At 30.8% G+C, this 47,732-nt stretch carries 50 protein-coding genes; 12 read left to right on the forward strand and 38 right to left on the reverse strand.

Annotation, left to right across the window (positions count from 1 at the left end; translation table 11 throughout):
- Positions 1-64: 64 nt before the first annotated feature.
- The 11 genes from ACIQZ1_RS04200 to ACIQZ1_RS04250 form a co-directional block, all read right to left on the reverse strand.
- Entirely contained in the window at positions 65-643 is a 579-nt protein-coding gene (locus ACIQZ1_RS04200) for a hypothetical protein (RefSeq protein ID WP_396159368.1), read from the reverse strand.
- 2 nt (positions 644-645) lie between these two features.
- Positions 646-1,821, reverse strand: coding sequence for a class I SAM-dependent methyltransferase (locus ACIQZ1_RS04205; RefSeq protein WP_396159370.1), 1,176 nt, complete (start codon positions 1,819-1,821; stop codon positions 646-648).
- The gene (locus ACIQZ1_RS04210; protein WP_396159371.1) at positions 1,821-2,909 is read right to left on the reverse strand and encodes an AI-2E family transporter; all 1,089 of its coding nucleotides are present in this window, start codon (positions 2,907-2,909) and stop codon (positions 1,821-1,823) included. Before ACIQZ1_RS04210 ends, ACIQZ1_RS04205 begins: the two co-directional genes overlap by 1 nt.
- Positions 2,910-2,921: 12 nt before the next feature.
- A complete protein-coding gene (locus ACIQZ1_RS04215) occupies positions 2,922-4,118 on the reverse strand; it encodes an alanine dehydrogenase (RefSeq protein WP_396159373.1) in 1,197 nt (398 codons plus the stop codon).
- A gap of 244 nt (positions 4,119-4,362) precedes the next feature.
- Entirely contained in the window at positions 4,363-4,884 is a 522-nt protein-coding gene (locus ACIQZ1_RS04220) for a hypothetical protein (protein WP_396159375.1), read from the reverse strand.
- A gap of 98 nt (positions 4,885-4,982) precedes the next feature.
- Positions 4,983-5,261 (reverse strand): hypothetical protein, encoded by a 279-nt coding sequence (locus ACIQZ1_RS04225; RefSeq protein WP_396159377.1) that lies wholly within the window; start codon positions 5,259-5,261, stop codon positions 4,983-4,985.
- An 84-nt stretch (positions 5,262-5,345) separates the two neighbouring features.
- Positions 5,346-5,900, reverse strand: coding sequence for a hypothetical protein (locus tag ACIQZ1_RS04230; protein ID WP_396159379.1), 555 nt, complete (start codon positions 5,898-5,900; stop codon positions 5,346-5,348).
- 132 nt (positions 5,901-6,032) lie between these two features.
- Positions 6,033-6,617 carry a hypothetical protein gene (locus tag ACIQZ1_RS04235; protein ID WP_396159382.1) on the reverse strand — a complete coding sequence of 195 codons (585 nt, stop codon included), beginning with the start codon at positions 6,615-6,617 and terminating at the stop codon, positions 6,033-6,035.
- 160 nt (positions 6,618-6,777) lie between these two features.
- Positions 6,778-7,194 (reverse strand): tRNA (adenosine(37)-N6)-threonylcarbamoyltransferase complex ATPase subunit type 1 TsaE, encoded by a 417-nt coding sequence (gene tsaE / locus ACIQZ1_RS04240; RefSeq protein WP_396159384.1) that lies wholly within the window; start codon positions 7,192-7,194, stop codon positions 6,778-6,780.
- A 139-nt stretch (positions 7,195-7,333) separates the two neighbouring features.
- On the reverse strand, positions 7,334-8,887 hold the full coding sequence (locus ACIQZ1_RS04245; RefSeq protein WP_396159386.1) for a response regulator: 1,554 nt from the start codon (positions 8,885-8,887) through the stop codon (positions 7,334-7,336).
- A gap of 137 nt (positions 8,888-9,024) precedes the next feature.
- Positions 9,025-9,408, reverse strand: a complete 384-nt coding sequence (locus ACIQZ1_RS04250; protein ID WP_396159388.1) for an HU family DNA-binding protein — start codon at positions 9,406-9,408, stop codon at positions 9,025-9,027.
- A 545-nt stretch (positions 9,409-9,953) separates the two neighbouring features.
- On the opposite strand from ACIQZ1_RS04250, the gene ACIQZ1_RS04255 reads away from it, so the two are divergent.
- The 8 genes from ACIQZ1_RS04255 to ACIQZ1_RS04290 all read left to right on the forward strand — a co-directional run bounded on the left by ACIQZ1_RS04255 (position 9,954) and on the right by ACIQZ1_RS04290 (position 17,732).
- On the forward strand, positions 9,954-11,183 hold the full coding sequence (locus ACIQZ1_RS04255; RefSeq protein WP_396159390.1) for an HD domain-containing protein: 1,230 nt from the start codon (positions 9,954-9,956) through the stop codon (positions 11,181-11,183).
- Positions 11,184-11,299: 116 nt separating this feature from the next.
- Positions 11,300-12,319 carry a UDP-3-O-(3-hydroxymyristoyl)glucosamine N-acyltransferase gene (lpxD, locus tag ACIQZ1_RS04260; RefSeq protein ID WP_396159392.1) on the forward strand — a complete coding sequence of 340 codons (1,020 nt, stop codon included), beginning with the start codon at positions 11,300-11,302 and terminating at the stop codon, positions 12,317-12,319.
- Positions 12,320-12,323: 4 nt separating this feature from the next.
- Entirely contained in the window at positions 12,324-13,718 is a 1,395-nt protein-coding gene (locus tag ACIQZ1_RS04265; protein WP_396159394.1) for a bifunctional UDP-3-O-[3-hydroxymyristoyl] N-acetylglucosamine deacetylase/3-hydroxyacyl-ACP dehydratase, read from the forward strand.
- Positions 13,719-13,784: 66 nt separating this feature from the next.
- Complete coding sequence (gene lpxA / locus ACIQZ1_RS04270; RefSeq protein ID WP_396159396.1) at positions 13,785-14,570, forward strand: acyl-ACP--UDP-N-acetylglucosamine O-acyltransferase; 786 nt, start codon at positions 13,785-13,787, stop codon at positions 14,568-14,570.
- A 37-nt stretch (positions 14,571-14,607) separates the two neighbouring features.
- Entirely contained in the window at positions 14,608-15,168 is a 561-nt protein-coding gene (gene efp, locus ACIQZ1_RS04275; RefSeq protein WP_353076493.1) for an elongation factor P, read from the forward strand.
- A gap of 70 nt (positions 15,169-15,238) precedes the next feature.
- A complete protein-coding gene (locus ACIQZ1_RS04280; protein ID WP_396159398.1) occupies positions 15,239-16,180 on the forward strand; it encodes a UDP-3-O-(3-hydroxymyristoyl)glucosamine N-acyltransferase in 942 nt (313 codons plus the stop codon).
- Positions 16,181-16,321: 141 nt separating this feature from the next.
- On the forward strand, positions 16,322-17,194 hold the full coding sequence (gene sucD, locus ACIQZ1_RS04285) for a succinate--CoA ligase subunit alpha (RefSeq protein ID WP_291242445.1): 873 nt from the start codon (positions 16,322-16,324) through the stop codon (positions 17,192-17,194).
- A gap of 109 nt (positions 17,195-17,303) precedes the next feature.
- Positions 17,304-17,732, forward strand: coding sequence for a hypothetical protein (locus tag ACIQZ1_RS04290; protein WP_396159400.1), 429 nt, complete (start codon positions 17,304-17,306; stop codon positions 17,730-17,732).
- A 55-nt stretch (positions 17,733-17,787) separates the two neighbouring features.
- Here ACIQZ1_RS04290 and ACIQZ1_RS04295 read toward each other — a convergent pair whose 3' ends face one another.
- Complete coding sequence (locus ACIQZ1_RS04295) at positions 17,788-18,978, reverse strand: cytochrome-c peroxidase (RefSeq protein ID WP_396159402.1); 1,191 nt, start codon at positions 18,976-18,978, stop codon at positions 17,788-17,790.
- Between the two features lie 134 nt (positions 18,979-19,112).
- Here ACIQZ1_RS04295 and fabG point away from each other — a divergent pair, with 134 nt between their 5' ends.
- The 3 genes from fabG to ACIQZ1_RS04310 all read left to right on the forward strand — a co-directional run bounded on the left by fabG (position 19,113) and on the right by ACIQZ1_RS04310 (position 23,079).
- Positions 19,113-19,859 (forward strand): 3-oxoacyl-[acyl-carrier-protein] reductase, encoded by a 747-nt coding sequence (gene fabG / locus ACIQZ1_RS04300; RefSeq protein WP_353147880.1) that lies wholly within the window; start codon positions 19,113-19,115, stop codon positions 19,857-19,859.
- Positions 19,860-19,936: 77 nt separating this feature from the next.
- On the forward strand, positions 19,937-21,964 hold the full coding sequence (locus ACIQZ1_RS04305) for a hypothetical protein (RefSeq protein WP_396159405.1): 2,028 nt from the start codon (positions 19,937-19,939) through the stop codon (positions 21,962-21,964).
- A 14-nt stretch (positions 21,965-21,978) separates the two neighbouring features.
- The gene (locus tag ACIQZ1_RS04310) at positions 21,979-23,079 is read left to right on the forward strand and encodes a VIT1/CCC1 transporter family protein (protein WP_396159407.1); all 1,101 of its coding nucleotides are present in this window, start codon (positions 21,979-21,981) and stop codon (positions 23,077-23,079) included.
- Between the two features lie 2 nt (positions 23,080-23,081).
- On the opposite strand, the gene ACIQZ1_RS04315 is transcribed toward ACIQZ1_RS04310, so the two are convergent.
- The gene (locus ACIQZ1_RS04315; RefSeq protein ID WP_396159409.1) at positions 23,082-25,172 is read right to left on the reverse strand and encodes an LTA synthase family protein; all 2,091 of its coding nucleotides are present in this window, start codon (positions 25,170-25,172) and stop codon (positions 23,082-23,084) included.
- 78 nt (positions 25,173-25,250) lie between these two features.
- Between ACIQZ1_RS04315 and ACIQZ1_RS04320 the strand changes: the two genes are divergently transcribed.
- Positions 25,251-25,745: a hypothetical protein gene (locus ACIQZ1_RS04320; protein WP_396159411.1), complete on the forward strand. Its 495-nt coding sequence runs from the start codon at positions 25,251-25,253 to the stop codon at positions 25,743-25,745.
- Between the two features lie 246 nt (positions 25,746-25,991).
- On the opposite strand, the gene ACIQZ1_RS04325 is transcribed toward ACIQZ1_RS04320, so the two are convergent.
- From ACIQZ1_RS04325 to ACIQZ1_RS04445, 25 genes are all read right to left on the reverse strand, one after another.
- The gene (locus tag ACIQZ1_RS04325) at positions 25,992-28,250 is read right to left on the reverse strand and encodes a multicopper oxidase domain-containing protein (protein ID WP_353076502.1); all 2,259 of its coding nucleotides are present in this window, start codon (positions 28,248-28,250) and stop codon (positions 25,992-25,994) included.
- 16 nt (positions 28,251-28,266) lie between these two features.
- The gene (locus ACIQZ1_RS04330; RefSeq protein WP_353076503.1) at positions 28,267-28,980 is read right to left on the reverse strand and encodes a MauE/DoxX family redox-associated membrane protein; all 714 of its coding nucleotides are present in this window, start codon (positions 28,978-28,980) and stop codon (positions 28,267-28,269) included.
- A 93-nt stretch (positions 28,981-29,073) separates the two neighbouring features.
- Entirely contained in the window at positions 29,074-29,634 is a 561-nt protein-coding gene (locus ACIQZ1_RS04335; RefSeq protein WP_353076504.1) for an AraC family transcriptional regulator, read from the reverse strand.
- Positions 29,635-29,637: 3 nt separating this feature from the next.
- Complete coding sequence (locus tag ACIQZ1_RS04340; RefSeq protein ID WP_353076505.1) at positions 29,638-30,366, reverse strand: DUF3347 domain-containing protein; 729 nt, start codon at positions 30,364-30,366, stop codon at positions 29,638-29,640.
- Between the two features lie 15 nt (positions 30,367-30,381).
- Positions 30,382-31,197, reverse strand: coding sequence for a hypothetical protein (locus ACIQZ1_RS04345; RefSeq protein WP_353076506.1), 816 nt, complete (start codon positions 31,195-31,197; stop codon positions 30,382-30,384).
- Entirely contained in the window at positions 31,197-31,694 is a 498-nt protein-coding gene (locus tag ACIQZ1_RS04350) for a heavy metal-associated domain-containing protein (protein ID WP_353076507.1), read from the reverse strand. The genes ACIQZ1_RS04345 and ACIQZ1_RS04350 overlap by 1 nt, the downstream gene beginning before the upstream one ends.
- Position 31,695: 1 nt before the next feature.
- On the reverse strand, positions 31,696-32,160 hold the full coding sequence (locus ACIQZ1_RS04355; RefSeq protein ID WP_353076508.1) for a TlpA disulfide reductase family protein: 465 nt from the start codon (positions 32,158-32,160) through the stop codon (positions 31,696-31,698).
- A 6-nt stretch (positions 32,161-32,166) separates the two neighbouring features.
- A complete protein-coding gene (locus tag ACIQZ1_RS04360; RefSeq protein ID WP_353076509.1) occupies positions 32,167-33,039 on the reverse strand; it encodes a DUF3347 domain-containing protein in 873 nt (290 codons plus the stop codon).
- A 192-nt stretch (positions 33,040-33,231) separates the two neighbouring features.
- Positions 33,232-33,561: a hypothetical protein gene (locus tag ACIQZ1_RS04365; RefSeq protein ID WP_396159415.1), complete on the reverse strand. Its 330-nt coding sequence runs from the start codon at positions 33,559-33,561 to the stop codon at positions 33,232-33,234.
- Positions 33,562-33,668: 107 nt separating this feature from the next.
- On the reverse strand, positions 33,669-35,660 hold the full coding sequence (locus tag ACIQZ1_RS04370) for a heavy metal translocating P-type ATPase (RefSeq protein WP_353076511.1): 1,992 nt from the start codon (positions 35,658-35,660) through the stop codon (positions 33,669-33,671).
- A 10-nt stretch (positions 35,661-35,670) separates the two neighbouring features.
- Complete coding sequence (locus ACIQZ1_RS04375) at positions 35,671-36,036, reverse strand: DUF3703 domain-containing protein (RefSeq protein ID WP_353076512.1); 366 nt, start codon at positions 36,034-36,036, stop codon at positions 35,671-35,673.
- 2 nt (positions 36,037-36,038) lie between these two features.
- Positions 36,039-36,395, reverse strand: coding sequence for a cation transporter (locus ACIQZ1_RS04380; RefSeq protein ID WP_353076513.1), 357 nt, complete (start codon positions 36,393-36,395; stop codon positions 36,039-36,041).
- 15 nt (positions 36,396-36,410) lie between these two features.
- Positions 36,411-36,728 carry a heavy metal-binding domain-containing protein gene (locus ACIQZ1_RS04385; protein WP_353076514.1) on the reverse strand — a complete coding sequence of 106 codons (318 nt, stop codon included), beginning with the start codon at positions 36,726-36,728 and terminating at the stop codon, positions 36,411-36,413.
- Positions 36,729-36,754: 26 nt separating this feature from the next.
- Positions 36,755-38,044: an efflux RND transporter periplasmic adaptor subunit gene (locus ACIQZ1_RS04390; RefSeq protein WP_353076515.1), complete on the reverse strand. Its 1,290-nt coding sequence runs from the start codon at positions 38,042-38,044 to the stop codon at positions 36,755-36,757.
- An 11-nt stretch (positions 38,045-38,055) separates the two neighbouring features.
- Positions 38,056-42,405, reverse strand: coding sequence for a CusA/CzcA family heavy metal efflux RND transporter (locus tag ACIQZ1_RS04395; protein ID WP_353076516.1), 4,350 nt, complete (start codon positions 42,403-42,405; stop codon positions 38,056-38,058).
- Between the two features lie 95 nt (positions 42,406-42,500).
- Positions 42,501-42,827: a DUF6660 family protein gene (locus ACIQZ1_RS04400; RefSeq protein ID WP_353076517.1), complete on the reverse strand. Its 327-nt coding sequence runs from the start codon at positions 42,825-42,827 to the stop codon at positions 42,501-42,503.
- A gap of 94 nt (positions 42,828-42,921) precedes the next feature.
- Positions 42,922-43,167, reverse strand: coding sequence for a hypothetical protein (locus tag ACIQZ1_RS04405; protein WP_353076518.1), 246 nt, complete (start codon positions 43,165-43,167; stop codon positions 42,922-42,924).
- A 286-nt stretch (positions 43,168-43,453) separates the two neighbouring features.
- On the reverse strand, positions 43,454-43,657 hold the full coding sequence (locus ACIQZ1_RS04410; protein ID WP_353076519.1) for a recombinase family protein: 204 nt from the start codon (positions 43,655-43,657) through the stop codon (positions 43,454-43,456).
- A gap of 171 nt (positions 43,658-43,828) precedes the next feature.
- The gene (locus ACIQZ1_RS04415; RefSeq protein WP_353076520.1) at positions 43,829-44,017 is read right to left on the reverse strand and encodes a hypothetical protein; all 189 of its coding nucleotides are present in this window, start codon (positions 44,015-44,017) and stop codon (positions 43,829-43,831) included.
- Entirely contained in the window at positions 44,004-44,198 is a 195-nt protein-coding gene (locus tag ACIQZ1_RS04420) for a hypothetical protein (RefSeq protein WP_353076521.1), read from the reverse strand. The genes ACIQZ1_RS04415 and ACIQZ1_RS04420 overlap by 14 nt, the downstream gene beginning before the upstream one ends.
- A complete protein-coding gene (locus ACIQZ1_RS04425; RefSeq protein ID WP_353076522.1) occupies positions 44,195-44,542 on the reverse strand; it encodes a hypothetical protein in 348 nt (115 codons plus the stop codon). The genes ACIQZ1_RS04420 and ACIQZ1_RS04425 overlap by 4 nt, the downstream gene beginning before the upstream one ends.
- A gap of 165 nt (positions 44,543-44,707) precedes the next feature.
- Positions 44,708-45,574 (reverse strand): DUF6371 domain-containing protein, encoded by an 867-nt coding sequence (locus ACIQZ1_RS04430; protein WP_353076523.1) that lies wholly within the window; start codon positions 45,572-45,574, stop codon positions 44,708-44,710.
- Between the two features lie 116 nt (positions 45,575-45,690).
- Positions 45,691-46,878, reverse strand: coding sequence for a hypothetical protein (locus tag ACIQZ1_RS04435; protein ID WP_353076524.1), 1,188 nt, complete (start codon positions 46,876-46,878; stop codon positions 45,691-45,693).
- Positions 46,878-47,234, reverse strand: a complete 357-nt coding sequence (locus ACIQZ1_RS04440) for a helix-turn-helix domain-containing protein (protein WP_353076525.1) — start codon at positions 47,232-47,234, stop codon at positions 46,878-46,880. Before ACIQZ1_RS04440 ends, ACIQZ1_RS04435 begins: the two co-directional genes overlap by 1 nt.
- 123 nt (positions 47,235-47,357) lie before the next feature.
- On the reverse strand, positions 47,358-47,732 hold a 375-nt coding region (locus tag ACIQZ1_RS04445; protein ID WP_396159421.1), incomplete at its 5' end, for a hypothetical protein.

The following is a 47,732-nucleotide window of genomic DNA, read 5'->3' on the forward strand; positions in this document are numbered from 1 at the left end:
AGGAGTAATTGGGTTTTTATTTTTAAAATTTACATTAAAACAAAAAACAAAAGTTTAATTTTAATTAGATACCCAAACACTTTAAGTTATTTATAAAATAAGAATCAGGATTCGATTTTTCTTTATAAATTTCAGAATTCAACTCGGGTTTAATTACAAAATTCACATCACCAGTTGTTGCAGCAATTTTAATTAAATACACTTTCGATGTTTTTAAATCTTCAAAATTTTCTGGAGTAAAATAAAAGAAACCAGACAAAATTCGCAGGTTATTTTTTTCTACAGCGTCGTATTGCAATTCGTTACACGTTTCAGTATCTGAAGAATTTATAAGTTTAACTTGTTTGCCATTCGCCATTTCTAAATATATTTTCGTGCTTTTGTCTATGCATATTGGAGATAAAAAATCTTTACTTTTTTGTAAGTATTGAAAGTTTAACCCAATGAAACCATCTACATTAAAAAGCTTAAAAGTTAAAAAAGAAGTAGTGTTTCCAAAAACACTTTCATCTACAATTTTATCTTTCAATACACGTGTGTTACTGGTGTCTGTAGCAACATCAATTTCATATTCGCATGGTTTGTCTTGTGAAAACATAAATTGAGTTAAAAAAAGTAAAACAGTTATTTTTAAGGTTTTCATATCTAAATTTTTGTGCAAATTAATACAATTTTTTCGTTATTTATATTGGTGGTAAAAAAAGCATAAACAGTGCCACCGTCTGCAATTTTATATTTTTTTCTAATTTCTTCAACGGTTAAAGGAAAATTACGGGTTGTAATATTCATCTTCTTACCTTCAAAGTGCTTTTTAAGATTTTCTTTTTTAAACGGAATGACGTCATTAATGATAAATCGTCTTCCTGGAAAATCAATTAATTCAATATGGGTAAATAAATGCGAATGCGGATGTAATTTAGAAATATGCAGCGCATCGCACAAATAATCTACACCACCAGATTTAAGTAAAGGCGCATTCGGTTCATATAAAAATTCTTGTGGCAAACTAAAGCGAGCGGGTGTATGGTTACCTAAAATAAAAGTAGTACAATCTGTTTTTTCCTTTTGAATGTTTACGGCAAATAATTCTATTTCATCGTTATATCCTTTTTCTAAAAGCCATAGAATTTCTTTTACTTCGTTTTCAATGGCTACGATATGTATGGATTTTATGTTTTCTAATTCCATACAACCCGCCGTAATATCTAATATTGGCGCAGTTTTTATTAAAATGGAATTACTTTTAGAAAAATATAATTTTAAATTTTCAGAAACATTTGGCAAACAATCTTTAAGTAAAAACACTTTTCCTTTTACATCACTTCGTCTGCTTGGATCAATATAAATCCAATCAAAAGTACGGTCCGATTGCATTAAAACATCGGTGCTATTTTGTGCCAAACAAGTAATGTTAGTTACGTTCAACACACCATAATTATGTTGCACCATTTCTGATAGTGACGCGTTTCTTTCACAATGAATGACACGCTCAAATTTTTTCGAGAAATAATAATCATCCACGCCAAAACCACCGGTTAAGTCTATTAATGAGGTGCCAGAAATTAATTCAGATTTGTATTTGGCAGTAATCTCAGAAGAGGTTTGCTCTATGGAAAGACTTGGCGGATAGTAAATGTTATCCGTGTTAAACCAAGTTGGAAGTTTATGTTGCGATTTGTTTTTAGATACAATTTGATTGATAATTTCTTTCCAATCTACTTCAGGAAAAGGGTTTTTGGATAACGCTAATTTTGAAATATTGACTTGTAAAGAATTGTGAATATATTCTTGAATTTCGGCGGAAAGAAGAGATAGCTGCATTACAAACCTTTGGTTACTATTTGAATAAAAGTACTTTTAGGGTAAAACTCTTTCAGTACTACTCTTAAAGCCGTATAAACTGGAATGGCAATAATCATTCCCAATATTCCTAATAGCGTACCAGAAATTAGTGTTACCAAAAATATTTCTAAAGGATGCGAATTCGTGCTTTTAGAAAAAATAATGGGTTGGCTTACATTATTATCAATAAGTTGCACAATAAAATAACCAATGATAACATATAATGTGGTGGGCATAACTACCAATTGAAAATCTTCGTGAATGTGTCCTAATATCGTTAAAAACGCCGTCATTATTAAAGCAATTATAGGTCCGACATAAGGTATAATGTTTAAAATAGCACCTAAAAACGCAATAATAAACGCATTTTCTACACCAAAAATTAATAATACAATTAAGTACATTACAAATACCAATAATAGCTGTGTTAATAAGCCAATGGTGTATTTAGATAGCATATTTTTTATACGCAAAAGCGAAGCTAAAATGCGCCATCTGTGGTTCGCAGGTAAAACAGCTCGTAAATTTGTTGTAATTAGTTTTTGATCTTTCAATAAGAAGAAGCAAATAAAAAATATCGAGAAAATAGCCATTCCAAAATTTCCTATAGAACCAATTATCGAATTTAATATATCAGTAATAAAATTAAAATTAAACGATTGTGTAATCTTCTGAATGTCTATTAATTTTTTATACTGAATGTCATAGGTTTGCAACCAAACATCTACCTGATTGATAAATAACACAGAATTTTTTTCTAACGCCACCATATCAAGTAACGCTAAATTTTTACTCTGACTGACTATTAAAGGCACAAATAATAACAAGATGCCAAACGCTAAAACAATAAACAGCGTTAAAGACACGATAATAGCTAAAATAGGAGGAAAGCGTAATTTTTTTTGTAAAAAATCAGAAATGGGTTGTGCCACAAAACTTAATAAAATCGCTACAATAACATAAAGTAGTACCGACGAAATTACTCCAATAATATAGCCCAAAAACACTATGCCTGCAAGAATAAACAGCGTGCGAAGTAAAGCATTAGAAATGTTTTTAGATGTCATTTTGTAATTGAATTAAAAAACAATTAAATTTATGTCTCTATGCTCCAATTGAAACCAATCGGCGATGGATTTATTGGTTAAAATTCCGTGGTAAAAATAAATACCATTTTTCAATCCTTTATTGCAACGAATTGCTGTTTCAATACCACCATCTTCAGCAATATTTATTAACGTTGGTGTGATAATATTACTAATTGATATACTTGCTGTTTTAGAATAGCGTGAAGGAATATTCGGCACACAATAATGAATGACATTGTTTTTTATAAAGGTTGGGTGTTCGTGCGTGGTAATTTCTGAAGTTTCAAAACAACCACCGGTATCTATACTTACATCTACAATTACGGCTCCTTTTTTCATATATTCTACCATTGTTTCTGTAACTACAATGGGTGTTCTGTTTTCCCCTTTTAAGGCGCCAATAGCCACATCACATCTACGTAGAGCTTTTAAAAGGGCTTTATCGTGAATGGTAGAGGTAAATATTCTTTGATTTAATGTATTTTGTAATCGTCGTAATTTCGTAATAGAATTGTCAAATACTTTTACGTTAGCCCCTAAGCTTAATGCCGTTCTCACTGCATATTCGGCAACCGTTCCTGCGCCTAAAATAACAACTTCAGTAGGAGGAACGCCCGTTATGTTTCCAAAAAGCAATCCTTTTCCATCATTATTATTAATCATTAATTCGGCTGCAATTAAAACCGAAGCCGTTCCTGCAATTTCACTTAACGATTTTACTGCTGGATACGAACCGTCGCTATCTTTAATAAACTCGAATGCTAATGAGGTGATTTTCTTTTTAGTAAGCGCTTCAAAATATTCTTTTTTCTGTGTTTTTAATTGGATGGCTGAAATAAGAATGGCTTCTAAATTCATCATTTCTATTTCTTCTAAAGTAGGCGGTTCTACTTTTAAAAGTATTGGACAAGAAAATACTTTTTTGGTATCTTGAGTTACTTCTGCGCCCGCATCTGCATATTCTTTATCAGAAAAACTGGCATTTTTACCCGCATCACTTTCAATCATCACACGGTGTCCGTGACTTACCAATGAACTCACCGCATCGGGCGTTAAACAAATACGACGCTCTTGGTAAGAAGTTTCTTTAGGAATCCCAATAAATAAGTCACTTTTGTGTTTGCCAATTTCCAATTTTTCTTCTTGCGGAAGCAATTGTTTGGCTGAAAATGGAGTATAGATTGACATACGTGTTTTGATTTTGTAGCCAAATTAAGTAATTTTCTATTAAGTTACAAGTGAGTAGCTAAATAATATAGAAAACCAATGGTTTGAGATGCTGAAACAAGTTCAGTATGAGAGGTTTTGTGGCTTGTTATTGTTGCGAACTACGGAACTGATTGTTTTCTATCAAAGATAAAATTTCTTGCGAAATGTAAAAGTGTATTTACTACAAAATTCGCAATCTTGCCAAATGCCTGTTAGCAGCAGGTTATTCTGTTTTTTCGTAATAGTGATTTAAATCCTCACAAAGTATTATTTTAGGGTTTCCAAAAAACATTATTCGATTTATATAGGTTGAAAATCCTGCTTTATTTGAGACTTTTATATGTTCACCATTAATAATTGTCGATGAATAACCTTCTCCATATGATAAGTCAATTTCCGTTCCCCCGAGTGAATGAATTATTTTGTATTTGCCTTTACCATAAAACCGACTTTCAAAAGCGTTATTTTTTTTCAATATCAAAGTGTCAGCTTTATGTGGGATTTCAGCAATAAAATCATCACTAAAGTTCGTATTTGCATATTTTCCAATCAACATTTCTTCACTAAAAAAATTATTGACTATATAAACAATCATCAATAAAAATATTCCTAAAATTACTTTATTTCTCATAATATGTTCTCTGTAGTTAATTGGTGTTGAATCGGCGGTTAACTTGCTGCCAACGTGCCAACGTTCCGGCGCTTGGCGAGGTTGCGAGCTTCGGAACCGATTATTTTCTATCAAAGATAAAATTTCTTGCGAGAAATAAACGTGAATTTACTACAAAATTCATAGTTGTGAGAAATCGCTGTTAGTGATAGTTTAATTTTCAAACTTGGTTTCTAATTCTTGTTTACATAAATTCCTTCTTCGCCAGTTTCAATATCTTTTATAACGAGTCTGAAACCGAAGCAAAAAACAACTTTTGCTTTTCCGCTACTACCATAAACTATACCGTCTTCCACTTTCAGATTACCTTCATCAAACCAATCTCCAATATGAGTTCCGTCACTATATTTCCATTTTTGATTTTCAATATAATAAGATGAATTTAAGTAAAGAATGGAAGTAATTATAATTACAATAAGTGCTAAATTTATTTTAAAGATTCGTTTTTTCATTTCCATTTTTTTTTGCGAACTCCGGAACCGATTATTTTCTATCAAATATAAAATTTATTACCAAACGCTTGTTGTGTGCTGTTTTTATTTTGAAATTGAATTTGATTTAAATGAATTAATAACCGATTCCATTCTTCCAATAAGTTTATTTTTGTAATTAAGATTTGTCCAAGCCATTATCTGATATAGATGTTTATCATCTTCAAGTATTGCATATCTGTAAAAGACATTTTTTCCATCTTCTAAATCCTTACCGCTCATTGAGAAAATAATAGCATTACAAGAATTAATTTTGGTAACACCATAATCTGAGGTTTTGAAATTTTCCGTAATTTCATCGAAATGATTAGTAATCACTTTGTAATACCCAAACAAGCTTGGAGAAACTTTATGAACGCCCATTTTTATTCCATTTTGAAAACCTTCTTTTGTTTCTTCTAGCACGATAAAATGCAAATCTTCTTTGGGTTTTCGAAACTGAACTTTTGCTAATTGATTCATTTCATTAGTTCTTTCAAAATCTGAAGGCGCTTCTATTGAGTAATTTTCTGTAAAAATTCTTTCACTTTTATTTTCGTTTTTATTGCACGAGAAAACAGAAATTAGAAATGTTAAAAGGATAATTTTTTTTAAGTACATTTAGTTTATATTTTATATTTTGTTTTTGGTCACGAGCTAGAAGCTCGCGCTAGCTGGGGAATTTCATTTTCTAAAGTAATTTTTTGTAAAGTCTTAATATTTATGTAAACTGCAATTATCTGTAGTTGTTTATTATTTATTATTTTGCCATTCAAAATCTATCTCATTGCTTGATAACTTACTTCTTTCCGATTTATAATCTTTTATTTTCCAATTTGTAGTATAAGTTCCAGCGCCATCTGAGAAGTACGCATAAAGTATATAAAACTCTTTATGTTTTTCAAGTTTAAACTGATCCTCAATTAATTCGCCAGTATGATTTGGATTATAGATTTGTGAAACATCAAGTTTAATTGATTTATTATTGATATAAATTGATAACTTTTCAAGTTCGTTTTTTGGAAAATCCATTCTAAAATCAGAACCATAATAATCTTTGTCGTCTATTTTACAGATATACCTAGCGTCAATACTTTCGCAAAATTCAATTTTGTGTTCTTTTTCAATAAAACTTTTTATGAACCAGGTTAGATGTATGTTGTCCGTTAAGTCAATTTTACCTTTAGTCGCTTTTTTTTGTTGATTTATTTTTTCAACTCTAGAAAGCTCTTGTTTTTCTATTACTTCTCCGAAATTGTGTGCTTCTTTTTTTAAAAGAAAAAAAAGAAAAAAAATTAATGCAAAAATTATAATTGCAAACGTTATTTTATTTTTCATTTTTTATGTAATGTTAGTTTACAATTAAAGATGACTCATTTATATGCATTATAGTTTCGTATATTCACCTATATTTGTATGTAATGTGAAGTTTTGTTTCACCTTTTCTATCCAAATATAAAGAATTATTTTGAAATTTTTTTATAAGAATACCCCAATTTTAATCATTTTTTAAAATCAATTCTCTTTTTCCGTTGGGTAACTGTCTAATTACAATTGAGGCGTGGTCTAAAGGTAATAAATGAGGTATTTTTTCTGGCCATTCAATAAAGCACCAATTACCTGAATAAAAATACTCGTCAATTCCCATATCATACGCTTCTAATTCGTCATTAATGCGGTACAAATCGAAATGATATAAAGCTTCACCCGTTTCCGATTCGTATTCATTAACTAACGAAAAAGTAGGACTACTTGAATTTCCTGTAACGCCTAATTCTTTCACCAGTTCCTTAATTAATGTGGTTTTACCCACACCCATAGTCGCGTGAAACGTAATTACTTTTTTTAAACTCGGTGTAGCAAGAATTTCTTTAGCTACTTTATTTATGTCTTCTAATGTGAATGTTGCAGTCATTTTTTTGGGTTTAGGGTTAAAGGTTTAAGGTTAAAGGTTTAGGTTTCAGGGTTTATGGCTTAAGGTTCAGGGTTTTACCTTATACCTTTTACCTCATACCTTTTGCCTTTCACCTCACACCCAAAACCTTTTACCTATTTTACTTTGGATTCAAAACTATACACGGAATAATCATTTCTTCTAATGAAATACCCCCGTGCTGATACGTATTTCTGTAATAACTTACATAATGATTAAAGTTGTTTACATAGGCTAAAAAGAAATCGCTTTTGGCAAATATATACGAACTGGTCATGTTTATCGTGGGCAAACCTATTTTTTTAGGATCTTTTACAGCGTACACATCTTTGTCTTCGTACGTTAAACTTCTACCTGTTTTGTATCGTAAATTTAAACTGGTGTTTTTATCGCCAATAACTTTCGATGGATTTTTGCAGTTAATGGTACCGTGGTCAGTAGTAATAATAAGTTTAAAACCCATTTGTTGTGCTTGCTGAATCATTTCTAACAAAGGCGAATTTTTAAACCAACTTAAGGTTAAAGAGCGGTACGCTTTGTCATTAGACGCTAATTCTTTTACCACATCCATTTCGGTTTTTGCGTGCGATAACATATCTACAAAATTGTACACAATAGTAGTTAAATCGTTGTTTTTGCACGATTTAAAATTATCTACTAATTTCTTACCATCACGTAAATTGGTGATTTTATAGTATTCGCTTTTAATGTTTAAACCCAAACGTTTTAGTTGTTCGTTTAAAAAATCGGCTTCGTGCATGTTCTTTCCACCTTCATCAGTATCGTTTTTCCAATATTGTGGATATTTCTTTTCCATTTCTAACGGCAACAATCCTGCGAAAATAGCATTTCGGGCATATTGTGTAGCGGTTGGTAAAATAGAGTAGTAGTTCACTTCCTTTTCAGGCTTGTAATGATTGAATACAATGCTTTCGAAAATTTTCCATTGATCCAAACGCAAGTTGTCGATAACTACAAATAGAATTGGTTTGTCTTTCTTACGAATTTCGGGCGCTACTAATTCACCAAATAATTTATGTGATAAAATCGGCTTGTCTGCTTTTTCGTTGAACCAATCTTCGTAATTGCGTTCAATAAATTTTCCAAATTGCAAATTGGCTTCTGCTTTTTGGCTTTCTAATATTTGAATTAAGTTTTGGTCTTCAATGGTTTCCAATTCGATTTCCCAATACACTAATTTTCTGTAAAATTCAGCCCATTCATCAAACGAATTTACCATCGACATTTCCATAGCAATTTTTCTAAATTCTTTCTGATAATCTAACGTGGTTTTTTCAGAAATTAAACGCGAATGGTCTAAGTTTTTCTTTAAACTCAATAAAATCTGATTCGGATTTACGGGTTTTATTAAGTAATCGGCAATTTTACTACCAATAGCTTCTTCCATAATATACTCTTCCTCACTTTTTGTAATCATAATTACAGGTGTAGATGATTTAAATTCTTTCATTTCAGAAAGGGTTTCTAAACCCGAAAGTCCTGGCATATTTTCATCTAAAAAAACCACATCAAAGGCAGTTTCTTTGTATAAGTCAATCGCGTCTTGTCCGTTGTTACAGGTAGTCACGGTATAGTTTTTCTTTTCTAAAAATAAGATATGTGGCTTCAATAAGTCAATTTCGTCGTCTACCCAAAGTATTTTTATATTGTTCATCGTATGTCTGATTTAAAAGTGCAAGTTACTATATGTTAAACGTAAATTTTCTTAAAAATTGTGTAAAATTTTAAGAAATTAGAAAATAATTCAGTGTAGGAAAACATCAAATTGTGATTGAGTAAGAATACATTGAATTAACGCATACGTTTATAAGTAATTTTTTTCATTCTGGTTTTTAAATCTTTTGATGGTTTGTAATTAATTTTTGCTGCTTTAATATTCGATTTTCCTAAAGCCGCTTCGGTATCCGCAGGTGTGCCAGTTAAATTTAATTGAAAGGTACCTAAATTATCAATTCTAACGATATTCCCATTTGCTAATGATTCGCCAATAACATCGCTTAAAGCCATAATTACGCCAAAGCAATCTGGTCGACTCATAGTGGTTCTGCTCGCCACGATTCGGGCTAAATCATCTAAATTTACTTCTCCTTTGCTAACGGCACAAGGGTAGTATTTTGTTTCTGGAGGCGATACCAAACTGTTTTTCTTAGGTATCATTTTAAATTGTACGGACATATAAATAAGTTAGTAACGATAAAAAAAGTAATTTAACCTTACAAATATACTAAAAGATGTACATCTTTTTACATAAAGTTATACATCTTTTAAGTAAAAGATGTACATCTTTTGAGTAAAAGTCGTACATCTTTTTAAATTATTAAAAGGTGCAGTTGATTTTTACTACTGGTTAAAAAGAAATAAAAGTACTGTTGCTTTTGTTTTGTAGGAATCATTCTACAAGGTTGCTGACGCTTTTTTTATTAAATTTGAAATTAACCAAGTACCGTGTTTTGTTGAAGATAAAAAAACAATAAGTAATAATTGTCATTTCGACCTAAGGAGAAATCACATAAAGTTAAAAAGTATGATTTCTCTTTGTACGGTAATAACAACGTGTTTGGTTTAAAATTATTTACAAAGATTATGAGTTTTCTCCATCCGTCGAAATGACAAAGTTTGTGGGTAAGATGACAAAGTTTGTTTGTAAAATGACAAAGTCCTAAAAAAGTAAGAATTATTTTTTAAGTTTTTCTTACATTTGTTACACAAAAACATATTCTGTGAGCCAAATCAATAAATTAAAAATACTCAACGATCCTATTTATGGTTTTATTACCATTCCCAATACATTAATTTACGATTTAATTCAGCATCCGTATTTTCAGCGTTTGCGACGTATTTCTCAAATGGGCTTGTCTTATTTGGTTTATCCAGGGGCACATCATACCCGTTTTCATCACGCTTTAGGATGTATGCATATTATGCAAAAAGCGGTTCAGACACTGAAATTTAAAGGTGTAGCCATTTCCGATGAAGAAGAAAATGCATTATACGTAGCGATTTTATTACACGATATAGGACACGGACCTTTTAGTCACGCCTTAGAGAATAGCGTATTGGAAGAAGTACATCACGAAGAGTTGTCGTTGTTATTTATGGAGCAACTTAATACTGAATTTGATGGTAAATTAGCGTTAGCTATTCAGGTTTTTAAAGGCGAATACCATAGAAAATTTATGTTGCAATTGATTTCTAGTCAGTTAGATATGGATCGTATGGATTACCTTAAACGCGATAGTTTTTATACAGGTGTGAATGAAGGAAACGTAAATAGCGAACGATTAATTCAAATGCTAAACGTACAAGACGACGTGTTGGTAATGGAAGAAAAAGGAATTTATTCTATAGAAAAATTTCTAATGGCGCGTCGATTAATGTATTGGCAAGCGTACTTGCATAAAACCAGTGTAGTAGCAGAATTAACGTTAACTAAGATATTAAAACGTGCAAAAGAGCTTTCATCAAAAGGTGAGGTGTTATTTGGAAGTCCGTTTTTATTGTTCTTTTTAAATCATAAAATTGAATTACAACAGATAGATAAAACCATCTTAGATACGTTTTCTAATTTAGATGATTACGATGTGTTAGGTGCGATTAAACAATGGCAATTTCACGACGATTTTGTGCTGAGTTCTTTAAGTAAAATGGTGATAAATAGAAATCTATTAAAGATTGAATTAACAGAAGATAAAGTAAACAAAATCAAATTATTAGAGTTAAAAGAAAAGTATATAAAACTATATAATCTTTCCGATAAAGATGTGGACTATTTTGTGTTCAAAGGGAAAATAAAAAATGAAGCCTATAGCAAATCTTCGGAGCCAATTAGGATATTAAAAAAGGATAAAACAATTGAAAATGTGGTAGAGGCTTCAGATCAAATGCATTTAAAAGCATTGTCTAAAACCATCGTCAAATATTTTATTTGTTATCCGAAAGCGGGAGATTAAGGTTAATTTTTATATTTTTGCACAGACGAAATGAGTAAAATTAATTTTACACAAAGTAATCACATAAATAATGACGTGTTTGTCTTAAATTATAGATAGGCACTAAAGCATACAAAATGAAATTTACAGCAGGACAAATAGCAGGCATATTGGATGGAGTCGTTTTTGGAAATCCAGATGCTGAAGTATATAAATTAGCTAAAATAGAGGAAGGAACAGAAGGTTCACTAACTTTTTTAGCTAATACGAAGTATTCCAATTATTTATACACTACAAACGCCACTATAGTTATTGTAAATAAATCGTATGAACTTGAAAATGAAGTAAAAGCCACATTAATTAAAGTTGATGATGCGTACAGCTCTTTTTCAAAATTATTAGAATATTACAATCAAATTAAACTAATGAAATCGGGTATCGAGCAACCTTCTGTTATTTCAGAAGGCGTAACCTATGGTGACGAATTATATTTAGGTAGTTTTTGTTACATTGGTAAAAACGTACGAATTGGAAATAATGTAAAAATATATCCAAATAGTTTTATTGGCGATAACGTAACTATTGGCGATAATTGTGTGTTTTTTGCAGGAGTGAGGGTATATTCTGAAACCGAAATAGGCAATCACGTAACCATTCATTCCGGATCCATTATCGGTTCTGATGGTTTTGGTTTTGCTCCACAAGAAGACGGTTCGTATTCTAAAATTCCACAAATTGGAAATGTTGTTATCGAAGACCACGTAGAAATTGGGTCGTGTTCTACAGTAGATAGAGCAACACTTGGAACTACATATATTCGAAAAGGTGCGAAGTTAGACAACCAAATACAAGTGGCACATAATGTAGAAATTGGTGAAAATACCGTAATTGCAGCTCAAACTGGCATTGCAGGTTCTACAAAAATTGGTAAGAACTGTATGATTGGCGGACAAGTAGGAATTGCAGGACATATTACAATAGGCGATAGGGTAAAAATTCAAGCCCAATCAGGTATCGGAAAAAGTTTAAAAGACGGAGAAGTTGTGCAAGGTAGCCCAGCATTTAATTATGGCGATTTTGCGAAGTCATTCGTACACTTTAGAAATTTACCAAAAATCGTTAATGAAATAGAAGAATTAAAAAAGAATAATATATAAAATCATGTTAAAACAAACAACTCTAAAAAGCGAAATTTCTTTAAAAGGTGTCGGACTTCATACTGGTCAGGAAGTGACGATTACTTTCAAACCTGCACCAATTAATAATGGTTTTACATTTGTACGTGTCGATTTAGAAGGAAGCCCAATAATTGAAGCAGATGCCAATTATGTGGTAAACACACAACGTGGTACTAATTTAGAGAAATTAGGAGTCATGATTCAAACTCCTGAGCATGTTTTGGCAGCTTTAGTAGGTTGTGATTTAGATAATGTGATAATTGAATTAAATTCTTCTGAATTGCCTATTATGGATGGTTCTTCAAAATATTTTGTAGAAGCATTAGAAAAAGTAGGTAGTGTTGAGCAAGAAGCCGAAAGAAAAGTATATGTTGTAAAAGATGTAATTTCATATTTAGATGAAGCTACAGGCAGCGAAATTACTATAATTCCAAGCGATAGTTATTGTGTAACAGCAATGGTTGATTTTGGTACAAAAGTATTAGGAACACAAAATGCAAACATGAAAAACATTTCCGATTTTAAATCGGAAATAGCAGAATGTAGAACATTTAGCTTCTTACATGAATTAGAAGCCTTATTAAATAACGGATTAATTAAAGGTGGCGATTTAAATAATGCTATAGTTTACGTAGATAAAGAAATTTCTGACGAAACTATGGGTAATTTAAAGAAGGCTTTCAATAAAGATCATATTTCTGTAAAAGAAAACGGAATTTTAGATAATTTAACGTTGCATCATCCAAACGAAGCAGCACGTCATAAATTATTAGATATAGTGGGTGACTTGTCATTAATTGGAAGAAGAATTCAAGGAAAAGTAATTGCTAATAAACCAGGGCATTTTGTAAACACTCAATTTGCTAAAAAAGTTTCAAAAATTATTAAATTGGAAGAGAAAAACCAAATTCCAGTTTACGATTTACATAAGGATCCGGTATTAGATATCCATGGAATTATGGATTTACTACCTCACAGACCTCCGTTCTTATTAGTAGATAAAATTTTAGAATTATCTGAAACGCATGTAGTGGGCTTGAAAAACGTCACGATGAATGAACCTTTCTTTATTGGACATTTTCCAGGCGCGCCAGTGATGCCGGGTGTATTGCAAGTAGAAGCTATGGCACAAACGGGCGGTATTTTAATTTTAAGTACGGTGCCAGATCCAGAAAATTATCTTACCTTCTTTATGAAAATAGATAATGTAAAATTCAAACAAAAAGTGTTACCAGGTGATACTATTGTTTTTAAATGCGAATTAATTACACCAATTAGAAGAGGAATTTGCCACATGCAAGCGTATGCGTATGCCAACGGTAAATTGGTTTCGGAAGCCGAATTAATGGCACAAATAGTAAAAGTAAAAAACGATTAAATAAAGAATTCTTTGTTTAGTTGTATTGCAAATACTTTTAAACAATAGGATATTAAATAAAAATATATGAATCAACCTTTAGCATACGTTCATCCAGGAGCAAAAATTGCAAGAAATGTAGTTATCGATCCGTTTACTACCATTCATAATAATGTAGAAATAGGTGAAGGAACTTGGATAGGCTCTAACGTAACCATTATGGAAGGCGCAAGAATTGGTAAAAATTGTAATATTTTTCCAGGATCGGTTATTTCTGCCGTACCACAAGATTTAAAGTTTGGTGGAGAAGATTCTTTAGCAATAATAGGTGATAACACTACAATTAGAGAATGTGTAACCATTAACAGAGGTACCGTTGCAGCCGGAAAAACAGTAATTGGTAATAATTGTTTAATTATGGCAACGGCTCACATTGCGCACGATTGTATGATAGGTGATAACGCTATTATTGTTAACGGTGTGGCATTAGCTGGGCATGTTACAGTTGGTAAATATGCTGTAATTGGTGGTTTAGCTGCAGTACATCAATTTATCTCAATAGGAGATCACGCGATGGTTTCTGGTGGAAGTTTGGTAAGAAAAGATGTGCCACCTTTTTCAAAAGCAGCAAAAGAACCTTTATCATATGTAGGAATTAATTCTGTAGGATTAAGAAGAAGAGGTTTTACCACAGAAAAAATTAGAGAAATTCAAGATATATACCGAATTTTATATCAGAAAAATTACAATACGTCTCAAGCAATGAGTATTATTGAAGCCGAAATGGAAGCGACTCCTGAAAGAGATGAAATTTTAGATTTCATTAGAAATTCATCTCGTGGTATCATGAAAGGCTATACAGGTAGCGTTTAAATAGATAAAATAAAAACATAATATAAAAATAAACAAAATGGCAAGTACATCAGATATTAGAAATGGTTTATGTATTAAATTTAACCATGATATTTATAAAATCATCGAATTCTTACACGTAAAACCAGGTAAAGGTCCTGCTTTTGTGAGAACAAAATTAAAATCGTTAACTAACGGAAAAGTTTTAGACAATACGTTTTCTGCAGGTCATAAAATAGATGTAGTGCGTGTAGAAACACAAACGTATCAGTTTTTGTATCCAGAAGGAAATGACTTTCACTTTATGAATATCGAATCTTTTGAACAAATTACTTTAAATAGAAATATTTTAGATGCACCAGATTTATTAAAAGAAGGTGAAAATGTAATGATTCAAATCAATACAGAAACTGATTTGCCTCTTTCTGTAGATATGGCAGCTTCTGTAATTTTAGAAGTAACTTATACTGAACCAGGTTTAAAAGGAAATACAGCTACAAATGCAACCAAACCAGCAACAGTAGAAACGGGTGCTAGCATTAATGTCCCTTTATTTATTAATGAGGGTGATAAAATTAAAATTGATACCGCATCTGGTAAATACATGGAAAGAGTTTAACATAGTAATATGTGAAAAGTGTGAAGTATAAACTTTTCACTTTTTTTATTGACTATTTTTATTTTATAAAATGAAATTCAACAAAACCTATACATTAAAACAAATTGCTGAAATCATCAAGTCTAATTATGTTGGATCTGATGATTTTCCAGTTTATGGTATGAATGAAATTCATGTGGTAACACCTGGAGATATTGTTTTTGTAGACCATCCAAAATATTACGACAAAGCGTTGCAGTCAGCGGCTACAATTGTACTAATTAACAAAGAAGTACCATGTCCAGAAGGTAAAGCATTGTTAATTTCGGATGATCCGTTCAGAGATTTTAATATATTAACCAACTATTTTCGACCTTTTCAGTTTTCAAACGTTTCAATTTCAGAAACAGCTACGATTGGAGAAGGCACGATAATACAACCCAATTGTTTTATAGGACATCACGTACAAATTGGTAAAAATTGTTTGATTCATTCCAATGTTTCCATTTACGATAATACTGTAATTGGTGATAACGTAATTATTCATGCAGGTACTATTTTAGGGGCGGATGCTTTTTATTATAAAAAACGTACTGAAGGTTTTGATCAATTGCTTTCTGGTGGACGAGTTGTTATAGAAAATAATGTAGGAATTGGTGCACTTTGTACCATTGATAAAGGCGTTACAGGCGACACTACTATTGGAGAAGGTACAAAAATTGACAATCAGGTTCATGTAGGACATGACACCGTTATTGGAAAAAAATGTTTAATTGCTTCCCAAACCGGAATTGCAGGTTGTGTGATTATTGAAGATGAGGTGACGCTTTGGGGTCAAGTAGGTACCACCAGTGGTATAACTATTGGTGCGAAAGCTGTAATTATGGGACAAACCGGAGTTACAAAGTCTGTTGAAGGTGGAAAATCGTATTTTGGAACACCAATTGAGGAATCTCGCGAAAAATTAAAACAATTGGCTAATATTAAACGTATCCCTGAGATTCTAGAAACAATGAAAAATTCTTCTAAATAAATATAGTGCTTTCTATCTCATTGTTTAAAAAACCAAATGGATACCAAATTAGCAAAATAGTAGAAAAAAAAGTATAAAAAAATTAATTTATTACTGGCAAAAAACTTATTTTTGCTCAACTTTTAAAAAACAAATAACCTCATGAGTGTTTTAGTAAATAAAAATTCAAAAATTATAGTTCAAGGATTTACAGGAAGCGAAGGAACGTTTCACGCTTCTCAAATGATTGAATATGGTACAAATGTAGTAGGTGGTGTAACGCCAGGTAAAGGTGGTACGTTACATTTAGATAGACCTGTTTTTAATACGGTTAAAGACGCTGTTAAAACAGCTGGAGCAGATACTTCAATCATTTTTGTACCGCCTGCTTTTGCTGCAGATGCGATTATGGAAGCTGCTGATGCAGGAATTAAAGTAATTATTTGTATCACGGAAGGAATTCCAGTTGCAGATATGATTAAAGCATATGATTTTATACAAGGTAAAGACTGTCGTTTAGTAGGTCCTAACTGTCCAGGTGTAATTACTCCAGGTGAAGCTAAAGTTGGTATTATGCCAGGTTTCGTATTCAAAAAAGGAACAGTGGGTATTGTTTCTAAATCAGGAACATTAACTTACGAAGCAGCTGACCAAGTTGTAAAACAAGGTTTAGGAATAACAACTGCAATTGGTATTGGTGGAGATCCAATTATTGGAACTACAACAAAACAAGCTGTTGAATTATTAATGAACGACCCTGAAACGGAATGTATCATTATGATTGGTGAAATCGGTGGTCAATTAGAAGCTGATGCTGCTAAATGGGTAAAAGCGGATGGTAATCGTAAACCAGTTGTAGGTTTTATCGCTGGTGAAACCGCACCAAAAGGAAGAACAATGGGTCACGCAGGTGCAATTGTAGGTGGAGCAGATGATACGGCAGAAGCTAAAAAACGCATTATGAGAGAATGTGGTATCCACGTAGTAGATTCTCCAGCAGAAATTGGAAAAAAAGTAAAAGAAATTATGGGATAATTTCCTGTATATAAAATACATAATAATAAAAGCTCCTTTTATGGAGCTTTTATTACTTATACTAATCAAGTTCACTTAGTAATTCGACTGAGTGGCAAATAAAATTAAAATGGAAAAAGAATTAAAAAAATACAAATCAACAAATAGTTTTTTATTTACAACCGATGTAAACTTAGAAGAGGTTTGTAACGCTCCAGATGGCGCAAGTGGTGTTTTCTTGGTATTTGATGCCAGTAACGAAGAAAAACAATTAATTATGGTAGGTTCAACAGGTACCGTTCAGAATGATGGTACGTTAAAAGTAAAAAGTGGCGGTTTGTATGATAAAATTGTAAATGGACATCAATTTGCTAAAACGGGTAGAAAATATTCTTGGCCAGCACAAATGAAAAAAGAAGAAATTACAGCTTTAGAAGTAGTTTGGTATGAAACTTTTACAGGAAAAACAAAAAGCATTCCAACATTTGTTGAAGCTACTGTTTTGCAAAGTTTTCTAAAAGACAACGGTACACTTCCTAAATGGAATGTAGCATTCTAAAAAAAAAATGATAAAAAAAATCCCGCTCTGAATATTTTAGAGCGGGATTTTTGTTTTAATTAAATGGGTTAGACCATTTGGTATTGGTATACACATCTGTACCAGACAAGGTTCTTAAAAAAGCAACAACCGCATTAACTTCAGTGTTAGTTAAATTTAATTGTTGTCCAAAACCATTAGGTCTTAATCTTGGATCTAAATTAGTATTTCCTGGCGCAATATTTATCGTACCATAATGACCAATGGCTTGTTGAAGTGAAGTGATTACTCCAGTATGCATCATTTGTCCGTTTGTAGTGCCATCTACTTTTACTAAATCTCTTAAAGAAGGCGCTCTAGTATTGGTAATATCAATTCCGGTGTTATTAATACTTCCAATTATTCCATTGTTTCTTGTGTTAGGATCAATGTCAAATTCTGGCGCAGCATGGCAACCTGCACATCCTAAACCGCCAGCAGTTCTGACACCTGAAGCATTAAATGTTGGAGGTGTTAAAAATAAGTTTTTACCTTGATTTTCTTGTGCGGTAAAGTTTGCAAAAGGTGCTCCGTCATTTGGTGCGCCTGCACGTCCAACATCGTATTTTGAATCGAATGATTGAATACTTCTAATAAATTGTGCTAAAGCAAATTGAATTTTAGTTTCTGTAATTTCTTCAGTGCCATATACAAATTTAAATAACTCTTTATAATAATTAATGGCACTTAATTTTGTAATTAATGCATTAAAATTCGCATCGCCATTAGTGCCACTGTAACCCATTTCTCCATGGTCTTTAATCGGCATTGTAGTTTGAACTTCTAAAGATGCGGCACGTTCGTCCCAAAAGAATTTAGATTCTACAGAAAAACGAGTATTGATTAATCGCATGGAATGGCGTCCAGTAGTTCCGTTCACTCCGGTACTTGCTACGTTATCATCTCCAAAAGCTAGTGCTTGTTTGTGGCAACTTGAACAAGAAACAGTATTGTTTGACGACATTTTTTTATCGTAAAACAAAACTCTTCCTAAAGTTGCACCTTTGTTCGAGATAGGGTTTAATGCGCTATTGTCTTTAGTAATGTATGCAGGAACGGTTTGATTTGCATAATTGGCTAAATTGTTTAAATCTACTGAACTACCAAATTCTGCTAAAACAGCAGGATAGGTTTCAGTAATAGCAGTGTAATTGTCTTCGTTATTGTCATTACAAGACATAACTGAAAAAGCAATTGCTAAAAATGGTAAGATTTTGATGGGCTTCATAGGCTTTTTGTTTTGGTTAATAGGTATTAGACCAAATTTAAACAAAAAGGTTTAATGTAAAAGATGTTTTTATTACTTTAAATTATTATTATATTTGACTTTTATAAGAAAGTATATCATTTAAATAGAATTGTATGAAATTATTAGAAGGAAAAGTAGCTATTATTACAGGTGCTAGTAGAGGAATTGGAAGTGGTATTGCAAAGGTGTTTGCTCAAAACGGAGCAAATGTTGCCTTTACATATAGTTCATCTGCAGAATCTGCCTTAGCGTTAGAAAACGAATTAAATGCTTTAGGAATAAAATCTAAAGGATATAAATCAAATGCTGCAGATTTTAACGAAGCACAAAAATTAGTAGATGATGTAATGGCTGATTTTGGAAACATAGATATATTAATTAATAATGCAGGTATTACAAAGGATAATTTATTAATGCGTATGTCTGAAGAAGATTTTGATGCGGTAATGAATATCAATTTAAAATCGGTATTTAATATGACTAAAGCGGTACAAAAAGTAATGCTTAAAAATCGTGCAGGATCTATCGTAAACATGAGTTCTGTTGTTGGAGTGAAAGGAAATGCAGGACAAGCAAATTACGCTGCATCTAAAGCAGGTATGATTGGTTTTACAAAATCTATCGCATTGGAATTGGGATCAAGAAATATTAGATGTAATGCTATTGCTCCAGGTTTTATTGAGACAGAAATGACAGCTAAACTTAATGAAGATGTAGTAAAAGGTTGGAGAGAATCTATTCCATTAAAACGTGGTGGAACACCAGAAGACGTTGCAAATGTATGCGTGTTCTTAAGTTCAGATATGAGCGCCTATGTAACAGGACAAGTTATTAATGTAGACGGGGGAATGTTAACATAAAATCAGTTTATTGTTTATTGTTTGTAGTTAAATTTGCTGAACAATGAACAACAAACTAATACCAATAAACACAAAAAATGACAACTAGCACCATTCTTTTAATACTACTTTCGGTTATTATTTCTGGAGTTGTTGCGTTTTATCAGTATTTATTTAAAGTCGATAACCAAAATAAGACAAATTGGTTATTGGCTTTTTTGCGTTTTATTTCGATTTTTTCATTGCTTTTATTAATAATTAATCCTGTAATTTCAAGAAAAATAGTAGAAACCAATAAAATTCCGCTTGCAATTGTTGCCGATAATTCACGTTCTATAACAGAATTAAAAGCTACGACTGATGCGTTAAAATTAGTTGAAACCCTAAATTCAAATTCGGCATTAAAAGAAAAATTTGAAATTCAAAACTATACTTTTGATGAAACATTTATCGCTGGAAAGCCTCTAGACTTTAAGGGAAATCAATCAAACATTCACGAGGTAGCAGTAAATTTAAAGCAATTAAATAAAAATGCATTTTACCCAGTGGTATTAATAACAGATGGAAATCAGACAATTGGAAATGATTATGTGTATGGTTTTCATGAATCTACAACCCTTTTCCCAGTTGTTTTAGGTGATACTACAACGACTTTTGATTTAAAAATTAATCAGCTTAACGCGAATAAATATTCGTTTTTAAAGAATAAATTTCCAGTAGAAGTATTCTTGCAATACAATGGTAATAAGTCGGTTTCCGCTGCCTTTTCAATTGAAAAAAACGGTAAGAAAATTACCAGTCAAACTGTAAATTTCGATGCTAAAAATAAAGTACAATCGGTGCAAATTTTATTAGAAGCTGATAGGGTAGGACTACAAAAATACAAAGCGGTACTTTCTTCATCTGTAAAAGAAAAAAATAGTTATAACAATACTAAAAACTTTGCCGTTGAAGTGCTGGATCAGAAAAAAGAAATTGCAATAATTTCAGATGTTTCTCATCCAGATTTAGGTGCTATAAAACGCGCCATTGAATCTAACGCACAACGTAAGGTAACGATTGTTAAGCCGAATTCAATTAGTGATTTAAAAAAATTCAATGTCTTAATTTTGTATCAACCAAATGCGTCATTTAGAAAAGTATTTGAAGCAAATAAAAATTTAAAAATAAACACGTTTATTGTAACCGGAATGGCCACTGATTATACTTTATTAAATCAAATGCAATCCGATTTAGTGTTTAAATTAACTAATAAAAAAGAAGATTTTACAGCTTCATTTGTGTATGATTTTAATCTTTTTGCACAAACTGATATTCAGTTTTCGCAATTTCCACCATTAGAAAATCCTTTTGGAAAGATTAGTGAAAAAGGAAGTGTAAACACCTTATTGAAAGCAAAAGTAAATGGTATTGAAGTTGGAAATCCTATATTAACTTTTTCTGAAAAAGGAACTAGTAGAAATGCTTATTTATTAGGTGAAAATTCTTGGAAGTGGCGTATGGAGAGTTTTGTTTTAAATCAATCTTACGAAAAATACGACCTATTTATTGATAAGATAATTCAGTATTTATCTACTAATTCTGCTAAGAAATCACTATTAGTGGAACACGAAAGTTTTTATAATTCTGGTGAAACCATTGAAATTTTTGCTCAATATTTTAATAAAAGTTATGAATTAGAAGAAAACGCCAATCTTTCTATCACTTTAACGAATAAGAATACTAAGTCAACAAAAAACTACAATTTCTCAAAAGCAAACAATGGTTATCAAGCTATTTTTGATGGTTTAACTCCAGGAAATTATGCGTTTCAAGTAAAGGAGACAACTAGTAATGCCAGTTATAACGGAACTTTTGAAGTTTTAGATTTTGATGTGGAAAAACAATTTGTCAATCCTGATGTGTCAAAATTACAACAATTAGCCAATCAGAATAATGGTGAAATTATATATCCTAACCAAATAGATAAGTTAGTTCAGAAATTACTTCAAAAAGACACCTATTTGCCTGTAGAAAAAACTATAATTAAAAATTCTCCTTTAATAGATTCCTTGTGGTTGTTAGTTATTATTGTTGTATCTTTAGCTATCGAATGGTTTACCAGAAAGTATAACGGATTAGTATAATTAAAACTTCCAATATGATTAGTTTAAAAAGCATTCAAACAGAAATTGATGCCAGTTATTTGTATAAAATACTTGCAGAGAACGAAGAAGATGAAGCAGTTGCTGAAGTTTTTAAACAAATGAGTGAAATTGAGCACAGTCACGCTGTAGCTTTTATTCAGAAAAACAATTTAACGGAAACCGATTTGCCTTTGCCTTCATTTAGAGCCAAAACATTACATAAAATAGGAAAAGTTTTTGGTTACGATTATGTTTTAGGCGTTTTATTGGATACTGAAAAAAGCATATCTAATTCCGTTATTGGTGCTAGAAAAAAATACAGTTCGGCGCAATCCATTTCTGATACAGCTCACGTTACGATATTAAAAAATATTTTAAATACAACTACAAATGTGTCTGGTTCCAATCTAGCACGTTTTGAAAAAAGACATCGCTCTGTGGGAGGAAATGCTTTAAGAGCTGCTGTTTTAGGCGGAAATGACGGTTTGGTTTCTAATTTTAGTTTGGTAATGGGTATTGCTGGTGCTACTAGCGGACAAAGTGAAGTATTACTTGCAGGAATGGCTGGATTGTTAGCAGGCGCATTATCAATGGCTTTAGGCGAATGGATTTCGGTTAAAAGTTCTCAAGAATTGTATGAAAACCAAATGCAATTAGAAATGGACGAATTAGAAGCAAACCCTGAAGGCGAACGAAAAGAAATAGCTTTAATTTATATGTCTAAAGGCATTCCACAAGATCAAGCCAATCAAATGGCAGCTGATATAATTTCAAATAAAGAGTTGGCACATCAATTTTTAATTAAAGAAGAATTAGGCATAAATGCAGAAGATTTAAAAGGTTCTGCCATGGAAGCGGCAATAACTTCTTTTGTTCTTTTTGGTATTGGTGCGATTATTCCCGTTATTCCATTTTTCTTTTACGGAGGAATGAAAGCGGTAGTTATTAGTACTGCTTTAAGTGCTGTTGGCTTATTTTTAATAGGTGCTATTATTACCTTGTTTACAGGCAAAAGCGTTTGGTATTCGGGATTTAGACAAGTATTATTTGGTTTGTTAGCTGCAGCAATCACTTTCGGTATAGGAAAACTAATTGGTGTGTCGGTTATTGGGTAATTCTATTTCTGATATTTTTTATTTTTTAAAATAAAGGAGGCGGTTTGATAGACTGCGATTGTTTCTTTTTTTAATTTCACAGCTATTTTTGTTTTCGGTTTTTCTTCGTAAAAAATGCTGTATGCAGTACCTAATGTTTCATTTTTTTGTTGAGATAAATCAAATTGTTTTACTTTCTTTTGAGGTGAAATTATCGTTAAAACATCATCTTTTATATATCCTAAATCTTGATAAGTTGCAATAAATGCTCTTGGTTTATAATTTTTTTGTAACACATTTTGTCCAAAAAATTTAGAAGTGTAGTTGAAATTTAAAATACCTAAAACGGTTGGCATTACATCAATTTGCGACACTAACTTATCCACTTTTTGCGGTTGAATAAATCCAGGGGCATAAATAAAGGCAGGAATTCTATATTTATCCATTGGCAATTCCGTTTTTCCAGAACTTGAGGCACAATGATCGGCTACTATAACAAAAACTGTGTTTTTAAACCAAGTTTGTTTTTTTGCCATTTCAAAAAATTGTTTCAAAGCATAATCGGTATACATTACACCGCCTTCTCTTGATTTTGCAGTACCTGAAATGCTAATTTTTCCTTCTGGATAAGTAAAAGGTCGGTGATTACTAACTGTCATCCAATGATTAAAGAAGGGTTTATCTGTTTTAGCTTCATTATTCATAACTTGAATGGCTTTCTTGGCCATATCTTCATCACAAACGCCCCAAATATTTGAAAACGAAATTTCGTTTGGTTTTAAGCTGGATTTGTCTACGATATCATATCCGTTTCCTCCAAAAAAGTCTTGCATATTATCAAAAAAAGCATCGCCGCCATATAAAAATTTTGAAGTATACCCTTTAGAATTAAAAATGCTTGCTGTTGTAAATTTGTTTTTATTATCTATTCGCTTTACAACACTTTCACCTGGTGTTGGAGGCAAACATAGTGTAACTGCTTCTAAACCTCTTACTGTCCTGTTTCCAGTGGCGTACAAATTCGTAAAAAACAAACTTTCCTCAGCTAATTGATCTAAGAAAGGCGTAATTGTATTAGTATTGCCGTAATGTTTCATAAAATCAGCACTCAAACTTTCAACAGTAATTAAAACAACATTTTTCTTTATTTCCTTTCCTTCAGAAGTAATGTTATTCGTATTATTTTTATAATTCAAATTGATTATTGAGTCAAACTGAGCCAAATCATTTTCTGGTAGCGTTTCGTAAAATTCAAAATAATCTAATTCGCTATTTGTAAATGCTTTATAGAATTTTTGAAGTCCATTACTTTGAAGTTCATTTGCAAATACATTCGAGCTATTTTGTTGAGAAGTAATACTAGGAAGAATAAGGAAAGCACTACCGAGCAATAGTATTTGTACTCCAATAATTTTTAGTTTATTTGAAAAATTAGGTAAATTCTCTAAATACGATTTTGATTTTTTAATTATTATATAAGTAGCTGCAAACGCTAATATTCCTACCGATGCAAAAAGTGGCACTACTGGATAAGATTCCATAATGTTTCCAATAACGGCATTGGTATATACTAAATAATCTACAGCTATGAAGTTATATCTTACACCAAATTCATTCCAAAAAAAGAATTCGCTAACTGCATTTTGTATGATTAATAAAACAAATAAGAAAATGGTTAAAGAAAATAAGGCAAAACGAATTTGTTTTCTGTATTTTTCAGTAAACAATAAGGCGGCAAAAAATATAGTTTTTAAACTTACAAAAGCAATTCCTATTTCTGGCACCACACCACCGTATTCGCTTAAAATACTTTTACCAGAAAGAATGTAAAGTAAAATTGATACAAATACACCTAATATAATATATCCGTAAGGTTTTTTAAATTTAGAATTAGATAAAAATATAAGATAAAGCCATAAAATTGCTCCAAATATTATAAAAATAAACAAATCGGAAATTAAACCAAGACCAAATATTTTACTAATTTCAAGAATAGAAAATTTACTTTGTGTGATAGGATGAAATAGTAAAACTAATCGTGTTAAAAAGCTTACAATCAAATAAAAAATCGCTATATTTGTGTATACTAAATGATGTTTTAAAATGCTTTTCATTGGTTTAAAATTTTAGTCAAATATACAATAAATTAACTTTAAGTTAGCTTTATAATAATAATTTAAAACAACAACATAATGAACGATGCACATGTACACATGGTGGTAAACCACTTTCCAATTATTGGAACCATTTTTGGATTAGGAATTTTAATTACAGGAATTGTAATGAAAAATAACGTTATTAAAAATATAGCGTATGTACTTTTTTGTATTTCTGCTATTTTTGGCTTTGCGAGTATGTTTACTGGCGAAGGCGCCGAAGAAATTGCTGAAAATTTACCGTCTGTAACCGATCAAATTATTCATGAACATGAAGAGATGGCTGAGAAATTGGCTTTAGTCTTATATGTTTTGGGTGGAATTTCTTTAGTTGGTTTGTATTTAAATTTTAAAAATCATGCTAAATCAAGTTTAGTATCTTATTTTGCTTTTGTTGTCGCTTTAGTAGCTGTTTTTTTTGGAAAACAAACTGGTACAACCGGTGGCGAAGTTTGTCATACAGAAATTAGAGCGAATGCAACTGTTGGTTCTAATGTTGAACATACGACCGGAGAAACGGACGAGGATTAATTAAAACGTTATTTATAATTGTATAGCCAATTTAGAAGTTATTTTGAATTGGCTTTTTTATGTTACTTTCCGATACAGAAATATTAAACTATTTATTTTAAAGACCGTTTTTGATTTGAGGTACAAATGAGGTACAAATGAATGAAAATTTAATTTTATAGAAAAGACATATACAAACAACAATTGATTTTTTTTTATTTCATTGCAATGGTTGTTTAGATGTTAACTTAGAAGTATATATAGTTCTTAATAATTCAAATTCAATCCTAAACCAGCTCCCATATCGCTATCATAATGTACACGGGCACTAAAATTTCTTGTAAAAATGTATTTTACATCAGCCATGTATTCAAAGTCTGAATTCCACATAGCACCCATTCGCACCCTTTTAGAAACAGGAATGTCTTTTCGCTCAAATTGTAATCTGAAATTACCGTCATTAAATACTTCTGCTTGTGCTTTAATAAGCATGGGCAAAGTATATTCAAGACCTGCACTGAAAACACCTCGTTTGTCTTTTGTATCTTCTTGACCAAAAAGATTTCTTTCGTGTTCGTCTATCCCCATTTTTCTATAACGCCAATCAAAACCAATAAATGGCATTATCCATTGCATTTTTCCTACATATCTTCCAATATGGGTTTCAACTTCATAACCGTGATGCTCTTGGTAACCTAAACGCCATTCTGTTCCAATATTCCAACGTGTGTTTCCTAACATTGCTTCACCATCATTTCCATTTGTAGCAAAATCATTTTCTGCCATAAAATGAAATTTTCTATCATCGGCAAATAGTTTTCTTTGCGCTAACTTATGATTAGGAATTAGAGGATTTGGAGCTTGGTTTTCATAAGTAAAAATCCTTCCCATTCCTGCCATCATATGATAAAGAATGTGACAATGAAAAAACCAATCGCCTTCTACATTCGCATTGAACTCAATTACATTGGTTTCCATTGGCATTAAATCCATTATGTTTTTTAAAGGTGCATAATCTCCCTGACCATTAATAATTCTGAAATCGTGACCGTGCAAGTGCATTGGGTGACGCATCATTGAACCATTATAAAGTGTAATTCTTACATTTTCGCCTTTCTTTATCAGTATTTTATCAATTTCAGAAACAACCTTATTATCTAAACTCCAAACATAACGGTTCATATTTCCAGTTAATTCAAAACGTAATTCTTTAACTGGTGCATTTTTTGGTAAAGTTGTTTTATCTGTGGCTTTTAACATTGCATAATTAAGCGTTGTGATATTAGATAACGCATTTGCATTGTATTGATTTTGATTGGAATTATTATCTTCCATTTTCATAGTATGCTTGTTTTCTGTTTTTGAAACACCAGTTATTTCTGGATACATCACTACATTCATATCCATTTGGTTCAATGACATTTGCATTCCCATATCGTCCAAATCTCCATTCATTTTCATCATACCGTTCATCATTTTCATACCTTCAAAATATTTCAATTTAGGTAAAGGAGAAATCAATTGTTTGATACCATTTCCTAAATATAATGATGCCGATTTTGTTCTATCTTCAGGGGTAGCTAAAAACTCATAGGAAGTATTATCTGCTGGAATTGTAAATATAATATCATAAGTTTCAGATACCGCAATTAACAATCTATCAACTTCAACTGGTGCAACATCGTTTCCATCACTGGCAACTACAGTAATTTTACCGCCTGCATAGGTTAACCAAAAATAAGATGATGCACCACCATTAGCAATACGAAGTCTAACTTTATCACCACCTTTGAATTGCGATAATTGACTTTCATTTTTACCATTTATAAGAAACTTTTCATAATATACATCACTTACATCCATAGCATTCATACGTTTCCATTCATTTGCAACCTTTGTTTTGAAATGACCTTGCTTTATGGCTTCCGTATAGCTTTGTGTTGTTCCTTTTTTAATAGCAAACCAATCGGTAGCATTATGCAACATTCTATGAACATTTTCGGGCTTTAAATCAGTCCATTCGCTTAAAATTATTGGAACAGTAGGTAAATCATCTATTCCTTTTCGGAATGTTTTATCATTTTGCTTTTTGTTCATAATAAACATTCCATACATTCCGATTTGCTCCTGTAAGCCTGAATGACTGTGATACCAATGCGTTCCATTTTGTATGATTGGAAAAGTGTATTTATGAGTAGTACCAGGTTTGATTGGCATTTGTGTTAAATTAGGTACACCATCTTCTTTATTAGGTAAAAATAGTCCGTGCCAATGCAAAGAAGTTTCTTCTTTCAATTCGTTATGTACATAAATTTCGGCAATATCACCTTCAGTAAATGTAAGTGTTGGCATAGGAATTTGACCATTAACTGCAATAGCTCTTTTTTCTTTTCCAGAATAATTTACAATTGTATCACGCACGTATAAATCATATCGTACAATATTTTGAGAAAACAAAGCTTGAGTAGTCAAAAGTAATACTACTATTTGCAACAGTTTTTTTGAAAGAATGTTTTGTATATCCATTTTAATAGTTTCATTTTTAAATTAGGTGGATTATCATTAATCCGCTCATTATAATCATTAAAGCATTTTCAATGATTGTTACGGTACTCATTGGTAAATTGAATATTACTCCTAAACATGCGCATTGAATTTTCTTTTTATTTAGTACAGATTGTAATACTCCAATTATACTAACGCTCATTACTAAAAATGTACCGCTATTTGTTATCAAGGGATTAAAACCAGTAAGAAAAGCTAAACCGAGTATTAACTCTGTAAAAGCATAAATGTATGCCCAAATTGGAATTTTCCTTGCTACTACATCGTACATGACATAACTCTCTGCAAACCCTTTTAAATTAAGCAATTTGAAAAAAGAAAACACTAAAAAGAAACCTGCCATAAAATGTTGCATTGCTTCCCTTAAATTGAAGTCTACATTTTTTTGTTGTATTAGAATTGTTATCAAACTAATGTAGAAAAAAATCAATAAAATTGGTTTATAGATTTCTAACCACGATTTAGCCTGTTCTTCAATTTCACTATGATTTACAGCAGAAATTTGACATTTATTGTCTAATGCTTTTTGAAAATCTGATAATACAATATGCTTATCCATTGTAATTGTTGCTGAATTAGTATCTTTTGAAACTTCAACACTTGTTACATTTTCAATTGTAAGCAAAGCTGATTTTACTTTAGCTTCGCAACTACTACAAGTCATTCCTGTTATTTGATATTGGTGTGTCATAATCTTGAATTTTAATTGTTAAAAATTATAATACAAAGTTCTGAAATTACGAGTTCATCAATGTTGTGAAATTTTGGGTAAGAATTGTAATATTTATAAATCTTCTATTTGTTTTCTCTTTTTGTCTTTTAGTTGTTTGTAATGTGATGGCGAAAAACCAGTTGTTTTTTTAAACTGATTACTCAAATATGCCACACTGCTATAATTAAGTTGAAAAGCAATTTCGCTTAATGTTAATTCATCATAGACCAATAACTCTTTTACTTTTTCAATTTTTTGACTAATAAAGTATTTTTCAATAGTAACATCTTCCACTTCTGAAAACAAATTACTAAGTGAAGAATAATCTTGTGATAACTGATTTGATAGATATTCCGAAAGATTAGTTGAGAGTTCATTGTTTTTCTGATGTACCAAATCAATAATTAAAGTTTTAATTTTTTCAATTATTTTACTTTTTTTATCATCAATCAATTCAAAACCAAAATTTTCTAAAGCTATTTTAATTTGATTTTTCTGCTTTGCATCAATGTTGGCTTCAAGTTCAACTTCTCCTAAATCAATTACATTAGCATTAAAACCTAACTTTTCAATTTCAGTTTTAACTACCCACCTACATCGGTCACAAACCATATTTTTTACATAAAGCTTCATTAATTAATAGGTTGCTTTAATTGTACCACAATTTAACATTTCAGAACCATAATATGGATTTCTTATTTCTTTTATTTCACTAATCCAAATACCGCCTTTACCGTCATTATACATTGGACAATAATCTTGATATAATTTTTGCTTAGCTCCAAACATTTTAATCAAATCATTCATATTTTTACTAAGCATAGCAAAACGTTCTCTTTGATGTTCAATTTTGCCAGTATTGTTTTTTATATGTTCTGTATTTTGTTTGGCTTCAGTAACAATTTTTAAATAGTCCTTTTTTTGATTTGATGTTAAATCATTAGTGCCAGTTGTATTTAAAGTTTTGAATAAAATTTTTCCTGCATTTGCGGCACCATTAGAATCATCCTTCGTCAATGAATTTTTAATTTTCAAATAGTTTGTAACTATTTCGCTTATTGAAAACGTAGTTGTAACTGTTTTTGTTTCAACAACATTTTTTTTAGTTTCATTGCTTGGTAATTTTGTACTATCCTTATCAACATGAGTTCCGTCATTGTGGTTCTCAGATTGAGCAACAGGTTCAGTTAATTCCATTCCACATTTTGAACAATCTTCTCCTTTTTTCCCAGTGACTTCTGGGTGTATTGAACAAGCAAATATCTCATTTGAATTTAAAGAAGTTTTGTTTTCCGTTTCTTTAGTTTTATGATTGCAAGAAACTAAAGTGATTGCTAAAATAGCAGTTAAAAAAAGTGTTTTCATATGTATATTTTTAAATTATTTTTTACTCTTTAAGTCGAAAAAAGTATAGTATAGGTTGAAATAAAAGCCATTTGGAGCAGAACGAATCATAGAACTTACTAACTCTTGACGGTATGCAAAATCCAAACGTGCTTGACTATTAAAAATGAATTGTACTGCTGGCATTACATCCAAATATGATTTACCATTTTCATTAATAGTTTGTCCAACAAATTCAACCATTAAATTAATATTTGTTTGCTTATAATTGGTGTACTTTTTTGGGTACATCAATTTACCAAAAGAAAGTGTATAATTAGTTGCATTATCACCAATATTATCCGGAAATGGATAACTTGGTTTGTTATCTAAAGCTTTCTCAAAACTTATTGAAGAACTTATTGCAACTTTTTTAATCAATTTTGTAGCTATTAATCCTGTTTCAAAACCTGAATTGTGTCCTAAAATTTCAATCTGTTCTTGATGAATGTCGGCATTATTGAAACTATATCTACCATAAGCTGCTAATCGGAAATGACTATTTAAATCATCTGTAGAATAAAAACGATATTTCGTATAAAAACTACCACCTTCAGTAACTAATTGGCTATTTCTATTACTCACAAAAGCAGAAGCACGAAACATTATATTTTTATTTAATCCATATGATACTTCGGGCATAAAATGATAATTATAACCTGATTTCATTTCCTCTTTAAAAAGTGACTGCATTACATTAACTCCAAGTGAATTTGCGGGAACATTGCTTGCAGGGTCGGTAATTACAAATAATTCTTGACTATAAATATTTTGGCAATATATCGCAATGAAAAACAAAAAAACTTTTCTCATTAGTTTAAAATTTTAATATGAAAATCATCTTCGCTATTTGCAACATAAGTTGCAATACCTTTATATGATTTAGATAATTTTTTAAACTCTTTTTCTGTAACATACCCTTTGTCAACTATCTGAAATTGAACTTCCGTAGCGTTATTTTTTTTCTCATTAACTAAAATGTAAGGACTTTTACTAATAGTTTCAGATTTTGCAGTTATTATTAATGAGCCAATGAAAAAACCTGCTTTTTCTACTTTTTCTTTAAATGTTTTTGGACTTAATTCATTTCCTTCTTTAAGTGTTACAGTGAATGTATTTGTATTTAAATCTGTTTCAACATTTGTTACTTCAGGTAATGCTTTTAGTTGTTTGTTAATCGCATTTGAACACATTGAACATGTTAAACCAGTTGCTCTAATTTCAGCTTTTACAATTTGTGCGTTACTTTTTATCGAAAACATCAAAATCATTGATGCAACCATTATATAAACTTTATTTATTTTTTTCATTTTACTTTTCTATTAATTTTATTATTTCCTCTTCTGTTGGATTTTTTGCAATTAGAATACCTTCTTGATTAAACAAGTATTTTGAAGGCAATTCATCAACACCAAATTGTACAGCTGTTTCAGCATCAAAACCTTTGGAATCTATCAATTGAGTAAATTTAATTTTATCTTTTTCAACAGCTTTAAGCCATTTATTTACATCTGTATCAATTGAAATTCCTATAATTTCAATTTTATCTGAACTCACTTCATTATATAACTTGACTAATTTTTTATTACCCAAACGGCATGGTGCACACCAAGATGCCCAAAAATCAATAAGTATATGTTTTCCTTTAAAAGATGTAATATTTATATCTTTATTACTACTGCTTTTCAATGTAATTGACGGTATTGAATCGCCAACATTAATTTGTGCAGTAGCCATATTAGCAATTAAAAAAAACGCAAAAACTATTCTTCTCATTTTAGATTATTTAATAGTTTCAACTGTTTTTCCACAACTTAACATCATTGAACCATAGTAAGGATTTTTTATTGTATTTTCTTTACTTAACCAATTTGCACCTTTACCATCATTATACATTGGACAGAATTGAAAGTAAACTGGTACATCATATTTTGCAACTTTTAACAATGCATAAATATCTTTTGATAATGTTGTAAAATGTTCACGTTGATGCTTAATGTCTTTTGTATCTGCAATGTGTTCAGAATCTTCTTTAATTTGATTTAAAACTTTCATCCAAACAACGTGTACATCCATTTCTAATTTTTCCATTATAACATTGCTGATTGCTGTAAATAGCTCCTTTGAAGCAATTGAAGTAGCATTACCATCTGAAGAAATCATAGCATCTTTTACAACAAAATAATTATCAAAAACAGCTTTAAGTTGGTTTACTTCTTGAACTTCTGTTTTTGGTGTTTTTGTATGGTTACCGTGATTATTATGATTTTCAGTAGTTACATCAGTTTTAGTTTCTTCTTTAACAGGAACTTTTGCTACTCTGTCATACTGACAACATCCGTGAAGATTATTATAAACATCATCAGGCGCAAGAAACTTATCACTATCATAACCAGCTAATGCAATTCTCTTTAGTATTTCGTCCTGATTAGTTTTAGTTGTATCATAAGTTAGAGTTGCCATTTGAGTTTCTTGATTCCAGTCAACTTTAGCAACTTTTTTAATAGTTCCTACTTTTTCAATATTGGTTTCGCACATTCCACAGTTACCATAGATTTTCACTGTTTCTGTTTTTGAATTTTTTATTTGTGCATTGATTGTAAATGATAGCAATACGAAAGTTGCAACCATTATATTTTTAAATGAATTTTTCATTTTAATAATGTATTAGTAATCAAAGTATTTCACTTTGATTGATTGATAAAAATAAATTTGAATAAATAGCAGTTTGGAAATAAAAGTTAATGCAATACAATAATTGTAAAGCAAAAATTATTCATTAAACTGTTTGAAAATTATAGCTTATAGCTAAGGATTTGACACAATAATGGCTGTCAAAAAATGAATTTAGCTTATTTTAGGTATTAGCCAAATTGAATGAAAACCATCTGAAATTGATGGAGTTGTGTATGAAAATTTAACTTTCTCTATTGAAGAATAACGAATAAAGTTAATTTTAAAAATAATTTCTGGTAAAAAACTTACTGAAGAAGAAGAACAAGTTGAAGAACAACCACATTTTGAATGACCACAATCACCTTTACATCCTTTATCTTCCTTGCTTTTAGAACTGTCGTTACCACAACAACACTTTTTCTCTGTCTCTGTAGATGAAACCTCTTTTTTACAAGTGTGTTTCAAATTATCACTACCACAAGCCATAGCAGTATCAGGCATAAAGAATATGCTTAAAAGAACTACTAATATGATGTGGTATTTTTTCATTTGAAAAATGATAATACAGCAAAGTTAATAAAAACTTATTATTTAATAATAAAATGATGTTAAAATTTCATTCTCTGTACTCTTACCGCATTTAAGATAGCTAATAACGCTACACCAACATCTGCAAAAACAGCTTCCCACATTGTAGCTAAACCACCTGCTCCAAGAATTAAAACTATTGCTTTAACACTAAATGCTAAAATAATATTTTGCCAGACTATTTTCTTGGTTTGTTTGCCAATATTTATAGCAATTGGGATTTTACTTGGTTTATCGTCTTGAATAACGACATCGGCAGTTTCTATTGTAGCATCGCTTCCTAAACCACCCATTGCAATACCTACGTTACTTAAAGCAACTACTGGCGCATCGTTTACACCATCACCAACAAATGCTACCGTTTCATTTTTAGCAATGATTTCTTTGACTTTGTTTACTTTATCTTCGGGAAGCAAATCTCCGAAAGCGTTTGTAATTCCGAGTTTTTGAGCTACAAATTGTACTACTGTATTTTTATCACCACTTAGCATTGTGGTTTTTATACCTAAGGCTTTTAGTTTGTCAATGGAGATTTGTGCATCTTCTTTGATGCTGTCTGCAATAGTTAAATAACCAACAAATTTTTTATCATATGCAACCGCAATTAAGGTATAAACTATACTTGAAGGGTCAATATCATAAGTAATAGAAAATTTATCCATTAATTTAAAATTACCCACTAATAATTCTTTTCCGTTTATGTTTGCTTTTAAACCGTGTCCTGAAATTTCTTCTACATCTTTAAGCTGAATTGTACTATCAATATTTCCAACAAATTGATGAATGGCAGTTGCCACTGGATGTGTACTTTGACTTTCTAAAGCATTAACCATTTGCAGTATTTCATCTTTATTAAAATCGGAATTAAAAACGACTTCTTGAACTTTAAAAACTCCTTCGGTCATTGTACCAGTTTTGTCCATTACCACATTTTGAATAGAAGCCATTACATCGAGAAAATTACTTCCTTTAAACAGAATTCCGTTTTTAGAAGCTGCTCCAATTCCGCCGAAATAACCTAACGGAATACTAATTACTAATGCACAAGGGCAAGAAATAACCAAGAAAATTAACGCACGATATAACCAATCATTAAACTGATAATTTTCTACAAAAAACATTGGTAAAACACATATTGCAATTGCCAAAGCAACTACAATTGGTGTATATATTTTTGCGAATTTTCTAATAAATAATTCTGTTGGTGCTTTTTTAGCTGTAGCATCTTGCACCATTTCGAGTATTTTTGACAGTTTACTATCGGTATAAGCGGTTGTAACTTTAACTTGACAAACAGAATTAAGGTTTATCATTCCTGCTAAAACAGTTTCGCCTTTTGCTTTCGTATCTGGTTTACTTTCGCCTGTAAGTGCTGCTGTATTAAATGAAGCTGTATCTGAAAGTAATTCGCCATCTAAACCTAATTTTTCACCTGCTTTGAGTTGAATAATATCTCCAATTTTTGCCTTTGATGCTTTGATTGTTTTAGCCACATTATTTTCTAAAATAGTAACTTCGTCTGGTCTTTGGTCGAGTAATGTTTTGATGTTTGCTTTTGCTCTTTGAACTGCCAATGTTTGAAATATTTCTCCAATAGCATAAAATAACATTACAGCTACACCTTCAGGAAATTCAGCTATTGCAAATGCTCCTATTGTTGCAATTGACATTAATAGAAATTCTGAAAATACATCACCTTTTCGAATGCTTTCAAACGCTTCTTTAACTACTGGAATTCCAACAGGAATATAAGCTACAATATACCAAACTATACGTACCCAACCAGTAAACCAAGATTGTGTAAAATAGTTGTCAAAACCAATAGCAACCATTAATAAAACGAAACTTATTATTGCTGGTAAAAACATTAGAAAGGTTGATTTCTCCTCTCTTGAATGGTCGTGGTTGTGTCCGTCATCATCGGAATGATGTTCCGTACTTTGATTTATTTTTTCTTCAAACGAGCAACAAATTTGTTTTCCATTTTTGTCATAAATGTGCTGATGTTCCATAATGTAATTGTTATGAATTAGAATTTAATATTTCTTTAATATCTTCGGGTATTTCAATCACCTTTAAAGGTGGCACATTTGCACCACCTGTATTACCTACTGGAATTTGACCAACAAATGATTTTACACCTCCTACCAATAATCGTGGTATTTGACCAATAATTTCTTTTGAACTTTTTATCTTAATGCCAAATTGTAACATTTTCCAATGTACAAATGTGTGTTCACACGGAAATTTTTGTGCAATAATATGCGCTCGTTCTAAATGATACCAAGCATTCTGCAAATTATCTTTTTCTAAATTATCCTTAAATGCTTCTAACTCTTTTTGATAAAAAGGAATTAGTTTATTTGGCATTTTAATATTGAATTCCATTACTATGCTTTACAACAACCGTCTAAACTTTCATAAGCTTCTGGGTCAGCTTTTACATCATCTGCATCATAACCTAACTTAGAAATACCTTCTTTAATGGCTTGCAAAGTAGTTTTCTTTGAATTGTAATAAATAGTAAAAGTCATTGCTTTATCGTCTAACTCATACATTTTAACCCCTTTAATTTTAAGCATTTCAGTTTTGAATTTTTGTCCACAAGTTTCACATTCTTTACAATGGTCGCAATGTAAAAATGTTTTTATTACTACTTTTTGAGTTGTTTTCTGTGCTGAAACAAAATTTGAAAAGAAAAATAATGATACAGCTAAGACTAATGATTTTAAAATTGAATTCTTCATGTTTTATTTATTAGATTAATGATTATGTCCGTCATGGTTCTCTTTTGAATGGTCGTGTCCTTCGTGATTTTCTTTTGAATGGTCGTGACCTTCGTGACTATCAGCTTTGGCTTCAATTAATTCCATTTTGCAAACAGGACAGTTTCCTTTTTTATCGTACGTTTTACCTTTTTCACAATCCATTGGACATTCATAAGCTAATTTGTGAGCTTCTCCTTCTTTGTGATTATGTCCTTCGTGTCCAGTTGTAGCTTCTGAGTTTTCTTTTTTGTTACAAGAAACTGTACTAAATGTTGCAATAGCAAAAGCTATTATTAAAATTGATTTCCTCATTTTTTATGTTTATTAAAGTTAAATTATTAATGTTCATGACCGCCGCCACCTTCACTTTTCAGTAAATGACTTTGAATGTAGTAAGCTCCTTTTAAGACAATTTTTGCGTTTGGTTCAATTTTTTGAAGCAATGTTACTTGAGTATATCCTAATTGTGAAGTTCCTGTTTTCACTTCAATACGTTGGAAGTGAAATGTTTTTCCTTCTGCTTCTTCGTGCTTGTCTCCATCTTCGTGATTATGTCCGTCTTTTTCATCGTGAGCTACTTCTTCTTTATGACCTTCTTCTAAAACAAAAACAAATTCTCTACCATCTGCTTTTATAATTGCTTCCGATGGTAAAGCTTTAACTGTATTTGCTCCTGCATCGATAAGTGCATTTACATACATTCCTGGTATTAATTTTTGTTGAAAGTTTGAAATATCAGCGTGTACGGCTACCGATTTTGTTTCATTTTCGAATGATTTACCCACACTAAATATTTTTCCATTAATTTCTTTATTACCTTGATTAGTTAGGATAAAACGAACATTTTGACCTTGTTTTACTTTGAATAAATCTTTTTCGTACACCAATAAATCTACGTGTAATTTAGAATTATCAACTATATTCATTAAGGGTTTACCTGCTTCTACATTACTACCAATTTTAATATAAATTTCTGTAATATTTCCTGAAATTGGAGCTATAACAGGAACAGTTGCAGTTGTGTTTCCGTTACCACTAATGTGCAAAGTGTTCAATTGCTTTTGTAATGAATTAAACCTTGCTCTTTCAATTTCATAATCTGATTTAGTTTTTTGAAAAACTTTTTTAGAATTTACTTCTTCATCACTTAATGTTTTTTGTCTTTCAAATTCTAATTTTAGAAACTCTAAATTACTTTTTGAAGTTAGATATGCTTCTTGAATTTTAGTAAATTCAGGACTTTCAATTGTAGCAATAGTTTGTCCTTTACTTACTCTTTGTCCTTCGATTACATTTATTGTTTTTACAATTCCTGTAGTAAAAACAGATACATCAGCTTGATTTTGTGGTGGCAACTTCGTATAGCCGTTAGCCTTAATTACTTCACTTAAATTTTTATCTGAAAAAGTACCTAATTCTATACTTGATGCATTAAACTGAGCTTCATTTAATTCAACTTCTTTAATTGCTGTTGGCTCTTTTTCTTCAGAGTGACTTTCTTCTGTATGAGCTTCACCATCTGTATGTACGTGTCCATCGCCTTCAGTATGACGCAAAGAAAAATATAAAATAATAGCAAGGATTATTGCTCCTACTATTGATGCATATATTATATTCGATTTTTTCATTTTACTTTTTATTATTGATTGATACTGTATTGAATTGTAATTATAGTTTGATTGTAATTATAAATCGCTTCGCTATAATTTAATTGAATTTGACTTGCTGTTTCTAAACTTTGAACATATTCCACATATGAAATATCACCGTTTTGATATGCTTTTGTTGCATTTTTAATTATTAAATTAGCATTTGGCACTGCTGTATTTTTATAATAATCAATTAATGAAGCATATGTAGCTAATTGCTCAGATTGTTGCTCTAAATGACTCTTAAATTGCTGATTTATATAATCGGCATTTTTCTGTTCTCGTTCAATATTTGTTTTTGCAGATTTTGCTCTTGCAATACTACTACCTGCAAATATTGGAACAGACAAACCAATTACAACACCTTGAAATTGAGGTGTGCTATTATAATATGTTGGTGATCCGTTTACATCTTGATTACCAGTTATTGACTGCAAAAAGTAACCTAATGAAAAATCTGGAGACAATGCTGATTTTTCTACTTTATGATTGGCTTGTGCTATTTTAACTTGTTGATCTGCTAATTGAACAATTGGATTTTGTTTTACCATTGAACTATCAACTTTCGCCATAGCAGGATAAGGAACAAATGAAGTATCCGTTGCTATAAATTCGGTTTTTAAATCTAAAATTGCTTTTAGTTTTGATTTTTCAATGGCGATTTGTGTTTTATTTTGCTTTATTTTTTGTTCTAATTCTTGTTGTTTCGCTAATGCAATTGTTTTTTCTAAAGCATTTGTTTCACCTGTTTGAAATTTTAGATTGGCTGACTTTACAAATTTTTGCATCACTGTATTTTGTTTTTCTAAAACAGCATTTTGTTTTTCATAAAACAATAAAGTATTCCAAGATTGCCTAATAGAATAAGTCACTTCTTGTTTTGAAACACCTAATTTCGTTGCGCTTGCATTACTATATGCTGCAAGTAAACTTCTTTTAGCACTTATTTGAAATGGATTAAAACTTTGACTGATTCCAAAATTTTTGTCTTGAGCTTGTGAATTTATCTGTCCAAATGTTCCTGACAATTCCGTTTTAGGAAGTTCAAATGCAGTTTTTTGCAATTGTGTTTGCATTTTTACTTCTAATTCTGAAGCTTGAATACTTTGATTATTTTTTAAGCCTATTTCAAGCGCTTGTTTTAAATCAAGTTTCTGAGTTTCCTGTGCATTTGCTCCGAATATCCCAAATAAAAATGTAATTACTAAAGCCGAATTATTCATAGTTTTTCTTTTGATTTTAATGCCTTTCTCAAAATACAAATACAGAATTGGAAGGACAATTAATGTAAGTAAAGTGGCTGTTATTAACCCACCTATAACAACAGTTGCTAATGGTTTTTGAACTTCTGCACCAGCACTACTACTAATTGCCATTGGTAAAAATCCAAGTGAAGCAACAGCAGCGGTTAATATAACAGGTCTTAATCTTACTTTAGTACCTTCTTTTATTCTGTCATATACATTGTCCACACCTTGCTTTTTAAGTTCATTAAAATATCCAATTAAAACAATACCATTCAGTACAGCTACACCGAAAAGAGCAATAAATCCAACACCTGCCGAAATACTAAATGGCATATCTCGTAACCAAAGGGCAACAATACCACCAATAGCAGATAATGGAATAGCAGTAAATATTAATAATGATTGTTTGATTGATTTAAAAGTAAAATAAAGCAGTACTAAAATTAAACCTAATGCTACTGGTACAGCAACAGAAAGTCGTTTGTTAGCCTCGATAAGATTTTCAAATTGACCACCATAAGTAGTGTAATATCCTTCAGGTAATTTAAGTTTTTCGTCTAATTTAGCTTGAATGGTTTCTACAACCGTTTTTACATCAGCACCACGAACATTGAAACCTACGACAATTCTACGTTTTCCATTTTCACGAGAAATTTGCATTGGTCCATCTTCATATTTTACATCTGCAATTTGTTCTAAAGGTATTTGATTACCTGATGGTAAGGTTACAAATAAAGCTTTTAGATTTTCAATATCTTTTCTACTGTCATTATCTAATCGTACAACTAAATCGAAACGTTTTTCACCTTCATAAACAACACCTGCCGTTTCTCCAGCAAATCCCATTCTGACTACTTTGTTTAAGTCGCCAATTTTTAAACCGTAAAGTGCTAATTTGTCTTTATTGTAACGAATTGTAATTTGTGGTAACCCTGCAACTCGTTCTGCTTTAGCATCAGAAACACCTTCAACACCATTAATTAACTGAACTACTTCTTCACCTTTGCTGACTAACATATCAATATCATCACCAAAAATTTTAATGGCAACATCACTTCTTACACCTGTCATTAGCTCATTAAAACGCATTTGAATTGGTTGAGAAAACTCTGTAAATGCACCTGGAATATCAGACAAAGCGTGTTCCATTTTTTCCATTAATTCCTCTTTGGTTTCAGCTGATGTCCATTCACTTTTATCTTTCAAGAGGATAATCATATCACCTGCTTCAATAGGCATTGGGTCAGTAGGAATTTCAGCCGAACCAATTTTGGTTACTATCATTTTAATTTCAGGAAATTTGTCTCTTAAAATTTGTTCTGCTTTTGTTGTTGCATCAACTTCTTGTGATAAAGAACTACCTGAAGCTATAATCAAATGCGTAGCAATATCACCTTCATCAAGTGTGGGAATGAACTCGCCACCTAATGTGTTAAATAAGACTAACGAACCTATAAATAACGTAATAGCTATACCAATAATAGCAGCTTTAACTCGTAATGCTTTTTCTAAAATTGGCGTATAGAAATTGTAAATGGAATCTATTATTTTATCACTAAAATTCTTTTTATGTCCTGTTTCTTTTTTTAATGCCAAAGCAGACATCATTGGAACATAAGTTAATGACAATATAAATGCTCCTAATATGGCAAATGAAACAGTTTGTGCCATTGGACCAAACATTTTCCCTTCGATTCCTACTAAGGCTAAAATTGGCAGATATACTATCAAAATTATTATTTCACCAAAAGCGGCACTACTTCTAATTTTTGCAGATGCTTTATACACTTCATCATTCATTTCTTGTGGGGTGAGTTTACCTTTATTACTGACTTGGAGTCGATGAATTATTGCTTCTACAATAATAACAGCACCATCAACGATTAATCCAAAATCGATTGCTCCCAAACTCATTAAATTTCCACTCACTCCGAAAAGTTTCATCATTGAAATGGCAAATAATAAAGCTAATGGAATAACCGAAGCTACTACTAAACCTGCTCTCCAATTACCAAGAAGTAATACTAAAATGAAAATTACAATTAATGCACCTTCAATAAGATTGGTTTGAACAGTACTAATGGCTTTATCCACTAAAACTGTTCTATCCATAAACGCCTCAATTTCTACACCTTCAGGAAGTGATTTTTTGATTTGTTCCATTTTTTCTTTGACTGTTTTAACAACTTCACCACTATTTTCGCCTTTAAGCATCATTACCATTCCTGATACTTCTTCGCCTTTTCCATCTTTTGTAACTGCTCCATATCTGATACTACTACCTATTTGAACCTTTGCAACATCACGAATAAGAATTGGAATTCCATTTTGATTTTTAACTACAATTTTATTGATGTCTTCAATACCATTTACCATTCCCACACCACGAATGAAATAAGCATAAGGCTTTTTATCAATGTATGCACCACCTGTATTTTCATTGTTATTTTCTAACGCATCAAAAATTTCGGTAATTGTAGTATTCATACTTTTCAGTTTATCTGGCTGAACAGCAATTTCATATTGTTTAAGATTTCCACCAAGTGTATTCACTTCAGCAACACCTTTTGTCCCAATTAATTGGGGTTTTATAATCCAATCTTGAATTGTTCTTAAATCGGTTGCGTTGTATTTTTCTTCATACCCTTTTTTTGGAAATACTACATATTGGTATATTTCACCCAATCCTGTACTAACTGGAGCCATTTCAGGTGTACCGACTCCTTTTGGTATGGTGTTTTCGGCTTCTTTTATTCGTTCAGTAATTTGTGCTCTTGCCCAATAAATATCTACTTCTTCTTTAAATACTACTGTTACAACACTTAAACCAAAACGACTTATTGAACGAAGTTCAACAATATCAGGAATTGATTTAACTGATTGTTCTATTGGATAAGTGATAAATTGCTCTACTTCTTGGGTTGCCAAAGTAGGTGAACTCGTAATTATTTGTACTTGATTGTTTGTAATATCTGGTAACGCATCAATTGGTAAAGTATATAATGAATAACTACCAACGATAACTAATACGAGTGTAAAAAGTCCAATAATAAATTTATTATTGATACTAAAATGAATGATTTTATCTAACATTTTTATTGTATAATGAATTAATAAACAGATAACTGTTTTTCTTTTTAAGTTACTTAAAAGACACAACTTATTAACCCGAAATTACTCGGGCTTCATTATACTAACTGAGGTGGTTGCCAAATACTTCCGAAGAAATTTGAAAAAGAAGTTGACTTATAAAAAGAAATAGAAGTTTTTATTTCTTGAAATTGTACTAAAAATTGAAAGGATTGTATTTCAAAAAAGCTTAATGTTTGTTGACCACAACAATTGCAAACACAAAAAGGAGAACATAAATCTGTTTCTTCATCGTGTGAGTGATTATGATGTGAGCTTGTTTGTGTGTGTGAAGATTTCACTAAAGCATCATTATGATTATCTGCACAAGGATAGGCAGTAAGCATAATTATATATATTGATAATATGATGTTTAGTATTTTCATTGTTGTAAAAGTAATATTTTTTTACAATAAATAAAAATAATTACGAATTGTGTTTTTTGTTTTATAACTCATGAAGATTAATTTTGCAAATTAATTATATAGTATTGATTTCTCTAAAAACGTCTTCTAAATCATTATTGTAAATCCCTTCAAATTTTAATTGTTCATCAGTTTTGCCTTCGGTCATATCCCATATTTTGGCATTGATTCCTAATGAAATAAGAAATGGTATTTTATTTAGTATTATGCTGACAGCGTTTTCGCTCATATCTGGAATAATCAGTACACTTTTTGCTGACGATTTACACGATGCTAATGTTTGTCGTATTATCGACAACATAATAAATAAAAATATTCAATACCCTAATGTTAATTTTGAATCCGTAAGAGTTAATATTGAAAATGAAATTTTAAAATTACCAATAAAGCAAAAAATGAAATATGTAGGTTTTTAATAAATGCAACTGTCAATAGACTTATAATTTTCCTTTTTTTCTTTGCTTCTACGTTTATTCAATTCACGCGTCAAATAGCCACTCTTTGGTCTTGGTTTGGAATCTTTACTACCTTTCGGTCTGCAAAGTATTGTTCCTTGTACTTTTGTTCTTTTATAAATTAGACTACTTTCAAATTCTGCAAAGGCTGCTAAATTTGGAAATATAATCTCCCCATAGAACTTCTGAAATCGATATCAATCCGATACCATTATCAACTAACTCCTGTATCTCAAGAATAAGTTCTCTTGATGACCTCGCAAATCTATCCAATTTATAAACAATAATAGACGAATACTCTCCCTCACGAAGTTTCATCAACAGTTCATGCTTCACGGGACGAGTTTTGTGACTGCTTTACACTTCTTCATAAAGGTCAAATTTATATGCTAAATCAGAGGTATATTGCAAAAATCTAATCTTTTGATTTTCATTTGTTTACCGACTTTTGGAAACGCGGCAATAGATGGCGACTTGTGATTTGAATCATTAATATTTTCCATAAATTTATGATTTTAATGTTCTATTTAATGCTTTGTAGTTATGCAGAGCATAATTTAAAGCCTTTAAAACGAAGCCTAAAGCAAATAACCCAACAACACCTGCTGCAATGTATATAGTCGTTTTTACATACTTGTCTTTATGCAATTCTTCCTTTAAGATTTGGTTTATACTTCCTATATTAGTCTTTTTCATTTTCTCTTGGGTAAGAAGTTTTAATCACATGATAAATCAATACCAATGCACTTGTTGCAATAACACCGAAAATAATTTTTTCAAACACTTTGTTTTTTCCATTAAGTATTACATTTTGTTTTTGCAAATCTGAAATTGGAGGTGGAATAGGGTTCGCTTCTAATGTTGTGAAATCTATCATTTTTTTATTATTTTAATTTGTTCATTAGTTAAAGTAATAATTACATAGTCATAAACAGCATAGTGGTTTTTCCCATCGTGCTTTTTAACATTATTATGAACGTTAAATGAAAAACCTTTTCCCAAAAGGTACTGCTTGAAAAATATTTTTTCATTTTCTCCAACCATAAGTTCGTTAAGTATTCGGAGGTTAATATGCAAAGGTTTGTTTATAAATGCTGCACTATGTCTCAATTCATTAGCTTTTTTGTTGTAATAAGATATACGGTTAAATGAATTTGCAAAGCGCTGATTAATTCTTTTTGGAACAAATGGTTCACCTGTAAATAAGTCTTTTCTAATCATAATCTATATGTTTTTACTCAAAGATATGATGTAAAATAGACTTACCCAATAGGGTTAAATTGCTTAATTTTGAAAATGTGTTTTAATTTGTTTTAATGTGAATAATAAGTGCATAAAAGTTATTAACAATCGCATTTATTTTATTTTAATACGCGGTGAAATACATTAAGATGATTTTTTTCTAAAATTTAAAATAAAATCTGCGACATCATATTTTTCTCTTTTATCATCAATTGAAGCATTATCTTCTAAATATTTAGAAACTTTAATATCGAAACTCTTTTCAAGTTTTTTAGTTTTTTCCATCCATAAATCATAAGCACCAATATCAGGAAACAAAATGATTTTTCGATTCTTTAATGGTTCTAAATATTTAGATGATAAATTGCTAATACCACCCGTCGCCATCCAAATAAAATCTTGAAAAAACAAACTTGCGATAATTGCTGTTTTTTCGCTCTCTACTAAAGCAATAGGTCTATTCGGATAAATCGGAAGTAAATGTTCGCCAAAAAGACACTTACGGATATTTTCATTTGGTATTTTAAGTTTTTTATGTACCCAAGTTATGTGATTGTATGGAACTTTTATACGTTTGCCACTATCATTATTGTATAACATTATTTTACCAGTTCTAACATTATTATCCTTGTCTATATACCAAAATATATTTGCACCATTCCAATTATTTGAACTTCCAATTTTATATAATTCAATAACACTTTTAGTATCTTCAATTCCGAATTGTACTTTTAAAAAATTTACAAAATTGTTTGCGTAAATATTACTGATGCTTTTGTCTAAGTAGTTTGAAGGTATATAAATAATTTTTTCTTCTCTATTTTGTGAATGGTAATAGCCAATTTCAGTTTTCGATTGTATATTAGGCAGAAATGTTTCTCCGCAAGAATGGCAAAATCCAAATTTTATGAAATCATCAAATGGTACAAATTTCCCATCATTATTTCCCTTTCCACAAGGGCAACTTTTAACATTAAAACGGTTTTTACTATTTAATTTATAATCTGTCATAAAATTAGTCTTATATGTTTGTAATTGCAATCGCCTATATAAGGCCTTACAAGGATACAATCATTGTAAATTGATTTACAAAGTTTCTTTGCAATTACAAACATTGGTTATAGTGCTTATTTTTTGCATAAAAAATATCTCATTACTTTTTCACTTTTATCTTTCTCCAAGAAGCACTCTTGACCATTTTGATTAAGAAGTGTTCTTTTGTTGATGAAAATTTCTTTAAGCCTATCTTCAATAGTTTTTTCAGAAGCATCCAATTCTTCAATAAGTTTGTCCAGCAATTCTCTTCGGGTTAAATAGGTGGAATCTCCTAAATACATTTCCAAAAGTTCACAAACCAACTCCAAATCAGCCTTTTGTTTTTTACCACTCATAACTTCTTGAATATCGTCTTTACTTGCTAAAACCAACCCTTTTTGTTCTTCTGAATATAATGCAAAAAAAGGTTCGTGTCGGGCAGTACTTCTGCATTTTAGGTATCTTATCTTAATTAAATTGGTATCTCTTTGTTTAGTATCTTTTTCATAAGAAACTTGTATGACCGTACTTGCCTTATTCATTAATTCAGTTCCAAAATGCCCTCTTGCTTTTTCGCTTTTTGGATTTTCGTGGATTAAGCATAGAAACACAACATTATGTTCGTTTATTGCTACATTCATTAAATCTATCAACTCCATACTCTTATCAGTTTTATTGAAGTCTTCAATACAATCTGTTGAAACATCCAGAACAATAAAGAGTGGATTTTCGGTTTCTTGTTTTAATAATTTTAGGTACTCATCTAAAACTGCAAATCTTTCTTTACGGGTTATTTCTAATAGAGATATGTATTTAAAATTTTCGGGATGGTCTTTTTTGTCATACCCTGCTTTAATTTGAATACATTGTAAAGCGTAAGGAAATTGCTCCGATTGGTTTCTTTCAGTATCTACGTATACAACAGTATTGTTTGCTTCAAAGTTTTCCCGTTTGTAGCCTAATAATTCTTTGTTAAATCCGTTTCGCTTTAACATAGCAGCACATATAAATTCGGCTAATCTACTTTTGTGAACACCTGCTTGTCCCTGTATAACATTGATTGTGTGCGGAAATATTATAGCATTATCATTTTGCCTTAATATTGGGTCTGCAAATCGTATATCGCTTTCTTTTATTTTTTTAATTTTTTCTGTTGTCAACATTATTTTTGATAACGATTCCGAATATATAATAGTATTTTTTGCTAACCCCTCAATCTCTTTTTTTAAACCTTCAGAAGTTATTTTTCTTTCTGAATTATCGTCTTTAATGTCGCTCATTATTTCTTACCAATATAATTTTCTACTTCTTCTTTTATCTCATCGTTGCTTTTTACCTTTCTGTTAGCAATATATCTCTCTAACTCTTTTTTTGAAAAAAGCAGTTTACGTTTGCCGCTGCGGGAATAAGGTAATTCTCCTTTCTCCACTTTAGAATAAATAGTATTAAGTTTGATTTTTAAAAATGATGCCGCTTGTTCAGCCGAAAGAAAATCCTCATCCATATTTGGTTCTTTGGATGATTTGTTTTTTGAAATTTGTTCCATTGCTTCTTTAACGGAGGAACGAACCACCACGTTAATGTGATGGAAAATCTGTGGTAGTAAGTCACTTACTGGTACTTGCTCTTTGTTCATTTTGATTAAATTTAAATGTTATGAATAAATATGACACAAAATTAATGAGCGCGAAATACCCTAAACAATAACCTAAATTTTTAGGGTATTGTTTAGGGTATTGTTTTTTCTTTTATTAAATAATTATTTTTCTTTTCTTTGATTTTGGGGGATAAATTCTGCTACATCTAATAAAATCCTTTTTGTTTTTATTGGTTCTGCTTTTGGTTTACTTAATACTTGAGATATAGTATTAATTTTTAATTCCACAAATTCCTTTTGTTTGTTCTTTGCAGTAAAATGTTTAACTATCCAATTTGCTAATTCTTTAATGCTGGAAACTTGAATTTTTGAATTATATCTTAATCTTTTGAATAACTCCGCCAATTGATTCGATTTTCCATTGAAGTTCAATAATTCTGTTGACTCATTGTTAATTAAAAAATCAAATAATTCAGTTTCTTGTCCTTTAAAAAAGACTTTAAATTTTTCAAAAAATACATTTGCAAAATCAGTATC

The sequence above is a fragment of the Flavobacterium sp. genome (genome assembly GCF_044341185.1).
GTDB lineage: Bacteria > Bacteroidota > Bacteroidia > Flavobacteriales > Flavobacteriaceae > Flavobacterium.

Coding starts and splice junctions, on each gene's coding strand:
- ACIQZ1_RS04200 (WP_396159368.1), bottom strand. CDS start 643: ATGAAAACCTTAAAAATAACTGTTTTACTTTTTTTAACTCAATTTATG.
- ACIQZ1_RS04205 (WP_396159370.1), bottom strand. CDS start 1,821: ATGCAGCTATCTCTTCTTTCCGCCGAAATTCAAGAATATATTCACAAT.
- ACIQZ1_RS04210 (WP_396159371.1), bottom strand. CDS start 2,909: ATGACATCTAAAAACATTTCTAATGCTTTACTTCGCACGCTGTTTATT.
- ACIQZ1_RS04215 (WP_396159373.1), bottom strand. CDS start 4,118: ATGTCAATCTATACTCCATTTTCAGCCAAACAATTGCTTCCGCAAGAA.
- ACIQZ1_RS04225 (WP_396159377.1), bottom strand. CDS start 5,261: ATGAAAAAACGAATCTTTAAAATAAATTTAGCACTTATTGTAATTATA.
- ACIQZ1_RS04230 (WP_396159379.1), bottom strand. CDS start 5,900: ATGTACTTAAAAAAAATTATCCTTTTAACATTTCTAATTTCTGTTTTC.
- ACIQZ1_RS04235 (WP_396159382.1), bottom strand. CDS start 6,617: ATGAAAAATAAAATAACGTTTGCAATTATAATTTTTGCATTAATTTTT.
- tsaE (WP_396159384.1), bottom strand. CDS start 7,194: ATGACTGCAACATTCACATTAGAAGACATAAATAAAGTAGCTAAAGAA.
- ACIQZ1_RS04245 (WP_396159386.1), bottom strand. CDS start 8,887: ATGAACAATATAAAAATACTTTGGGTAGACGACGAAATTGACTTATTG.
- ACIQZ1_RS04250 (WP_396159388.1), bottom strand. CDS start 9,408: ATGTCCGTACAATTTAAAATGATACCTAAGAAAAACAGTTTGGTATCG.
- lpxD (WP_396159392.1), top strand. CDS start 11,300: ATGAAATTTACAGCAGGACAAATAGCAGGCATATTGGATGGAGTCGTT.
- ACIQZ1_RS04265 (WP_396159394.1), top strand. CDS start 12,324: ATGTTAAAACAAACAACTCTAAAAAGCGAAATTTCTTTAAAAGGTGTC.
- lpxA (WP_396159396.1), top strand. CDS start 13,785: ATGAATCAACCTTTAGCATACGTTCATCCAGGAGCAAAAATTGCAAGA.
- efp (WP_353076493.1), top strand. CDS start 14,608: ATGGCAAGTACATCAGATATTAGAAATGGTTTATGTATTAAATTTAAC.
- ACIQZ1_RS04280 (WP_396159398.1), top strand. CDS start 15,239: ATGAAATTCAACAAAACCTATACATTAAAACAAATTGCTGAAATCATC.
- sucD (WP_291242445.1), top strand. CDS start 16,322: ATGAGTGTTTTAGTAAATAAAAATTCAAAAATTATAGTTCAAGGATTT.
- ACIQZ1_RS04290 (WP_396159400.1), top strand. CDS start 17,304: ATGGAAAAAGAATTAAAAAAATACAAATCAACAAATAGTTTTTTATTT.
- ACIQZ1_RS04295 (WP_396159402.1), bottom strand. CDS start 18,978: ATGAAGCCCATCAAAATCTTACCATTTTTAGCAATTGCTTTTTCAGTT.
- fabG (WP_353147880.1), top strand. CDS start 19,113: ATGAAATTATTAGAAGGAAAAGTAGCTATTATTACAGGTGCTAGTAGA.
- ACIQZ1_RS04305 (WP_396159405.1), top strand. CDS start 19,937: ATGACAACTAGCACCATTCTTTTAATACTACTTTCGGTTATTATTTCT.
- ACIQZ1_RS04310 (WP_396159407.1), top strand. CDS start 21,979: ATGATTAGTTTAAAAAGCATTCAAACAGAAATTGATGCCAGTTATTTG.
- ACIQZ1_RS04315 (WP_396159409.1), bottom strand. CDS start 25,172: ATGAAAAGCATTTTAAAACATCATTTAGTATACACAAATATAGCGATT.
- ACIQZ1_RS04320 (WP_396159411.1), top strand. CDS start 25,251: ATGAACGATGCACATGTACACATGGTGGTAAACCACTTTCCAATTATT.
- ACIQZ1_RS04325 (WP_353076502.1), bottom strand. CDS start 28,250: ATGGATATACAAAACATTCTTTCAAAAAAACTGTTGCAAATAGTAGTA.
- ACIQZ1_RS04330 (WP_353076503.1), bottom strand. CDS start 28,980: ATGACACACCAATATCAAATAACAGGAATGACTTGTAGTAGTTGCGAA.
- ACIQZ1_RS04335 (WP_353076504.1), bottom strand. CDS start 29,634: ATGAAGCTTTATGTAAAAAATATGGTTTGTGACCGATGTAGGTGGGTA.
- ACIQZ1_RS04340 (WP_353076505.1), bottom strand. CDS start 30,366: ATGAAAACACTTTTTTTAACTGCTATTTTAGCAATCACTTTAGTTTCT.
- ACIQZ1_RS04345 (WP_353076506.1), bottom strand. CDS start 31,197: ATGAGAAAAGTTTTTTTGTTTTTCATTGCGATATATTGCCAAAATATT.
- ACIQZ1_RS04350 (WP_353076507.1), bottom strand. CDS start 31,694: ATGAAAAAAATAAATAAAGTTTATATAATGGTTGCATCAATGATTTTG.
- ACIQZ1_RS04355 (WP_353076508.1), bottom strand. CDS start 32,160: ATGAGAAGAATAGTTTTTGCGTTTTTTTTAATTGCTAATATGGCTACT.
- ACIQZ1_RS04360 (WP_353076509.1), bottom strand. CDS start 33,039: ATGAAAAATTCATTTAAAAATATAATGGTTGCAACTTTCGTATTGCTA.
- ACIQZ1_RS04365 (WP_396159415.1), bottom strand. CDS start 33,561: ATGCCTGATACTGCTATGGCTTGTGGTAGTGATAATTTGAAACACACT.
- ACIQZ1_RS04370 (WP_353076511.1), bottom strand. CDS start 35,660: ATGGAACATCAGCACATTTATGACAAAAATGGAAAACAAATTTGTTGC.
- ACIQZ1_RS04375 (WP_353076512.1), bottom strand. CDS start 36,036: ATGGAATTCAATATTAAAATGCCAAATAAACTAATTCCTTTTTATCAA.
- ACIQZ1_RS04380 (WP_353076513.1), bottom strand. CDS start 36,395: ATGAAGAATTCAATTTTAAAATCATTAGTCTTAGCTGTATCATTATTT.
- ACIQZ1_RS04385 (WP_353076514.1), bottom strand. CDS start 36,728: ATGAGGAAATCAATTTTAATAATAGCTTTTGCTATTGCAACATTTAGT.
- ACIQZ1_RS04390 (WP_353076515.1), bottom strand. CDS start 38,044: ATGAAAAAATCGAATATAATATATGCATCAATAGTAGGAGCAATAATC.
- ACIQZ1_RS04395 (WP_353076516.1), bottom strand. CDS start 42,405: ATGTTAGATAAAATCATTCATTTTAGTATCAATAATAAATTTATTATT.
- ACIQZ1_RS04400 (WP_353076517.1), bottom strand. CDS start 42,827: ATGAAAATACTAAACATCATATTATCAATATATATAATTATGCTTACT.
- ACIQZ1_RS04405 (WP_353076518.1), bottom strand. CDS start 43,167: ATGTTGTCGATAATACGACAAACATTAGCATCGTGTAAATCGTCAGCA.
- ACIQZ1_RS04415 (WP_353076520.1), bottom strand. CDS start 44,017: ATGAAAAAGACTAATATAGGAAGTATAAACCAAATCTTAAAGGAAGAA.
- ACIQZ1_RS04420 (WP_353076521.1), bottom strand. CDS start 44,198: ATGATAGATTTCACAACATTAGAAGCGAACCCTATTCCACCTCCAATT.
- ACIQZ1_RS04425 (WP_353076522.1), bottom strand. CDS start 44,542: ATGATTAGAAAAGACTTATTTACAGGTGAACCATTTGTTCCAAAAAGA.
- ACIQZ1_RS04430 (WP_353076523.1), bottom strand. CDS start 45,574: ATGACAGATTATAAATTAAATAGTAAAAACCGTTTTAATGTTAAAAGT.
- ACIQZ1_RS04435 (WP_353076524.1), bottom strand. CDS start 46,878: ATGAGCGACATTAAAGACGATAATTCAGAAAGAAAAATAACTTCTGAA.
- ACIQZ1_RS04440 (WP_353076525.1), bottom strand. CDS start 47,234: ATGAACAAAGAGCAAGTACCAGTAAGTGACTTACTACCACAGATTTTC.